Annotated in this window: 45 protein-coding genes, 1 tRNA gene and 3 rRNA genes (2 of these 49 cut by a window edge); 24 read left to right on the forward strand and 25 right to left on the reverse strand. The window is 57.6% G+C overall.

The features are described from left to right. Positions 1–1,142, reverse strand: partial view of an NAD-dependent DNA ligase LigB gene (ligB, locus tag C1N84_RS18660; protein ID WP_349844102.1) — the 5' portion only. It extends 628 nt beyond the left edge of the window; the window shows 1,142 of its 1,770 coding nt (coding positions 1–1,142); its start codon is at positions 1,140–1,142; its stop codon lies beyond the left edge, outside the window. A 238-nt stretch (positions 1,143–1,380) separates the two neighbouring features. Between ligB and gmk the strand changes: the two genes are divergently transcribed. From gmk to recG, 5 genes are read left to right on the forward strand one after another with little or no spacing between them, the layout of a single operon-like run. Then, positions 1,381–2,004, forward strand: a complete 624-nt coding sequence (gene gmk / locus C1N84_RS18665) for a guanylate kinase (RefSeq protein ID WP_021507104.1) — start codon at positions 1,381–1,383, stop codon at positions 2,002–2,004. A 57-nt stretch (positions 2,005–2,061) separates the two neighbouring features. After that, the gene (gene rpoZ / locus C1N84_RS18670) at positions 2,062–2,337 is read left to right on the forward strand and encodes a DNA-directed RNA polymerase subunit omega (protein ID WP_021314198.1); all 276 of its coding nucleotides are present in this window, start codon (positions 2,062–2,064) and stop codon (positions 2,335–2,337) included. A 20-nt stretch (positions 2,338–2,357) separates the two neighbouring features. Beyond that, positions 2,358–4,469 carry a bifunctional GTP diphosphokinase/guanosine-3',5'-bis pyrophosphate 3'-pyrophosphohydrolase gene (spoT, locus tag C1N84_RS18675; protein ID WP_150059591.1) on the forward strand — a complete coding sequence of 704 codons (2,112 nt, stop codon included), beginning with the start codon at positions 2,358–2,360 and terminating at the stop codon, positions 4,467–4,469. Between the two features lie 3 nt (positions 4,470–4,472). After that, positions 4,473–5,168, forward strand: coding sequence for a tRNA (guanosine(18)-2'-O)-methyltransferase TrmH (trmH, locus tag C1N84_RS18680; protein WP_031279638.1), 696 nt, complete (start codon positions 4,473–4,475; stop codon positions 5,166–5,168). Next, positions 5,165–7,243, forward strand: a complete 2,079-nt coding sequence (recG, locus tag C1N84_RS18685; protein ID WP_127833486.1) for an ATP-dependent DNA helicase RecG — start codon at positions 5,165–5,167, stop codon at positions 7,241–7,243. The genes trmH and recG overlap by 4 nt, the downstream gene beginning before the upstream one ends. Here recG and C1N84_RS18690 read toward each other — a convergent pair. Next, entirely contained in the window at positions 7,240–7,725 is a 486-nt protein-coding gene (locus C1N84_RS18690) for a MarR family winged helix-turn-helix transcriptional regulator (protein WP_058780488.1), read from the reverse strand. The genes recG and C1N84_RS18690 overlap by 4 nt on opposite strands. Positions 7,726–7,794: 69 nt before the next feature. On the opposite strand from C1N84_RS18690, the gene C1N84_RS18695 reads away from it, so the two are divergent. The 3 genes from C1N84_RS18695 to C1N84_RS18705 all read left to right on the forward strand — a co-directional run bounded on the left by C1N84_RS18695 (position 7,795) and on the right by C1N84_RS18705 (position 12,011). After that, positions 7,795–8,730, forward strand: coding sequence for a quinone oxidoreductase family protein (locus tag C1N84_RS18695; RefSeq protein WP_264441821.1), 936 nt, complete (start codon positions 7,795–7,797; stop codon positions 8,728–8,730). 90 nt (positions 8,731–8,820) lie between these two features. Next, positions 8,821–10,209: a nucleobase:cation symporter-2 family protein gene (locus C1N84_RS18700; RefSeq protein WP_021507110.1), complete on the forward strand. Its 1,389-nt coding sequence runs from the start codon at positions 8,821–8,823 to the stop codon at positions 10,207–10,209. 122 nt (positions 10,210–10,331) lie between these two features. Continuing rightward, the gene (locus C1N84_RS18705) at positions 10,332–12,011 is read left to right on the forward strand and encodes an AsmA family protein (RefSeq protein WP_264441822.1); all 1,680 of its coding nucleotides are present in this window, start codon (positions 10,332–10,334) and stop codon (positions 12,009–12,011) included. A gap of 205 nt (positions 12,012–12,216) precedes the next feature. On the opposite strand, the gene fabY is transcribed toward C1N84_RS18705, so the two are convergent. The 5 genes from fabY to typA form a co-directional block, all read right to left on the reverse strand. Further along, positions 12,217–13,164, reverse strand: a complete 948-nt coding sequence (fabY, locus tag C1N84_RS18710; protein ID WP_021507112.1) for a fatty acid biosynthesis protein FabY — start codon at positions 13,162–13,164, stop codon at positions 12,217–12,219. A 59-nt stretch (positions 13,165–13,223) separates the two neighbouring features. Further along, entirely contained in the window at positions 13,224–13,661 is a 438-nt protein-coding gene (gene dtd, locus C1N84_RS18715) for a D-aminoacyl-tRNA deacylase (RefSeq protein ID WP_021507113.1), read from the reverse strand. Next, positions 13,658–14,524 carry a virulence factor BrkB family protein gene (locus C1N84_RS18720; protein WP_021507114.1) on the reverse strand — a complete coding sequence of 289 codons (867 nt, stop codon included), beginning with the start codon at positions 14,522–14,524 and terminating at the stop codon, positions 13,658–13,660. The genes dtd and C1N84_RS18720 overlap by 4 nt, the downstream gene beginning before the upstream one ends. 6 nt (positions 14,525–14,530) lie before the next feature. Further along, on the reverse strand, positions 14,531–15,127 hold the full coding sequence (gene yihX / locus C1N84_RS18725) for a glucose-1-phosphatase (RefSeq protein ID WP_088516698.1): 597 nt from the start codon (positions 15,125–15,127) through the stop codon (positions 14,531–14,533). Positions 15,128–15,310: 183 nt separating this feature from the next. Then, on the reverse strand, positions 15,311–17,131 hold the full coding sequence (gene typA / locus C1N84_RS18730) for a ribosome-dependent GTPase TypA (RefSeq protein ID WP_058771001.1): 1,821 nt from the start codon (positions 17,129–17,131) through the stop codon (positions 15,311–15,313). A 440-nt stretch (positions 17,132–17,571) separates the two neighbouring features. Between typA and glnA the strand changes: the two genes are divergently transcribed. The 4 genes from glnA to C1N84_RS18750 all read left to right on the forward strand — a co-directional run bounded on the left by glnA (position 17,572) and on the right by C1N84_RS18750 (position 21,878). Then, positions 17,572–18,981 carry a glutamate--ammonia ligase gene (glnA, locus tag C1N84_RS18735; RefSeq protein WP_031279641.1) on the forward strand — a complete coding sequence of 470 codons (1,410 nt, stop codon included), beginning with the start codon at positions 17,572–17,574 and terminating at the stop codon, positions 18,979–18,981. A gap of 198 nt (positions 18,982–19,179) precedes the next feature. Further along, the gene (gene glnL / locus C1N84_RS18740; RefSeq protein ID WP_021507118.1) at positions 19,180–20,229 is read left to right on the forward strand and encodes a nitrogen regulation protein NR(II); all 1,050 of its coding nucleotides are present in this window, start codon (positions 19,180–19,182) and stop codon (positions 20,227–20,229) included. A 7-nt stretch (positions 20,230–20,236) separates the two neighbouring features. After that, a complete protein-coding gene (glnG, locus tag C1N84_RS18745) occupies positions 20,237–21,646 on the forward strand; it encodes a nitrogen regulation protein NR(I) (RefSeq protein WP_031279642.1) in 1,410 nt (469 codons plus the stop codon). Positions 21,647–21,752: 106 nt separating this feature from the next. Next, entirely contained in the window at positions 21,753–21,878 is a 126-nt protein-coding gene (locus C1N84_RS18750) for a YshB family small membrane protein (RefSeq protein ID WP_021507120.1), read from the forward strand. A gap of 29 nt (positions 21,879–21,907) precedes the next feature. Here the strand turns inward: C1N84_RS18750 and hemN are convergent, their stop codons facing one another. Beyond that, positions 21,908–23,281 carry an oxygen-independent coproporphyrinogen III oxidase gene (gene hemN / locus C1N84_RS18755; RefSeq protein WP_104094270.1) on the reverse strand — a complete coding sequence of 458 codons (1,374 nt, stop codon included), beginning with the start codon at positions 23,279–23,281 and terminating at the stop codon, positions 21,908–21,910. Between the two features lie 237 nt (positions 23,282–23,518). Continuing rightward, positions 23,519–24,037 (reverse strand): Der GTPase-activating protein YihI, encoded by a 519-nt coding sequence (yihI, locus tag C1N84_RS18760; RefSeq protein ID WP_058770999.1) that lies wholly within the window; start codon positions 24,035–24,037, stop codon positions 23,519–23,521. A 555-nt stretch (positions 24,038–24,592) separates the two neighbouring features. On the opposite strand from yihI, the gene yihA reads away from it, so the two are divergent. Further along, entirely contained in the window at positions 24,593–25,234 is a 642-nt protein-coding gene (gene yihA / locus C1N84_RS18765; RefSeq protein WP_031279643.1) for a ribosome biogenesis GTP-binding protein YihA/YsxC, read from the forward strand. A 410-nt stretch (positions 25,235–25,644) separates the two neighbouring features. Here yihA and polA read toward each other — a convergent pair whose 3' ends face one another. The 4 genes from polA to C1N84_RS18785 all read right to left on the reverse strand — a co-directional run bounded on the left by polA (position 25,645) and on the right by C1N84_RS18785 (position 30,822). Then, positions 25,645–28,434, reverse strand: coding sequence for a DNA polymerase I (polA, locus tag C1N84_RS18770; RefSeq protein ID WP_058780484.1), 2,790 nt, complete (start codon positions 28,432–28,434; stop codon positions 25,645–25,647). A 423-nt stretch (positions 28,435–28,857) separates the two neighbouring features. After that, the gene (gene dsbA / locus C1N84_RS18775) at positions 28,858–29,487 is read right to left on the reverse strand and encodes a thiol:disulfide interchange protein DsbA (protein WP_021507125.1); all 630 of its coding nucleotides are present in this window, start codon (positions 29,485–29,487) and stop codon (positions 28,858–28,860) included. Between the two features lie 26 nt (positions 29,488–29,513). Then, complete coding sequence (locus tag C1N84_RS18780; RefSeq protein WP_166712569.1) at positions 29,514–30,500, reverse strand: serine/threonine protein kinase; 987 nt, start codon at positions 30,498–30,500, stop codon at positions 29,514–29,516. 46 nt (positions 30,501–30,546) lie between these two features. After that, positions 30,547–30,822: a YihD family protein gene (locus C1N84_RS18785; RefSeq protein WP_021313943.1), complete on the reverse strand. Its 276-nt coding sequence runs from the start codon at positions 30,820–30,822 to the stop codon at positions 30,547–30,549. 71 nt (positions 30,823–30,893) lie between these two features. On the opposite strand from C1N84_RS18785, the gene mobA reads away from it, so the two are divergent. Beyond that, positions 30,894–31,466, forward strand: a complete 573-nt coding sequence (gene mobA / locus C1N84_RS18790; protein WP_059011685.1) for a molybdenum cofactor guanylyltransferase MobA — start codon at positions 30,894–30,896, stop codon at positions 31,464–31,466. Continuing rightward, the gene (mobB, locus tag C1N84_RS18795; protein WP_059011687.1) at positions 31,466–31,969 is read left to right on the forward strand and encodes a molybdopterin-guanine dinucleotide biosynthesis protein MobB; all 504 of its coding nucleotides are present in this window, start codon (positions 31,466–31,468) and stop codon (positions 31,967–31,969) included. The genes mobA and mobB overlap by 1 nt, the downstream gene beginning before the upstream one ends. A gap of 86 nt (positions 31,970–32,055) precedes the next feature. On the opposite strand, the gene rrf is transcribed toward mobB, so the two are convergent. From rrf to C1N84_RS18815, 4 genes are all read right to left on the reverse strand, one after another. Continuing rightward, a 5S ribosomal RNA gene (gene rrf, locus C1N84_RS18800) occupies positions 32,056–32,171 on the reverse strand. Between the two features lie 223 nt (positions 32,172–32,394). Further along, positions 32,395–35,299 (reverse strand): 23S ribosomal RNA (locus tag C1N84_RS18805). A gap of 214 nt (positions 35,300–35,513) precedes the next feature. After that, a tRNA-Glu gene (locus C1N84_RS18810) sits at positions 35,514–35,588 on the reverse strand. 88 nt (positions 35,589–35,676) lie between these two features. Further along, positions 35,677–37,218, reverse strand: a 16S ribosomal RNA gene (locus C1N84_RS18815). The 16S, 23S and 5S rRNA genes sit together here with 1 tRNA gene alongside, the layout of an rRNA operon. Positions 37,219–37,762: 544 nt before the next feature. On the opposite strand from C1N84_RS18815, the gene mdtD reads away from it, so the two are divergent. After that, positions 37,763–39,166 (forward strand): multidrug transporter subunit MdtD, encoded by a 1,404-nt coding sequence (gene mdtD / locus C1N84_RS18820; RefSeq protein WP_021508168.1) that lies wholly within the window; start codon positions 37,763–37,765, stop codon positions 39,164–39,166. Here the strand turns inward: mdtD and rbsR are convergent. The 7 genes from rbsR to C1N84_RS18855 all read right to left on the reverse strand — a co-directional run bounded on the left by rbsR (position 39,163) and on the right by C1N84_RS18855 (position 45,528). Further along, entirely contained in the window at positions 39,163–40,155 is a 993-nt protein-coding gene (rbsR, locus tag C1N84_RS18825; protein ID WP_369597187.1) for a ribose operon transcriptional repressor RbsR, read from the reverse strand. The two genes, mdtD and rbsR, sit on opposite strands and share 4 nt — an antisense overlap. Before the next feature lie 4 nt (positions 40,156–40,159). Next, the gene (gene rbsK, locus C1N84_RS18830; RefSeq protein WP_058770712.1) at positions 40,160–41,089 is read right to left on the reverse strand and encodes a ribokinase; all 930 of its coding nucleotides are present in this window, start codon (positions 41,087–41,089) and stop codon (positions 40,160–40,162) included. Positions 41,090–41,153: 64 nt separating this feature from the next. Next, positions 41,154–42,029 carry a ribose ABC transporter substrate-binding protein RbsB gene (gene rbsB, locus C1N84_RS18835; protein WP_021508171.1) on the reverse strand — a complete coding sequence of 292 codons (876 nt, stop codon included), beginning with the start codon at positions 42,027–42,029 and terminating at the stop codon, positions 41,154–41,156. Positions 42,030–42,056: 27 nt separating this feature from the next. Beyond that, complete coding sequence (gene rbsC / locus C1N84_RS18840; protein WP_264441823.1) at positions 42,057–43,028, reverse strand: ribose ABC transporter permease; 972 nt, start codon at positions 43,026–43,028, stop codon at positions 42,057–42,059. After that, positions 43,025–44,533, reverse strand: coding sequence for a ribose ABC transporter ATP-binding protein RbsA (gene rbsA / locus C1N84_RS18845; protein ID WP_031279830.1), 1,509 nt, complete (start codon positions 44,531–44,533; stop codon positions 43,025–43,027). The genes rbsC and rbsA overlap by 4 nt, the downstream gene beginning before the upstream one ends. Positions 44,534–44,540: 7 nt before the next feature. Then, positions 44,541–44,960: a D-ribose pyranase gene (gene rbsD / locus C1N84_RS18850; RefSeq protein WP_021313542.1), complete on the reverse strand. Its 420-nt coding sequence runs from the start codon at positions 44,958–44,960 to the stop codon at positions 44,541–44,543. Positions 44,961–45,132: 172 nt separating this feature from the next. After that, positions 45,133–45,528: a YgiW/YdeI family stress tolerance OB fold protein gene (locus C1N84_RS18855; protein WP_058758226.1), complete on the reverse strand. Its 396-nt coding sequence runs from the start codon at positions 45,526–45,528 to the stop codon at positions 45,133–45,135. Positions 45,529–45,698: 170 nt separating this feature from the next. On the opposite strand from C1N84_RS18855, the gene qseB reads away from it, so the two are divergent. After that, entirely contained in the window at positions 45,699–46,361 is a 663-nt protein-coding gene (gene qseB, locus C1N84_RS18860) for a quorum sensing response regulator transcription factor QseB (protein WP_264441824.1), read from the forward strand. Continuing rightward, positions 46,358–47,689, forward strand: coding sequence for a quorum sensing histidine kinase QseC (qseC, locus tag C1N84_RS18865; protein ID WP_264441825.1), 1,332 nt, complete (start codon positions 46,358–46,360; stop codon positions 47,687–47,689). Before qseB ends, qseC begins: the two co-directional genes overlap by 4 nt. Before the next feature lie 11 nt (positions 47,690–47,700). Here qseC and kup read toward each other — a convergent pair whose 3' ends face one another. Then, a complete protein-coding gene (kup, locus tag C1N84_RS18870) occupies positions 47,701–49,569 on the reverse strand; it encodes a low affinity potassium transporter Kup (protein WP_021508177.1) in 1,869 nt (622 codons plus the stop codon). Between the two features lie 299 nt (positions 49,570–49,868). On the opposite strand from kup, the gene ravA reads away from it, so the two are divergent. The 6 genes from ravA to mnmG all read left to right on the forward strand — a co-directional run. Continuing rightward, on the forward strand, positions 49,869–51,365 hold the full coding sequence (gene ravA, locus C1N84_RS18875; protein WP_104189839.1) for an ATPase RavA: 1,497 nt from the start codon (positions 49,869–49,871) through the stop codon (positions 51,363–51,365). After that, positions 51,362–52,822: an ATPase RavA stimulator ViaA gene (gene viaA, locus C1N84_RS18880; RefSeq protein WP_394541693.1), complete on the forward strand. Its 1,461-nt coding sequence runs from the start codon at positions 51,362–51,364 to the stop codon at positions 52,820–52,822. Before ravA ends, viaA begins: the two co-directional genes overlap by 4 nt. A gap of 71 nt (positions 52,823–52,893) precedes the next feature. Further along, complete coding sequence (ovoA, locus tag C1N84_RS18885; RefSeq protein WP_264441826.1) at positions 52,894–55,032, forward strand: 5-histidylcysteine sulfoxide synthase; 2,139 nt, start codon at positions 52,894–52,896, stop codon at positions 55,030–55,032. A gap of 105 nt (positions 55,033–55,137) precedes the next feature. Further along, positions 55,138–55,599, forward strand: coding sequence for a transcriptional regulator AsnC (gene asnC / locus C1N84_RS18890; protein WP_007893613.1), 462 nt, complete (start codon positions 55,138–55,140; stop codon positions 55,597–55,599). Positions 55,600–55,753: 154 nt separating this feature from the next. Further along, entirely contained in the window at positions 55,754–56,194 is a 441-nt protein-coding gene (gene mioC / locus C1N84_RS18895; protein WP_021508182.1) for an FMN-binding protein MioC, read from the forward strand. A 441-nt stretch (positions 56,195–56,635) separates the two neighbouring features. Continuing rightward, positions 56,636–57,671, forward strand: partial view of a tRNA uridine-5-carboxymethylaminomethyl(34) synthesis enzyme MnmG gene (gene mnmG, locus C1N84_RS18900; RefSeq protein WP_021508183.1) — the 5' portion only. Its footprint extends 854 nt past the window's final position; only the first 1,036 of its 1,890 coding nucleotides appear in the window; its start codon is at positions 56,636–56,638; the stop codon falls past the right edge of the window.

Here is a 57,671-nt window from a genome sequence, read left to right on the forward strand (position 1 = left end):
ACCCGTTCCAGCCGCGGGATCCCCAGCCCGGCCAGCGACAGCGTGACCTGATCGCCGGCGATCACATCCCACTGCTTCCAGCGACGCAGCGAGCCCAGGTTAACCCGCCGGACGGTTTTATCCTCCAGCTGCACCGGCTGCAGATTCAGCACCACGGCAATTTTGCCGGTGCGTCCGACGTTGAAATCCACCGACAGCACCTCGCTGCTGACTTCGGCAGGCTGATATTTCCACGCGGCCGACCAGCTGCCCTGCCCGGGCTGCCAGTCGCGCCCGACGCGCTGCGGTGACTGATGAATCACTACCCCATCGGTGACAAAAGGCAGCGGCTGGCGATACCAGCGCTCACGCCAGGCCGCGACCTCCTCTTCATTACTGACCTGGCGGCTCCACTGCTGCGTCAGGGCAAAGCCCCACTGCGTAAGCTGTGCCAGCCGCGCCTGCATCATCGGCGGCCCATCCGGCCATGCCCAGATAAACACGCCAATGCGCGATAGCAGCGGACTGGCTTCGCGCCGCATCATGGCGCCCGCCACCTGGGCGCGCGCATTCTGACCGCCATCGCGCACCTGCTGGTGATCGGTCATCGTCAGGAACAGCTCACCCTGCAATACCACTTCCTCACGGTCGGTCGTGATATGCTGCGGGATCGCCGCAATGTGCGGCGCTTTCGCCAGCCACTGTTCACCGCGCAGTCCGTCGCCCCGGCTGATCAGGCCAGCCAGTTCGCCGTGGCGATACATCAGCGTCACCGCCACGCCATCGACTTTTGGCTGCACCCACAGCGCCGGTTTATCCTGCATCCAGTAGGCCACCGCCAGCTTGTCACGCAGCTTGCGTACGCCGGTATGCGCCACCGGGTGCAGCGTGCTGCCGTCGGTGCTGAGCTGTGCTGCATAGCCGGGCAACGCCGGCGTGAAGCAGCGCTGCCACTGCTGTAAGCGCTGCTGCAGGCTGTCGTAATCGGCATCGCTTACCGGGCTTTGCCCCTGACGGTAGTAGGCATCATCCCAGTGGCGCAGCTGGTTGTGCAGCACGCCCATCTCCTGTTCAGCGCGCACCGGTGACCAGTTGGGACAAACCGCCATCCCATTCGCACATCCCGCCAGCAACATCGCACCCAGCCATCTCCATCCTTTCATCGTCGCCTCCTTTTTTGCTGATTGCAGCGTGCCGCGGTGAGTGACACCAGCGTTAAAAAGCCGATTGTGGAGCGAGGCTGACGGATTTTTGTGCGAATTGCAGAAAGTTGCGCTGCCGCTGGAGGGCGCGCACAGAAAAAGAATTGCCGCGTGCGGGCGGCAAACGCTGCGTGCTGCGCTTAAGCCGTGTATACTGTGCAGGAAATCGACTCCGCTCTTTACTCAATTCAAGATAACCATGGCTCAAGGCACGCTCTATATTGTTTCCGCCCCCAGCGGCGCAGGTAAATCCAGCCTGATTCAGGCGCTGTTAAAGACACAACCGCTGTACGATACGCAGGTGTCTGTTTCTCATACCACCCGCGGCGTGCGCCCCGGCGAAGCGCATGGTGAACACTACTTTTTCGTCTCAAAGCCTGAATTCGAACGCATGATCGCCGAGGATGCTTTCCTTGAGCATGCGGAAGTGTTTGGCAATTATTACGGCACCTCACGCGCGGCGATTGAGCAGGTGCTGGCGACCGGCGTTGACGTGTTTCTCGACATTGACTGGCAGGGCGCACAGCAGATTCGCCAGAGAATGCCGGCCGCCCGCAGCATCTTTGTTCTGCCGCCGTCCACCGAAGAGCTGGATCGCCGCCTGCGCGGCCGCGGTCAGGACAGCGAAGAGGTGATCGCCCGCCGCATGGCGCAGGCAGTGGCAGAAATGAGCCACTATGCCGAATACGATTATTTGATTGTTAATGATGATTTCGATCTGGCGCTGTCGGATCTGAAAACCATTATTCGCGCAGAACGTCTGCGTATGGGTCGCCAGAAAGCGCGACATGATGCTTTAATCAGCAAACTATTGGCAGTCTGAAGTCACTTTCAGTATTATGCCCAGTCATTTCTTCATCATCTGTGGAGTAGCACACCTATGGCACGCGTAACCGTTCAGGACGCAGTAGAGAAAGTTGGTAACCGTTTTGACCTGGTGTTGGTCGCTGCACGTCGTGCACGTCAGATGCAGGTAGGCGGCAAAGATCCGCTGGTTCCGGAAGAGAACGATAAAGCCACCGTTATCGCCCTGCGCGAAATCGAAGAAGGCCTGATCACCAACCAGATTCTGGATGTCCGTGATCGTCAGGAACAGCAAGAGCAGGAAGCCGCTGAGTTACAAGCCGTTACCGCTATCGCTGAAGGTCGTCGTTAACAGCACTCTGCAGGTCAACCTTGTATCTGTTTGAAAGCCTCAATCAGCTGATTGAAAAATACTTGCCTGAGGAGCAAATCAAGCGCCTCAAGCAAGCTTACCTTGTCGCACGTGATGCCCACGAGGGCCAGACACGCTCCAGCGGCGAACCCTATATCACCCATCCCGTTGCGGTTGCCTGCATTCTGGCCGAGATGAAGCTCGACCACGAAACGCTGATGGCGGCGCTGCTGCATGATGTGATTGAGGATACGCCCGCCACCTATCAGGACATGGAACAGCTGTTCGGAAAAAGCGTGGCCGAGCTGGTAGAAGGCGTTTCCAAGCTCGATAAGCTGAAATTCCGCGACAAGAAAGAAGCGCAGGCTGAAAACTTCCGCAAAATGATCATGGCGATGGTGCAGGACATTCGCGTCATCCTGATCAAACTGGCTGACCGCACGCACAACATGCGCACGCTGGGCGCGCTGCGTCCGGATAAAAAACGGCGCATCGCGCTGGAAACGCTGGAGATTTACAGTCCTCTGGCGCACCGCCTCGGTATTCATCACCTGAAAACGGAACTGGAAGAGCTCGGCTTTGAAGCGCTCTATCCAAACCGTTTCCGCGTGATTAAAGAGGTGGTGAAAGCGGCGCGCGGCAACCGTAAAGAGATGATTCAGAAGATCCTGTCGGAAATCGACGGGCGTCTGCAGGAAGCCGGCATTCCCTGCCGCGTCAGCGGACGTGAAAAGCATCTCTATTCGATCTACCGCAAAATGCACCTGAAAGAGCAGCGATTTCACTCGATCATGGATATTTATGCCTTTCGCGTCATCGTGAAGGACCTCGATACCTGTTATCGCGTGCTCGGTCAGATGCACAGCCTGTACAAACCGCGTCCCGGACGCGTGAAAGATTACATCGCCATTCCCAAAGCCAACGGCTATCAGTCACTGCACACCTCGATGATCGGCCCGCACGGCGTGCCGGTTGAGGTGCAAATCCGTACCGAAGATATGGATCAGATGGCGGAGATGGGGGTAGCGGCCCACTGGGCTTATAAAGAAGCTGGCGAAAGCGGTACCACCGCGCAAATTCGCGCCCAGCGCTGGCTGCAAAGCCTGCTGGAGCTGCAGCAGAGCGCCGGCAGCTCGTTTGAATTTATCGAGAGCGTAAAATCCGATCTGTTCCCGGATGAGATCTACGTGTTTACGCCGGAAGGCCGCATCGTCGAACTGCCCGCTGGCGCCACGCCGGTGGATTTCGCCTATGCGGTGCACACCGATATCGGTCACGCCTGCGTCGGTGCGCGCGTCGATCGCCAGCCGTATCCGCTGTCGCAAGCGCTGACCAGCGGCCAGACGATTGAAATCATTACCGCACCTGGCGCCCGGCCAAATGCCGCGTGGCTCAACTTTGTGGTGAGCTCAAAAGCGCGTGCCAAAATTCGCCAGCTGCTGAAAAACCTCAAGCGCGAAGATTCCGTTAACCTCGGTCGTCGTCTGTTGAGCCACGCGCTCGGCGGCAGCAAAAAACTGGCCGAGATTCCGGCGGAGAATATTCAGCAGGAGCTGGAGCGTATGAAGCTCTCCAGCATCGACGATCTGCTGGCGGAGATTGGCCTCGGCAATGCCATGAGCGTGGTGGTGGCGAAGAACCTGCTGCAATCCGGCAGCGAACCGTCATCTGGCAGCAGTAAGCGCAGCAAAAAGCTGCCAATCAAGGGCGCTGATGGCGTACTGATCACTTTCGCCAAGTGCTGCCGTCCGATTCCTGGCGACCCGATTGTCGCGCACGTCAGCCCCGGTAAAGGGCTGGTGGTGCATCACGAATCCTGCCGTAACATTCGCGGCTACCAGAAAGAACCGGAAAAATTCATGCCGGTTGAATGGGATAAAATGACCGATCAGGAGTTTGTCGCCGAGATTAAGGTGGATATGTTTAACCACCAGGGCGCGCTGGCCAACCTGACCGCGGCAATCAATACCGCAGGTTCGAATATTCAAAGCCTCAATACCGAAGAGCGTGACGGTCGCGTTTACAGCGCCTTCATCCGCCTCACCGCGAACGATCGCGTCCATCTGGCCAATATCATGCGTAAAATCCGCGTGATGCCGGACGTGATTAAAGTTCACCGTAACCGTAATTAGTGCATGAACGCTCAACGTTTTGCTCGTATCCAGGAGATGCTGGCCATGCGCCAGCACGATCTCACCGTCTGCATGGAGCAGGTGCATAAGCCGCACAATGTCTCTGCGGTGATCCGCACCGCCGACGCCGTCGGCATCCACGAAGTTCATGCGGTATGGCCCAGCGTGCGTATGCGCACCATGGTGTCCGCGTCGGCGGGCAGTAACAGTTGGGTGAAGGTGAAAACCCATCGCCACATTGCTGATGCGGTACGCCATCTGAAAGATCGCGGCATGCAGGTGCTGGCGACCCATCTGTCTGACAAAGCGGTCGATTTCCGCGAGATCGATTACACCAAACCGACCTGTATTTTGATGGGCCAGGAGAAAACCGGCATCACCGCTGAAGCGCTGGCGCTGGCCGACCGCGATATCATCATTCCGATGGTCGGTATGGTGCAGTCGCTGAATGTCTCCGTGGCCTCTGCGCTGATTCTGTATGAAGCCCAGCGTCAGCGGCAAAACGCCGGCATGTATCGCCGCCAGCACAGCCTGCTGGACGAGGATGAGCAGCAGCGCCTGCTGTTTGAGGGCGGGTATCCGGTGCTGGCGCGCGTAGCGAAGCAGAAAGGCCTGCCCTATCCGCACATCAACGCGCAGGGCGAAGTCGAAGCCGATGCCGCCTGGTGGTCCACCATGCAAGCGACGGGTAAAAAATGAAAGGCCGTCTGCTGGATGCCATTCCGCTCAGTACCCTGACCGGCGTCGGCGCCAGCCAGGCGGGTAAGCTGGCGAAACTCGGCCTGTTTACCATTCAGGATCTGCTGCTGCACCTGCCGCTGCGCTACGAAGACCGCACCCAGCTGTACAAAATTAACGATTTGCTGCCCGGCATCTGGGCGACGGTGGAAGGTGAAGTGCTGCACAGCGAAATCACCTTTGGTCGCCGCCGTATGCTGGTATGCCAGATCAGCGACGGCAGCGGCGTGCTGACGATGCGCTTCTTCAACTTCAACGCCGGCATGAAAAACAGCCTGGCACCGGGCCGTCGCGTTACCGCTTATGGCGAGATCAAACGCGGCCAGCGCGGCGCTGAAATCATTCATCCGGAGTATCGCGTCCAGGGCGAGTTGGGTGGCGTTGAGCTGCAGGAAACTCTGACGCCGGTCTATCCCACCACCGAAGGTATTCGCCAGGCCACGCTGCGCAATCTCACCGATCAGGCGCTGACGCTGCTGGAGAGCTGCCCGATTGCCGAGCTGCTGCCGCCGGAATTGAGCGGCGGTTTGATCAGCCTGCCGGAGGCGCTGCGCACCCTGCACCGGCCGCCGCCGGACCTGCGCTTGAGCGAGCTGGAAACCGGCCGTCATCCGGCGCAGAAGCGTCTGATTCTCGAAGAGCTGCTGGCGCACAATCTCAGCATGCTGGCGGTACGCGCCGGCGCGCAGCGCCATCACGCCCTGCCCATGCCGGCACGCCACCAACTGGTGGACAAACTGCTGGCTGCACTGCCATTCTCGCCCACCGCGGCGCAGCGGCGCGTGGTCGCAGAGATTGAGCGCGATCTGGCGCACGACTTCCCGATGATGCGTCTGGTGCAGGGTGATGTCGGCTCCGGTAAAACGCTGGTGGCTGCGCTGGCGGCGCTGAACGTGATCGCCCACGGCAAGCAGGTAGCGCTGATGGCCCCGACCGAGCTGCTGGCAGAACAGCACGCCAGTAATTTCCGTCAGTGGTTTGCGCCGCTTGGCGTGGAAGTTGGCTGGCTGGCCGGAAAGCAGAAAGGGAAAGCGCGCGAAGCGCAGCAGGAGGCGATTGCCAGCGGTCAGGTGGCGATGGTGGTGGGCACGCACGCGCTGTTCCAGGAACAGGTGAAATTCAACGGTATGGCGCTGGTGATCATTGATGAGCAGCACCGTTTCGGCGTGCATCAGCGGCTGGCGCTGTGGGAAAAAGGCGAAGAGCAGGGTTTCCATCCGCATCAGCTGATCATGACCGCCACCCCGATTCCGCGCACCCTGGCGATGACGGCCTACGCCGATCTCGATACCTCAACCATTGACGAACTGCCGCCGGGCCGTACGCCGGTGACCACGGTGGCAATTCCCGATACCCGCCGCAGCGACATCATCAGCCGGGTGCAAAGCGCCTGCCATGAAGGCCGTCAGGCCTATTGGGTGTGTACGCTGATCGATGAATCCGACGTGCTGGAAGCGCAGGCGGCGGAAGCCACCTGGCAGGAGCTGAAAGTGGCGCTGCCGGACCTGCAGGTTGGTCTGGTACACGGGCGCATGAAGCCCGCGGAGAAGCAGGCGGTGATGGCGGCGTTCAAGGCCAACGAAATCCAGCTGCTGGTGGCCACCACGGTGATTGAGGTTGGCGTGGATGTGCCCAACGCCAGCCTGATGATCATCGAAAACCCGGAACGGCTTGGTCTGGCGCAGCTGCATCAGCTGCGCGGACGCGTTGGCCGCGGTGCCGTCGCCTCACACTGCGTGCTGCTGTACAAAGCGCCGCTGAGTAAAACCGCGCAGAAACGCCTGCAGGTGCTGCGCGACAGCAACGACGGTTTTGTCATCGCCCAGCACGATCTGGAAATTCGCGGTCCGGGTGAACTGCTCGGCACGCGCCAGACCGGCAACGCCGAGTTTAAGGTCGCCGATTTACTGCGCGATCAAAGCATGATTCCGGAAGTTCAGCGCGTGGCGCGCCATATTCACCAGCATTATCCTGAACAGGCTCAGGCGCTGATCGAGCGCTGGCTGCCGGAAACCGAGCGCTACAGCCACGCTTAATCCAGCTGCGGCTGTCGATCCACCGCCATAAAATCCCCGACGAAGCGCTGTAACAGGCGCGTTAACTCAGCGCGCTCTTCGGCTGGCCAGCCAGCGAACAGCTGCTGATAGATCTGGGTGCGCGCCGCGTCGATTTTATCCGTCATCGCTTTTCCCGCCGCCGTGATCACCGCCTCATTGATCCGCTTGTCTCTGGCATTTTTCTGCCGCTGCGCCAGCCCCAGCTCTTCCAGCTTCGCCACCTGGCGGCTGACAGTGGTGTAATCGCGCCCGGCGCGATCGGCCAGCTCGACCACGCCGAGGGGACCAAAGCGGCCAATCTGGATCAGCAGCGGAAACAGGGCGCGATCCAGCTGGATACCGGACTCTTTTATCAATAATTCATCACGTTGCGGACGATTAAAGGTGCCGACGATCATCAGCAGCGCGTTGTGCAAATCATCGAAGCCGGCATTATTATGTGTATTTTGCACGCTTTTCATTGACGTCATCCCAGAGCAAGCCTAATGTGTGCATATTACACATATTATCCGATGAACTGAAGGTGAAACATGAAAGCAGCTATTGTCAGTGCCGCAGGTGAGAAACCGGTATGGGCCGATTTCCCGGCACCGCAGGCCGATGAACAGCATGTGGTGGTGACGGTGAAGGCCGCCGCCATTAGCCAGCTGGCGAAAGCGCGAGCTGCCGGCGCCCATTACAGCGCCGGTAGCCACTATCCGTTTATCGCCGGCATTGATGGCACCGGCACGCTGAGCAACGGCGATCCGGTCTATTTTCTCGCCTTTAGCGCGCCGTGGGGCAGTATGGCGCAGCAGACCCGGGTGCCGGCCGCGGCGGTGGTTGCGCTGCCGCCGACGCTTGATCCTCTGCTGGCTGCGGCAATCGCCAATCCCGGCATGTCCTCGTGGGCCGCACTGACGCGTCGCGCGCAGTTTCAGGCGGGTGAAACCGTGCTGATCAACGGCGCAACCGGCACCTCCGGCGGGCTGGCGGTGCGCATTGCGCGTCACCTCGGTGCCGGGAAAATCATCGCCACCGGCCGTAACCGCGCGGTGCTGGAGCAGTTGCGCACGCAGGGCGCGGATATCATCCTGACGCTGGATGAACTGCCCGTCGCGCTGCCAGCGCTGATGCAGCAGGGCATTGATGTGGTGCTGGATTATCTGTGGGGCCAGAGTGCGCTCGACATCATGCACGCGGCCGTGGCCGGCGGTGAGAAAACGGTGCGCTTCGTGCAGATTGGCTCGCTCAGCGGGCAGGAGATCGCGCTGCACAGTAAACTGCTGCGCTCATCCGGGCTGACGCTGATGGGCAGCGGACTGGGCAGCGTCTCTGACAGCGAACTGATCGCCTGTATTGGTGAGATGCTGAACGCCGCCGCTGAAAGTGACTTCTCCATCGCTTTTCAGCAGCGTCCGCTGAGTGAGGTAGAGCAGGCGTGGCAGCAGGATGACAGCCGCTGCCGCACGGTGTTTACGCTCTAGATCAATCGCAACTAAAAGGGGCATTGCAAACGATTGCTTTCACAACGCAACCGTTTAAAATCGCCCCTTTGTTGTTATTGAGAAGCCACCATGTCCGTCAATACTGCTGAATCCCGCCAGCCTGCCACTGCGCCAGGCGAGAGCAAAAGTGAACTGATTTACCGTCTTGAAGATCGTCCGCCGCTGCCGCAAACGCTGTTTGCCGCCTGCCAGCATCTGCTGGCGATGTTTGTGGCGGTGATTACCCCGGCACTGCTGATCTGCCAGGCGCTCGGCTTACCGGCGCAGGACACGCAGCACATCATCAGCATGTCGCTGTTTGCTTCGGGCGTGGCGTCCATTCTGCAAATCAAAACCTGGGGACCGGTGGGTTCTGGCCTGCTGTCGATTCAGGGCACCAGCTTTAACTTTGTCACGCCGCTGATCATGGGCGGTATGGCGCTGAAAAACGGCGGCGCCGATGTGCCGACCATGATGGCAGCGCTGTTTGGTACCCTGATGGTGGCTTCCTGTACCGAGATGTTGCTGTCACGCGTGCTGCACCTCGCGCGCCGCATCATCACGCCGCTGGTGTCCGGCATTGTGGTGATGATTATCGGTCTGTCGCTGATTCAGGTCGGCCTGACCTCGATTGGCGGTGGCTTCGCCGCCATGAACGATCACAGCTTTGGGGCGCCGAAAAATCTGCTGCTGGCCGGTGCCGTGCTGGTGGTTATCATCCTGCTCAATCGCCAGCGCAACCCTTATCTGCGCGTCGCGTCGCTGGTGATCGCCATGGCGGTGGGTTATGCGCTGGCCTGGGCGCTGGATATGCTGCCCGCTACCTCTGCACCCACCAACCAGGCGCTGCTGGCCGTGCCGTCGCCGCTCTATTACGGCCTGGGTTTTGACTGGAATCTGCTGATCCCGCTGATGCTGGTGTTTATGGTGACCTCGCTGGAAACCATCGGCGATATTACCGCCACCTCCGATGTCTCCGAACAGCCGGTCAGCGGTCCGCTGTATATGAAGCGTCTGAAAGGCGGCGTACTGGCCAATGGTCTCAACTCGTTTGTGTCGGCGCTGTTCAACACCTTCCCTAACTCCTGCTTTGGTCAGAACAACGGGGTGATTCAGCTGACCGGCGTGGCCAGCCGCTACGTGGGCTTTGTGGTGGCGCTGATGCTGATCGTACTCGGCCTGTTCCCGGCGGTGAGCGGCTTTGTGCAGCATATTCCGGAACCGGTACTGGGCGGTGCCACCATCGTGATGTTTGGTACCATTGCCGCTTCCGGCGTGCGCATTGTTTCGCGCGAGCCGCTCAATCGCCGTGCCATTATGATCATCGCGCTGTCGCTGGCGGTGGGCCTTGGCGTATCGCAACAGCCGCTGATTCTGCAATTTGCCCCGGACTGGCTGAAAACCCTGCTGTCATCCGGCATCGCCGCCGGGGGTATCACCGCTATCGTGCTTAACCTCGTCTTTCCGCAGGAAAAGTAATGCTGCTGGCAGGCTACGGCCTGCCTGTTATTTATCCGCTTTTTCATCCAGGCTGTTGAGCTGTAACGGTAATTCAGGCATAACAACCACTCACCGGATAAATATCGGGATGGATGGATGCGATGAAATTTTTAGGCAAGTTTTTCCTTACCTTGTTACTGCTGATTCTGCTGGCGCTGGTGGTTCTCTATGTGCTGCTGCAAACCCAGTGGGGCGCAGGCTGGTTTAGCCGTTGGGTAAGCGATAAAACCGCCTGGCATTTGTCGCTGAGTAAGATTGAGCACAACTTCTCCTCGCCTTCCCACATCATCCTGGATGACTTCAGCTTCGGCCACGACGGCCAGCCGGCGGTACTGGTGGCGAAGCGCGTCGATCTCGGTTTGGCACTGGTGCAGTTCAGCGATCCGCTGCATTTCGACAGCATTGAAGTGCGCGACGGCGACATCAACCTCGCTAACCAGTCACCACAAACCACGCTGCCGATTCAGGCCAACCGGTTGCAGCTCAATAACGTACAGATCGAAAGCCCGCACAGCGCCCTGCCGCTGGCAGCGCAGCGGGTCAACGGCGGCATTTTGCCGTGGAAGCCCACGCCTGACGATATGCTGGGCAGCGATGCGCAGTTTCAGATGAGCGCAGGTGCCATGACGCTGGACGGCGTCGCCGGTAACAACGTGCTGCTGCAGGGCAATATCGCCAAACGCCGGCTGGTGCTGAGCAATATCGGCGCCGATCTGGCGCGCGGCTCAATGACCGGACGTGCCGAGCGCGACGCGCAGGGTAACTGGCAAATCAACCAGCTGCGTCTTAACGATATTCGCCTGCAAACCCAGCAGAGCCTGAGCGAGTTCCTCAGTCCGCTGCGTGACGTGCCTTCGGTGAGCATTAACCGGCTGGATATGACCGATGCGCGCCTGCAGGGCCCGGACTGGGCGGTGACCGATCTCGATCTGACCCTGAAGAACATTACGCTGCGCGGCGATGACTGGCAGAGCGACGACGGTTCGCTGGCCATGAACGCCGGCAACTTTATTAACGGCAGCTTTGAACTCAACGATCCGATCGTCAACGCCGAATTCTCACCGCAGGGCATTCAGCTGACGCAGTTCAGCTCACGCTGGGTCAACGGCGTGATTCGCGCCAGCGGCAGCTGGACGCGCAGCGATAAGCGCCTGACGCTTGACGATTTAGCCATTGCCGGCCTGGAATACACGCTGCCGCAAAACTGGCGCGATCGCTGGCAGCAGACGCTGCCAGGCTGGCTGGATAGCGTGCTGGTGAAGCGTGCGACCGCTAACCGTAACCTGGTGATTGATATCAATCCGGCCTTCCCGTTCCAGATGACCGCGCTCGACGGTAATGCAGAGAATCTGCTGCTGGCGCGCCAGCATCAATGGGGCATCTGGGCGGGCAAAGCCAGCTTTAACGCGGCGGAAGCCACCTTTAACCGCACCGATTTGCGCCATCCGTCGATTAGCCTGAACGCCAGCGATCGGCAGATTGAGGTCAGCGAGATGAGCGCCTTTAACGGCAGCGGATTACTGGAAGGCACGGCAACCGCAGGACAGGAAGCACAGCGTCCGTTTACGCTGAACCTGAAAGGCCAGGCGGTGCCGGCAAACGTGCTGCAAAACTGGGGCTGGCCTGCGCTGCCGCTGAGCGGCAGCAGTAATTTGCAGCTGCAGCTGAAGGGATCGCTCAGCGCGGGCGCACCGTTGCGTACCAGCGCAGAAGGCAGTTTGTCGGTGACCACGGATACGCAGTCGGTGCAGCAGACGATGCGTGGCGGGCAGGTGCAGTGATGATTGCATGACCGATCGCGCTGAAAAGCGCGATGCGGGCGCGTCAGGTCATCGCTAATCGCACAATACTTGTAGCGGCGCGATTTATCGCGCAATAAATTGCGCCGCTACCAAAAATGCAACTGTTGTTGAATGCATTCGAATCTTAGCTGGCAAGCATTACGCCATGCAGAGTGACCCTGTGGTTTTGTTGCGCGCTGCGTGGTTAATTAATACGCGCGCCTGAACCGCCCTCTTCCAGCGGTCCGTCGGGATCGGCGGGTAACACGATGTAAACACCTTCAAACACCGCGCCCAGTTCATCATCCCCAAACAGCTCCACCTCCATCTGTACGCGTGCTTTTCGTCCGCGCGCCAGCCGGTCGAGATCGCCGCTCAGCGAGCCGAGATCGGCGATGGCGCCGGGCCGTCCGCTGATGGGTTTGCTATAGCGTATATGCGCATCGGCCAGAATGATGGTGCCGCCGAGATGGCGTTCGCGCAGCAGCAGCCAGATCAATCCCCAGCCGGTAAGCGTGGCGAGTGAAAACAGGCTGCCGGCAAACAGCGTGTGGTGCGGGTTCTGGTTGCCGGCTTCCGGCATGGTGGTGACAAACTTCTGCCCGGTATACTGCAGAATGCGCACGCCCATCTTTTCGCTTAGCGGGATGTGTTCGTACCACGCCTGCTGCAGCTGTCCGCACCAGTCGGCGCGATGCAGAATATCATCCAGCGTCACCACCGGTTTAATCATCAGGAAGTGGCGCACCGGCGTGGTTTGCGGTGCGGTAATTTCGCCCTGATTAACAAAGCCGAGCTTGGCAAAGAACTCCACCGCATCCTCGCGCGCGCTACAGGTGACGCGTTTGGCCCCTTCCTGGCGCGCCACCGACTCCAGCGTCATCGCCACCAGCGTACCCAGCCCTTTGCCCTGCACCGACGGATGCACCGCCAGAAAGCGGATCGCCGCCTCATTTTCCGCATTGATATACAGCCGGCCGACCGCTACCGGTTTGCCGTGCTCATCCACCACCATCTGGTGATGCGCCAGCGCATCCCAGGCATCACGTTCTGAGCCCTGCGGCTGGCGCAGCGGCTTTCGTAACATTTCCCAGCGGAACTGGTAATACATATCCAGCTCTTCCGCCGTTTGCGGTACGCGAAGATGATACATAAAGTGATTCTCTCGTTCGGAGCTTGCGTGGCTGATCCCTTGCCGCTCGGCTAAAAATCTCACACCTGTAACCAGAAGGTCACCGGACCATCGTTAATCAGTGAAACCTGCATGTTGGCGGCAAAGCGCCCGTTGGCAGTGGTGACGCCCAGCGCACGGCAGCGATCGCTGAAGTCGTGATAGAGGCGCTCGGCTTCCGCCGGATGCGCGCCGCCAGAGAAAGAGGGACGCATGCCTTTTTGCGTGTCGGCCGCCAGGGTGAATTGCGAAACCACCAGCACGCTACCGCCTGTCTGCTGTACGCTGAGATTCATTTTGTCGTTCTCATCGCCAAAGATGCGGTAGCCCAGCACTTTCTCCGCCAGGCGCTGTGATTTCTGCTCGTCATCGCCCTTTTCCACCCCCAGCAGCACCAGCAGACCGGCGCCAATTTCGCCCACCGTGGCGTTATCCACGCTGACGCTGGCGCGCGTCACACGCTGAATCAAAGCAATCATGTTTCCTCTCGTTCTTTATCGCGTTCCTGCTGTTTTAACTGGCGATAGTCATCCAGCGTGACGGTCACTTCCGCGCCTAACAACACAATACACCAGGTCCAGTAAACCCACAGAAACAGGATGGGGATCACCGCCAGCACGCCGTAAATTAACTGATACGAAGGAAACATCGTAACATAGAGCGCAAAGCCTTTTTTGCCCAGCTCGAACAGCAGACCCGCGACCACCGCACCTATCAACGCATCGCGTCCCGGCACGCGCCGCGTCGGCACAATGCTGTACAGCAGCCAGAAGGCGAGAATCGACAAAACCAGCGGGAAGATGCGCAGCGCCTGATCGATCAGGCTGGTGACGCCGGTCACGTTCACCCAGCGCAGCGACAGCAGATAGGAGCTGATAGCCAGACTGGCACCGGCCAGCAGCGGTCCCAGCGTCAGAATCATCCAGTAGACCGCAAAGGAGTAGACCATCGGGCGCGGCTTGTCGCTGCGCCAGATGGCATTGAGCGCGCTGTCGACCGAGTGCATCAGCAGCAGCGCAGTGACAATCAGCCCGACCGCCCCCACCGCCGTCATTTTGTTGACGTTGGCGACAAACTGATCGAGATAGCGCTGAATCACATCCCCGGCGGCCGGCATGAAGTTAGTGAAGATGAAGTTCTTCAGCTGCACGCTGATGTCGGAGAACACCGGGAAGGCGGCAAACAGCGCGAATACCACGGCAATCAGCGGTACCAGCGCCAGCAGTGACACGTAGGCCAGATTACCGGCCTGCGTGGTCATGTTGTCTTCATCGATGCGGCGCCACAGCAGTTTGATCCACAGGAAAAATGCATGCGCCGAGTGGCGCAGATGAGTTCGCATGGTCACTCAGCGACGGCTCGCAAACCAGTCAGGCACGGTTTTCGCATCTTCGACCAGCACGCTCTCAATGCCCAGCGCGCGCGCCGCATCAACATTGGCCTGGTTGTCATCAAAGAATACCGCCTGATCGGCGGTGAAGCCTTCATGCTCCAGTACGTAGTGCCAGATGCGCGCTTCTGGTTTGCGCATGCCGATATCCTGCGACATATAGATGTGGTCGGCAGCCTGCTGCACTTCCGGATACTGCGTTGGCCAGAACTCGAAATGCAGCTGGTTGGTGTTAGACAGAATCACCACGCGCTCGCCGCTGGCGCGCAGCTGGTTCATGATCGCCAGCGTTTCCGGACGCACGCCGACAAACACCGCCTGCCAGCCAGCGGTAAACTGCGGATAGCTCAGGGCAATATCAAGCTGCTCACACAGCCGGGCGGCAAACTCCGGGTCGCTGATTTCGCCCCGCTCGTGCTGCTCGAAGGTCTCGTCCATGCGAAAACGGCTCTGCAGCGTGGCAAGCGGCACGCGTCCCAGATCGCTCCAGACGCCGAGTACCCGATTGAAATCGATATCAACAATCACATTGCCTAAATCAAAGATGTACAGCATGACACCTCTCCTCTACGTTCCCTGGATCATTCACTCTAGCGGTAAAAGGCAAGCCTGAACAGGTACGCTTAGGGGAAATCCGCATTCCGCAAGCGGGGTCTGATTTCGTGCGGGTCGCGCTGCCTCAGACGGCAGGCAAAAAAAAGCCCCGCGGGTGCGGGGCTCATTATCAGACGATTTCGCTTACTCTTTGCTGCCGCGAGACGCGCGTTTGCGATCGTTCTCGGTCAGGTGGCGTTTACGAATACGTACTGACTGCGGCGTCACTTCTACCAGTTCGTCGTCATCGATGAACTCGATAGCCTGCTCCAGCGTCATTTTCTGCGGTGGTACCAGGGTGGTAGCTTCGTCAGTACCTGACGCACGCATGTTGGTCAGTTTCTTACCGGTCAGGCAGTTTACGGTCAGGTCGTTAGAACGGCTGTGAATACCGATGATCTGGCCTTCATACACTTCCGCACCGTGACCGAGGAACAGCTTACCGCGATCCTGCAGGCCGAACAGGGCGAAGGCAACCGCTTTACCCTGACCGTTGGAGATCAGCACGCCGTTCTGACGCTGACCCACTTCGCCCGGACGCACGTCGTCGTAGTGGCTGAAGGTGGAGTACAGCAGACCGGTACCGGAAGTCATGGTCATGAATTCGTTACGGAAGCCAATCAGACCACGGCTTGGGATCACGTAGTCGAGACGTACGCGGCCTTTACCATCCGGATCCATGTTTTTCAGGTCGCCTTTACGCTCACCCATCGCCTGCATCACTGAACCCTGGTGGGTCTCTTCGATGTCGAGGGTAACGTTTTCGAATGGCTCCTGCTTGCGGCCTTCGAATTCACGGTAGATAACTTTCGGACGGGATACCGCCAGCTCGTAGCCTTCACGACGCATATTCTCGATCAGAACTGACAGGTGCAGCTCACCACGACCGGATACGCGGAATGCATCAGCATCTTCAGTTTCTTCTACGCGCAGCGCTACGTTGTGCACCAGCTCTTTGTTCAGACGCTCAAGGATCTGACGCGACGTCACAAACTTACCTTCTTTACCACAGAACGGTGAGGTGTTGACGTTGAAGAACATGGTTACGGTTGGCTCATCCACGCTCAGCGCTGGCAGCGCTTCCACATTCTGCGTGTCGCAGATGGTGTCGGAGATGTTCAGCTCGCCCAGACCGGTGATAGCGATGATGTCGCCCGCTTCAGCCAAATCGGATTCAATACGCTCCAGACCCAGATGGCCCAGCACTTTACCGACTTTCGCGTTACGGGTTTTCCCTTCGCTGTCGATCACAGTAACCTGCTGGTTTGGCTTCACTTTACCGCGCTTGATGCGGCCGATACCGATTACGCCGAGGTAGTTGTTGTAGTCCAGCTGCGAGATCTGCATCTGCAGTGGGGCTTCAACTTCAACCTGCGGTGGAGAAACGTGGTCGACGATGGCCTGATACAGCGGGGTCATGTCGTCAGCCATGTCGGTGTGATCCAGACCGGCGATACCATTCAGCGCAGACGCATAAATGATCGGGAAATCGAGCTGCTCGTCAGTCGCGTCGAGGTTGACGAACAGGTCAAATACCTGGTCAACAACCCAGTCCGGACGCGCGCCAGGACGGTCAACTTTGTTGATGACTACAATCGGCTTCAAACCGTGGGCAAAGGCTTTCTTGGTTACGAAGCGGGTTTGCGGCATAGGGCCATCCATCGCGTCTACAACCAGCAGCACCGAATCCACCATGGACATGACGCGCTCAACTTCACCACCGAAGTCGGCGTGTCCTGGGGTATCAACGATGTTGATACGGTAGTCGTTCCATTTGATGGCGGTGTTTTTCGCGAGGATGGTAATCCCACGCTCTTTCTCCAAATCGTTGGAGTCCATCACGCGCTCAGTCGCTTCGGTACGGGCATCAAAAGTACCGGACTGTTGCAGCAGTTTGTCAACCAGGGTGGTCTTACCATGGTCAACGTGCGCGATGATGGCGATGTTACGCAAATTTTCGATCACAGCTTTGCCTCAGGCATTATAGAAATAACGCGGTATTGTACACGGATTAAGCGAAAGACTGAACATGATCACAGTTTTCGCCGAAAGATTCTCGCAGTGCGCGTTTTTAGCACCAATAACGGTGCATTAAGCTGCACTTTGATGGCGCTTTGCACCATTTAAGTGCTTACCCCTAAACTGACGGCACTATTTTGGTGCATTCCATCCACACTGGTGCAGCCGTCGTCTCACCGCAGGGCGCATCACAGCGCCATTTTCACCATTGTAATAAAGTTGGCACAGAATTCGCTTTATATCTTTTAAGCGAAAACGACAGTTGCACAACGGTTGAAGAGCTTGCCGAGATCTTGGTCAGGGGTGGTCAGTAGTCGTGACACATTCCCGGCAACAGAAGTTCTCTCACCACGACGACAAAATGACCATTTCCAGGAGAGTTGAGTATGTCCGCTGAACACGTTCTCTCGATGATGAACGAGCACGAAGTTAAGTTTGTTGACCTGCGTTTTACCGATACCAAAGGTAAAGAACAGCACGTTACTATCCCTGCTCACCAGGTTAACGCTGACTTCTTCGAAGAAGGCAAAATGTTCGATGGCTCTTCCATCGGCGGCTGGAAAGGCATTAACGAATCAGACATGGTGCTGATGCCGGATGCAACAACTGCCGTAATGGATCCGTTCTTCGAAGATCCGACGCTCATCATCCGCTGTGACATTCTCGAGCCAGGCACGCTGCAGGGCTACGATCGCGACCCGCGCTCCATTGCCAAGCGCGCAGAAGAGTTCCTGCGTTCTTCCGGCATCGCCGACACCGTACTGTTCGGACCTGAGCCAGAGTTCTTCCTGTTTGACGACATCCGTTTCGGCTCTTCAACTTCCGGCTCACACGTGGCTATCGACGACATCGAAGCAGCCTGGAACACCGGTAAAGAGTACGAAGGCGGTAACAAAGGTCACCGTCCAGGTCTGAAAGGCGGCTACTTCCCGGTGCCACCGGTTGACTCATCACAGGACATCCGTTCTGCCATGTGTCTGACCATGGAGCAGATGGGTCTGGTGGTAGAAGCGCATCACCACGAAGTGGCTACTGCTGGTCAGAACGAAGTGGCTACCCGCTTCAACACCATGACCAAGAAAGCTGACGAAATTCAGATCTACAAATATGTCGTGCACAACGTCGCGCACGCCTACGGCAAAACGGCTACCTTTATGCCGAAGCCAATGTTTGGCGACAACGGTTCCGGTATGCACTGCCACATGTCACTGTCTAAAGGCGGCGTAAACCTGTTCTCTGGCGACAAATACGGCGGCCTGTCTGAAACTGCCCTGTTCTACATCGGCGGTATCATCAAGCACGCAAAAGCCATCAACGCCCTGGCAAACCCGACCACCAACTCATACAAGCGTCTGGTCCCAGGCTACGAAGCACCGGTCATGCTGGCTTACTCAGCACGTAACCGTTCTGCGTCTATCCGTATCCCGGTGGTGGCCAGCCCGAAAGCTCGTCGTATCGAAGCGCGCTTCCCGGATCCAGCGGCTAACCCATACCTGGCGTTCACCGCACTGCTGATGGCCGGCCTCGACGGCGTGATCAACAAGATCCACCCTGGCGATGCGATGGACAAAAACCTGTACGACCTGCCGCCGGAAGAAGAAGCTGAGATTCCAAAAGTGGCCGGTTCACTGGAAGAAGCGCTGAACGCACTGAACGAAGACCGCGAGTTCCTGACTCGTGGCGGCGTGTTCACCGACGACGCTATCGATGCTTACATCGAACTGCGTAAAGCTGACAACGACCGCGTACGCATGACGCCGCACCCGGTTGAGTTCGAACTGTACTACAGCGTTTAATCCTTAAAAGATTCGCGCAGATGCACCGTAGCCGCCAACGCCGCGACGGTGCTAATCCTGGCGCTGAAGATTTTTTGTTGCCGTGGAAACTTTAGCCCATCTCCGGATGGGCTTTTTTCACCGCGAATTCATCGTTCGACGGATAGATTTGCGTCCCCAAAGGCTATAATGCACTAATTTAGTGCAGAGGAACGCTGTATGGCAACTGGCACGCTGCCCGACGCGGGGCAGATTCTCAACTCCCTGATCAACAGTATTTTGCTGGTCGATAACGATCTGGTTATCCACTACGCCAACCCGGCGGCCCAGCAATTACTGGCGCAAAGCTCACGAAAATTGTTCGGCACGCCTTTACCGGAACTTACCGGCTATTTTTCGCTGAACATTGAGGTAATGAGCGAGAGTTTAGGGGCAGGCCAGGGCTTTACCGATAGCGAAGTCACGTTAGTGGTGGATGGCCGCGCGCACATTATGTCGCTCACGGCACAGCGTCTACCCGACGGATTTATTCTGCTGGAAATGGCGCCGATGGATAATCAGCGCCGTCTCAGCCAGGAGCAGATTCAGCACGCTCAGCAGGTTGCCGCGCGCGATCTGGTACGCGGCCTGGCGCACGAAATTAAAAACCCGCTCGGCGGATTGCGCGGCGCGGCACAGCTATTATCGCGCGCCCTGCCCGATCCGGCGCTGAATGAATATACCAAAGTGATTATTGAGCAGGCCGACCGGCTGCGTAACCTGGTCGACCGCCTGCTGGGTCCGCAGCAGCCCGGACTGCACGTGACCCAGAGCATCCATCAGGTGGCTGAACGTGTGGTTAACCTGGTGTCGATGGAGCTGCCGGAAAACGTCTCGCTGGTGCGTGATTATGACCCCAGCCTGCCGGAGCTGCCGCACGATCCGGACCAGATTGAGCAGGTGCTGCTCAACGTGGTGCGTAACGCGCTGCAGGCGCTGGGCGAAGCGGGCGGCACCATTGTCATCCGTACCCGTACCGCGTTTCAGCTGACGTTACACGGCACGCGTTACCGGCTGGTGGCGCGTATCGACATTGAAGATGATGGCCCGGGCATTCCGGCCCAGCTGCAGGATACGCTGTTCTATCCGATGGTCAGCGGACGCGAAGGCGGCACCGGTTTAGGTCTCTCTATCGCCCGCAGCCTGATCGATCAGCATTCGGGAAAAATTGAATTTAACAGTTGGCCAGGCCACACCGAATTCTCGGTTTACCTGCCTATTCGCCAGTGAGGTTTCTATGCAACGAGGGATAGTCTGGATCGTCGATGACGATAGCTCCATCCGCTGGGTGCTTGAACGTGCGCTCACTGGAGCCGGTTTAAGCTGCGCCACCTTTGACAGCGGCAACGAGGTGCTGGATGCGCTCTCGACCAAAACCCCGGACGTATTATTGTCGGATATTCGTATGCCGGGCATGGATGGTCTGGCGCTGCTGAAGCAGATCAAACAGCGTCATCCGATGCTGCCGGTCATCATTATGACCGCGCATTCGGACCTCGACGCGGCGGTCAGCGCTTATCAGCAGGGCGCATTTGATTACCTGCCTAAGCCGTTTGATATTGATGAAGCGGTCGCACTGGTAGAGCGCGCCATCAGTCACTATCAGGAGCAGCAGCAGCCGCGCAATCAGCCGGTAAGCGGCCCGACCACCGACATCATCGGCGAAGCGCCGGCGATGCAGGATGTCTTCCGCATCATCGGCCGTCTGTCGCGTTCGTCGATCAGCGTGCTGATCAACGGCGAGTCCGGTACCGGTAAAGAGCTGGTAGCGCATGCGCTGCATCGCCACAGCCCGCGCGCCAAATCCCCATTTATCGCGCTGAATATGGCGGCGATCCCGAAGGATTTGATCGAATCAGAGCTGTTTGGTCACGAGAAAGGCGCGTTTACCGGCGCGAACCAGATTCGTCAGGGCCGCTTTGAGCAGGCCGATGGCGGCACGCTGTTTCTCGACGAAATCGGCGATATGCCGCTTGATGTACAGACGCGCCTGCTGCGCGTGCTGGCCGATGGCCAGTTCTATCGTGTTGGTGGCTATGCGCCGGTCAAAGTGGATGTGCGCATCATCGCCGCTACCCACCAGAATCTGGAGCTGCGCGTGCAGGAGGGCAAGTTCCGTGAGGACCTGTTCCATCGCCTCAACGTGATTCGCGTGCATCTGCCGCCGCTGCGTGAACGTCGTGAGGATATCCCGCGTCTGGCGCGCTACTTCCTGCAGGTCGCAGCGCGTGAGCTGGGCGTAGAAGCGAAAATTCTGCATCCGGAGACTGAAGCCGCGCTGACGCGACTGCACTGGTCGGGTAACGTGCGCCAGCTGGAGAACACCTGCCGCTGGCTGACGGTCATGGCCGCAGGCCAGGAAGTGCTGATTCAGGATCTGCCGCCGGAGCTGTTTGAGTCGAGTACGCCGGAAAATCCGGTGCAGTCGCTGCCGGACAGCTGGGCAACGCTGCTGGCGCAGTGGGCAGACCGCGCGCTGCGTTCCGGTCATCAGAACCTGCTGTCAGAAGCACAGCCGGAGATGGAGCGTACGCTGCTGACCACTGCGCTGCGTCATACGCAGGGCCACAAGCAGGAAGCGGCACGTTTACTGGGCTGGGGCCGCAATACGCTCACGCGTAAACTGAAAGAACTGGGCATGGAATAACGCGGAAAAGTGTAAAAGGGTTATTTATTGCACATTTTCTGCGCGTAACATCTGTACAGACCGGTGCCGTTCAGTATCATACGGGCGGCAATCGGGAGAGGCTAACATGTTGCAATCTGTCATCCAGCTGATCGCGCATAACGTGGCGGCAATCGGTAATGCTGTGACTCACTCACCGCAAACCGCGCTGGCCGCCGTGGTCTGCGCCATCAGCGTCAGTCTGTTCAGTTAACATAAAGGGAGCGCTGGCTCCCTTTATGCTTAAATTACCCGCGAAAATTGCTGCATCCGTGCTTTCTGCCGCAGATAGCGGTCAAAGCACATGCAGATGTTGCGAATCAGCAGACGGCCAATGCCGGTGACCTGCAGCCGGCGCTCACCGATCTCAAGCAAGCCGTCCGCCACCAGCGGTGCCAGCAGCGCTAAGTCCTCAGCAAAATAGCGTTCAAACACCACTGGCCACCGGGCTTCGATGTCGGCAAAATCCAGCGCAAAGTTACAGATCAGCGCTTTAATCACATCCCGCCGCAGACAATCATCCTCGCTCAGGGTTAAACCGCGCCATAGCGCATGGCCCTGCTGCTCAACGCTGGCATACCAGGCTTTTAACTCTTTCTGATTCTGCGCATAGCTGTCGCCCAGCATGCTGATGGCCGAAACGCCCAGCCCGAGCAGTTCGGTTTCGCCCTGCGTGGTGTAACCCTGGAAATTGCGATGCAGTACGCCGGCGCGCTGTGCCACCGCCAGTTCATCATCCGGTTTGGCAAAGTGGTCCATGCCAATAAACTGGTAACCCGCACCGGTCAGCGTCGCGATGGTTTGCTGCAGGATTTGCAGCTTCTGCGCCGCCGTCGGCAGCTCCTCATCTTTGATTTTGCGCTGAGCGGCAAACAGCGCAGGCATGTGCGCATAGTTGAAGACGCTGAGGCGATCCGGATTGAGCGCAATCACCCGCTGCAGCGTAAAGGCAAAGCTCTCTGGCGTCTGCAGCGGCAGGCCGTAGATTAAATCCAGACTGACTGAGCGGAATCCCTGCGCTCGGGCACGCTGCACCAGGGCGAAAATGGTCTCTTCATCCTGAACGCGGTTGACCCGCTCCTGCACCGCCTTGTTGAAATCCTGCACGCCCATGCTCAGGCGATTAAAGCCCTCCGCACGCAGGTGATCGATCATCTCCAGCTCAATTTCACGCGGATCGACCTCGATCGACATCTCCACATCGTCGGTAATATCAAAATGGCTGCGCAGCAGCGCCACCAGCCGGCTGACCTGCTGTTGATTGAGGAAGGTTGGCGTGCCGCCGCCCCAGTGCAGCTGCGTAACGCGACGGCCAGCAAACAGCGGCGCGCGCTGACGAATCTCCTGCGCCAGCACGTCAAGATAGCGATCGGCCTTGTGCAGCTGGCGCGTCACGATTTTATTGCAGCCGCAGAAGTAGCAGAGACGATGGCAGAACGGGATGTGCACGTACAGCGACAGCGCGCGCTCGGGATAGCGCTCAACCGCGTGCTGGAAATCGCTCGCACCAAAGCTTTCGCTAAACTCCAGTGCGGTGGGATAAGAGGTGTAACGCGGGCCGGCGTAATTGTATTTTTCGATGAGCCGCTGATCCCACTCAATCTGCTGCGATGACATGCTCACTCCTTACGGTGACGTCGTCTGAGGGCGGGTCGCGTGGCAGAAGAGGAGAAGAAGCGCTGGGCGGAACGCCGCCGTAAGCGCGATTTCAGCCGCGACAGGCGGCGTAGTTTAAACAATAACCACAGCAGATAACATGTCAGCAGCAGCGCTAAAATTGATCCAGGCCAAAACATAGGTGAATACCTGTTTAGCGCGGCATGCGCAAAGCCGCATGCCGATCAAAAATGGCGGTTAGTGGCCCTTAAGCAGGCGCATCATATCCTCTTCTGCCTGCTCGTCTTCGGCGTCGTCGTCCAGCGCAATGCCCAGCGTTTCCATCAGCTCGTCAATGCGATCCAGCGTCTCATCCAGCCACGCCTGATCTTCTGCGCTCAGGGTTTCGCCGCTCTCAAGGCGATCGAGCAGCGTGTCGAGACGCTCATCGTTCTCCAGCTTCGCCAGCTCTTCCTGCGGCGTCAGACGCACTTTTTCGGCTTTGGGCTTTGGCTTCGCCACTTTCTTTTCGGGCAGGGTTTTGCCGTCCGCCACCAGCGCGACTGGCTTTTTGCTGCCCACGCGCGGATCGGCGCTCTTTTTGCTGTGCCCTTTACCGGCGCTTTGCGTTTCCGGGTTGGCGCGGCTGCCGGATTTGTGGCCGCTGTGCTTTTTATCGCGCTTGCGATCGCGGGCTTCCTGGTTCAGTTCTTCACGCGATTTGCGTTTCGCTTTAGCAGCAGGTTTGCCACGCTGGGCTGGTGCAGGTTGCTTCATGTGTTCGGTCTCGGCGATGCCTGGTGAGTTCAGTATAGAATTGCGGCGAAATCTAGCAGAAAGATGACAAAGAAAAAAGGCGATAGCCTGTGCTATCGCCTTATTTCGCACCTTCATACGAAGGAAACACGCGTCAAATCCTTTACGGCTCACAACGTCCCGGTTGCTCCATCGCCACATCGCTCCTGCGAGTAATCCCTGTCCCTGTCCGATTCCTGCCTGAATCGCTCTCCTGCCATGCTCGCGGTCATCCCCGACGCTCCTGAGCTCATCATCCTGATGGGTGCTGCCGTGCACTGACAACAAATGTAGACCAAACAGTAAATTGAACAAGTGAGACTTGTCTCTAATTTAGAGCGGTCTTTTTCATGCTTAACATAATACATTGAAAATAAACAATATTATAAAGAATGAATGTTGCATGAATCCGTCATCACTGGTAGCAGTTAGCGGCGATCTCTTACAAAATGGCGCGTTAAGACGCCTGTCGGGCACTTTTGCGCCATAACAGGTATAATCAGCGCCATTGCCCGATCATTCTGCTGGAGTTTTACATTGTCTGCTTTGAACTATCACGTCACCCATTTCATGCTCAGCGCGCCGGATATTCGTCATCTACCGGCGGATACGGGCATTGAAGTTGCCTTTGCCGGGCGCTCAAATGCAGGCAAATCCAGCGCGCTGAATACCCTGACCAACCAGAAAAGCCTGGCGCGTACCAGTAAAACACCAGGCCGCACGCAGCTGATTAACCTGTTTGAAGTGGTGGAAGGCAAACGCCTGGTGGATCTACCAGGTTACGGTTATGCGGAAGTCCCGGAAGAGATGAAGCGTAAATGGCAGCGCGCGCTGGGTGAATATTTGCAGAAACGTCAGGCCCTGAAAGGACTGGTGGTACTGATGGATATCCGCCATCCGCTTAAAGATCTCGATCAGCAAATGGTTGAGTGGGCGGTGCAGAGCGGTATTCCGGTTATGATTCTGCTGACCAAAGCCGACAAGCTGGCTTCCGGTGCCCGTAAAGCGCAGCTGAACATGGTGCGTGAGGCATCGCTGGCATTTATGGGCGATGTCCAGGTCGAGATGTTCTCATCGCTGAAAAAACTGGGCGTCGATAAGCTGCGTCAGAAACTTGATACCTGGTTTAGCGAGCTGACTCCGGCGCAGGAAGGCGACGGTGAAGCACTGTCAGAGTAGCGCCAGAGCGGGCCTTTGCGTCCGCTTTTTTTCAGAAAAAGCCCAATAAAAAACGCCCCAGTCATAAATGACTGGGGCGGCTAATATTCAGCCAAATCCGATTACGTGAAGTAAAAGGTCTGAAAGATAGAACATCTTACCTCTGTACCCTACGCGATGAACTTTACCCGATTTTTTCTGACCAACAAAGGGTTTTTTGTTGTTAAGTTTCAGAATTCCACATCTTTTTTACCAGCTTCGTCACATTTTCGCGCAGGGCATGTAGTTTAATTACCAAAAAAATGCTTAGCCGATAAGCAGTTACTTAACCTGTATTTTACCGGCAGTTTTGATGACCGGCTGAACCGATTAAGTAAACTTTTTTCTTATGACGTTACCCGCCGCCTGCATCTGCGGCGGGCAGCGGGCCCTTAGTGCGCCTGATCCCAGTTATCACCCGTTCCCACTTCAACCTGCAGTGGTACATCCAGCTTCATGCTGTTCTCCATCAGTTCGCGGATCGTCTGGCTGGCACCTGCGACGGCATCTTTGTGGATCTCAAATACCAGTTCATCGTGTACCTGCATGATCATTTTCACCTCGTCACTGTTCTGCTGCAGCAGCCAGCCGTCAACGGCGATCATGGCACGTTTGATGATGTCCGCCGCGGTGCCCTGCATCGGTGCGTTGATCGCTGCTCGTTCGGCGGCTTTACGGCGAATAGCATTGCTGGAGTTGATGTCCGGCAGCCACAGACGACGACCATCCAGCGTCTCGACGTATCCCTTATCCGCGGCTTGCGCGCGCGTCGCTTCCATATAACGCAGCACGCCCGGATAGCGCTCAAAGTAGAGATCCATGTACTTCTTCGCTTCGCCGGCACCAATGTTGAGCTGTCGCGACAAACCAAATGCGCTCATGCCATAAATCAGTCCGAAGTTAATCGCTTTCGCACTGCGGCGCTGCTCACCGGAAACCTTGCTTAGCGCCACACCGAAAACTTCAGACGCCGTGGCGCGGTGGATATCCTCACCCTGCGCAAACGCATCCAGCAGGCCTTTGTCCTGCGACAGGTGCGCCATGATTCGCAGCTCAATCTGCGAATAGTCGGCGGCCACGATGCGCTTATCCGCGCCCGCAATAAACGCCTGACGAATGCGCCGTCCCTCTTCGTTGCGCACCGGAATGTTTTGCAGGTTCGGGTCGGTCGAGGAGAGTCGTCCGGTGGCCGTCACCGCCTGGTGATAAGAGGTGTGTACCCGGCCGGTGATCGGATTGATCATCTGCGGCAGCTTATCGGTGTAAGTGGATTTCAGCTTCGACAGGCCGCGATGCTCAAGAATTACTTTCGGCAGCGGATAGTCGAGCGCCAGCTCAGCCAGCACTTCTTCACTGGTCGATGGCGCGCCGCCCGGCGTTTTCTTCGTCGGCTTAATTCCCTGCTTCTCAAACAGAATGGTTTGCAGCTGTTTGGTGGAGGAGAGGTTGAAAGGCTCGCCGGCCAGCTCGTGCGCCTTCAGCTCCAGCTCGGCCAGACGCGAGGTCAGCTCCTGCGAATGTTTCGCGAGGATGTTCTGATCGATCAGCACACCGTTGCGCTCTACGCGGGAAATGACCGTCACCAGCGGCATTTCAATCGCCTCGAATACCTGCTTTGGACCAGCTTCCTGCTCCAGCTTCGGCCACATTTGCAGGTGCAGCTGAAGCGTGACGTCAGCGTCTTCTGCCGCATAGTGCGCCGCCTGCTCAAGCGCGATCTGATTGAAGGTGAGCTGATTTTTACCTTTACCGGCGATTTCTTCGAAAGTGACGGTTTTGTGGTTAAGCCAGCGGGCCGCCAGGCTGTCCATATCATGCTTGCCGCCGACGCTGTTCAGGCAGTAAGACTCCAGCATGGTGTCGAATTTGATGCCGTTCAGCTCAATATCGTAATTTTTCAGTACGCCACGATCGTACTTCAGATTCTGCCCGACCTTCGCTGCTTTACTGTCCTCCAGCAGCGGTTTCAGCTGCTTCAGCACCGCGGCGCGATCCAGCTGCGGTGGCGCGTCAAGATAGTCATGCGCCACCGGCAGGTAAGCGGCCTCGCCCGGTGCCACGGCGAAGGCAATGCCGACAATATTGGCGCTCAGGGTATCCAGCGAATCGGTTTCCAGGTCAAAAGCAAACACGTCGGCGCTTTGCAGTTTTTTCAGCCAGTCGGCAAAGGTCGCCTCGTCGAGGATGGTGACATAACCGTCGGATGACAGCACGCTGACCGTTTCCGCTGCGGCCACGGCGGGTTCATCCGGCAGCGATTTCTGCGCCTGGCTATTACTCTTTTTACCCTGCAGCCATTTTCCTTCCTGCAGATCGGCTAGCCAGCGTTTGAACTCATAGCGGCTGAACAGCGTCTGCAATGCTTCAACATCAGGCTCGTTAACCGTCAGTTGCTCGCAGGCCAGCTCCAGTTCCACATCGGTTTTGATGGTCGCCAGCTGGTAGGAGAGAAACGCCACATCGCGATTCTGCTCCAGCTTCGCCGCCATGGTTTTTGCTCCACGGAAGGAGAGCCCGGCCACTTTATCAAGGTTGTCGTAGATGGATTGCATGCCGCCCAGCCCCTGCAGCAGCGCCTGTGCGGTTTTCTCGCCCACGCCCGGAACGCCCGGGATGTTGTCCGAGCTGTCGCCCATCATGGCGAGGAAATCGATAATCAGCGAAGGCGGCACACCGTATTTCTGCTCGACTTCTTCCGGACCGAGCACGGTGTTAGTCATGGTGTTAATCAGGGTAATGCCCGGCGTCACCAGCTGCGCCATATCTTTATCGCCGGTGCTGATCAGCACCGCACGCCCCTGCTTTTCCGCTTCCAGCGCCAGCGTGCCAATCACGTCATCGGCTTCCACGCCGGACACCGCCAGCAGCGGCAGCCCCATGGCTTTTACCATCTCATGCAGCGGCGCGATTTGCGCGCGTAAATCGTCCGGCATCGGTGGACGATGCGATTTGTAATTTTCAAACAGCTCATCGCGGAACGTTTTGCCTTTGGCATCGAAGACCACAGCCACATGGCTGGGTTGATACTGCATCAGCAGGCTTTTCAGCATGTTGAGCACACCATACATGGCGCCGGTTGGCTCACCCGCACTGTTGGTCAGCGGCGGAAAGGCATGATATGCACGGTAGAGGTAGGAAGAGCCATCTACCAGAATCAGGGGATTTTCTGCAATTTGCGCCATAGGTTTGTATTTTCTTCGTTGCGATAATCAGGGTTATAAGGATGCCACAACCAGCGAACAATGTTGAAGTAACAGCAGAAAGTGAGGATCTTTTTCGCGGTTACGCGGCGCGGATCGCAAGGATCATCTTGTGGATAACTTTGTGCGTAAAATTCATAACGTATTGTTATTTACGTTAATTGCAATCATTTTACGATTAAAATTTTTTTACAATCAGTCAGTTATAATCTTGCCGTGATACGAAACACCTTTTTAAAAAGGCGATCGTCTATGTGGATATTAAGCGAAAGGGTAATCAAAAAACGCTGGCGGTGAGGGATGAATAGCTTAGTGAATTAAGGATGTGGTGTGGGTTGTTTTCACTGTAGCGGCGGGTGATAACCGCGCCGCTACAGCATAAGCCATCGCGTTTTCAGCGCTTAATTACTTTTTCTCAACCAGGAATTTCACGACGTTGGCATAATCCGCCACGAAGTTATCCATTGAGCTGGTGTCCAGGCCGCCGTTGTTAACCATGTATTTGCCGTTAACAAAAATCGCCGGTACGCCCTGCAGATTAACATCCGAAGCCGCTTTCTGCTGCTGTGCAACCAGCGCCTTCACGGCGAAGCTGTTCCACGCTGCATCGTAATCTTCAGAGGTAATACCCGCTGCTTTAATGAAGGTTTCTTTCAGGCTGGCTGCGTCGGTAATGGTCTGGGTCTTCTGGATGCCGTCGAAAATCGGTGCGGTCACTTTATCTTCCACACCCAGCGCCATTGCCACTGCCCACGCATGCGTGACCACCGGACCGAAGTCGCCGCCGAGGAAATCAACGTGATATTTGGTCACTTTGGTGTCCGCTGGCAGATTTTTTCTTACCGCATCGCTGACGTGGTAAATGCGTTCAAACTGGTAGCAGTGCGGGCAGAAGAAGGAGAAGAATTCCATAACCTGCGGCTCACCGGCGACCGGTTTTGGCAGCGTAACGTACTGTTTACCGTCGTTGAACTGTGCCGCTGAGGCGCTAAATGCCAGCATCAAACCTACCAGCGCAAACCAAATCTTTTTCATCGTGAGAACATCTCCTGAGTACTTCATTAAAATTGCGGGCTAAGCTGTAACGGCGGTTCGTGTAACAGCCTTTCCTGCTCGATAAATAGTGCAATCTGCCGGCGCCAGAAGTCCTCATCGGTCATCCAGGGGAAGGCGCGCGGAAAAGCGGGATCCTGCCAGCGGCGTACCACCCAGGCCAGATAATAAACCATGCGCATGGCGCGTAAAGACTCAATCAGTGTCAATTCGTGTAAATCGAAATCACCGAATTCGTTATACGCTTCCAGCAAAATATCCCACTGGATCAATTGTTCCTGACGGCTGCCGTTCACCAGCATCCACAAATCCTGCACAGCCGGACCGGTGCGCGCGTCATCGAGATCGACAAACATCGGCCCATCGCGCCACAGAATATTGCCGGGATGGCAGTCACCGTGCAGCCGGAGCGGTTGCCACTGGCTATGCCAGCTCTGCTGCAGCGTGGCGCTGAGTTTATCTAACGCATTCAGTAGCGCATCCTTCAGCGAGGCGGGCACCAGCGCGCTCTGTTCCAGCTGCAGACGTGGCTCAACCACATACTCCTGCAGGCCCAGAGTGGGCCGCTGGCGGAACGGGCTGTGGCGTCCGGTTTGATGGATACGGCCAAGGAAACGACCTACCCACTCCATTTGCTCTTCATTGTCGGTTTCATACTGCCGGCCACCGAGGCTGGGGAACACCGCGAACATAAAGCCAGCGTGCTGATTGAGCGTATTGCCCTGCAGTGCCAGCGGTGCGGCAACCGGCACTTCATCATCCAGCAGATCCTGAGCAAACCGATGCTCTTCAGCGATCTGCGCGGCGCTCCAGCGTTGCGGACGATAAAACTTAGCGACATAGCGTCGCTTATCCTCATCGCTGAACTGATAGACGCGGTTTTCGTAGCTGTTCAGGGCGGTTAAGCCGGACTCGACCCGCAGACCGGCATCCCAGAGCGCATCGAGGATGACGTCGGGATTCAGCGTCTGAAAATTAAAAGCGGCTTCGCTCATCATTGTGCCTATGTGTTACCTGTGCGTTGAACGCGCAAGGATAACACTACTCATCATCCTTGATCACACCGCGCGCACGTAATAGCGCGCTTTTGAAGTCCACTTCATAATCTTTCTTCAGACCCGGGATCACAGCCTGACTACCGGCATCACGCATTTTGAGATGGTAAATCAATACGTCATCGCTTAATTCACTTAATGGGCCACTGAAACCTGATTCCTGCGCCAGTTTTTGTAAAAATGCCAGCAGGTTGAGATCGGGTTCTTGCTGCCAGGCAGGCTGCAGCAGTTCGAGCAGTTCATTGAGTCGGTGATATTTCATCATTGATTCCTTTGCGCAGGTGGTTCGCTACCGCGAGTTAAGTATCGTCCAGAATAAACAGGGAGACGAAGATGACCGCATTTACCGGTGTGATCCTCGCAGGCGGGCAAGGCAGCCGTATGGGAGGTCAGGATAAGGGCTTGCTGCCATTACAGGGCAAACCGCTTTATCAGCACGTTCTGCAGCGTTTACAGCCGCAGGTCAATATTGTGTTGATTAGCGCCAACCGTAACATTGATCGTTATCAGGCAAGTGGTTGTCAGGTGATTCGTGATTCGCTGCCTGATTATCCCGGTCCGCTGGCAGGCATGCTCAGCGGCCTGCGGCACAGCCAGACCGAATGGGTGGCGTTTTGTGCCTGCGATACGCCGTGGCTACCGCAGGATTTTGTTGCACGGCTGTGGCAGCAGCGTGGTGCAGCAGCCGCCGTGTGGGTGACATCGGGTCAGCGTGATCATCCGGCGCTGGCTTTGGTGCATCGTGCGCTGGCTGATAATCTGGAAGCGTGGCTGCTGCGCGGAGAACGCCGTCTGATGCAGTTTATGTGTGAACATGGCGGACACAGCGTACTGTTTGATGATGATGAAGCCGCCTTCCGCAATATCAATACGCCTGACGATTTGGTTAATGAGGAAAGTTCGTGATGAGTGTGCCGTTACTGGCGGTGGTGGGCTGGAGTGGCACCGGCAAAACCACCCTGTTACAACAGGTGATTCCGCTACTGAGAGCGCAGGGCATTCGCCCCGGGCTGATCAAGCATACCCATCATCAGATGGACATCGATACGCCGGGAAAAGACAGTTATCTGCTGCGCAAAGCGGGAGCCGATCAGGTGATCGTCGCCAGCGAGAATCGCTGGGCGTTGATGTGTGAAACGCCACAGCAGCCGCTAAGTTTGATGGAGCTGGCAGGCCGTATGGACGCTGACGCGCTGGATCTGGTGCTGGTCGAGGGGTTTAAACAGGAACCCGTGCCCAGGATGGTGCTATGGCGGCGCGGCGTTAAGGGAGAAATTGATGAATTGCTGGATGACTGGGTGATTGCCGTAGCGACGGATGAAGCGTTAGCGCTTCAGGTACCGGTGCTGGATATTAATCAGCCTGATCAGGTTGCAGAGTACATTGTTCAATGGCTAAAAAACCGCTAATCACGCGGTTTTTGGCGGGAAATTTGCCGGAGTACGGACGTAAAAAAGCCCCGGACTCTCGTCCGGGGCTTTTTTACTGGTTTGATGCCTGGCAGTTCCCTACTCTCGCATGGGGAGGCCCCACACTACCATCGGCGCTACGGCGTTTCACTTCTGAGTTCGGCATGGGGTCAGGTGGGACCACCGCGCTGTTGCCGCCAGGCAAATTCTTTGTGCCCTGTCCCGCGTCTTTCGCACTGATGCCGCGTTGGCCGCGCTCGCAAAGTCAGTCACATACTCGTGTATGCTCCTTCCTTTCCTTCGCTTGCCGCCTCGCCTCAGCGCAAAATCCTCCGGACTCGCGTCCGCAGAACAAAGCTGATTCTTTATCCGTCACAGGCTGAAAATTCTTTCTGTCTCTCGGACCAAAACGCCTCTGGCGTTGTAAGGTTAAGCCTCACGGGTCATTAGTACCGGTTAGCTCAACGCATCGCTGCGCTTACACACCCGGCCTATCAACGTCGTCGTCTTCAACGTCCCTTCAGGACCCTTAAAGGGTCAGGGAGAACTCATCTCGGGGCAAGTTTCGTGCTTAGATGCTTTCAGCACTTATCTCTTCCGCACTTAGCTACCGGGCAGTGCCATTGGCATGACAACCCGAACACCAGCGGTGCGTTCACTCCGGTCCTCTCGTACTAGGAGCAACCCCCCTCAATTCTCCAGCGCCCACGGCAGATAGGGACCGAACTGTCTCACGACGTTCTAAACCCAGCTCGCGTACCACTTTAAACGGCGAACAGCCGTACCCTTGGGACCTACTTCAGCCCCAGGATGTGATGAGCCGACATCGAGGTGCCAAACACCGCCGTCGATATGAACTCTTGGGCGGTATCAGCCTGTTATCCCCGGAGTACCTTTTATCCGTTGAGCGATGGCCCTTCCATTCAGAACCACCGGATCACTATGACCTGCTTTCGCACCTGCTCGAGCCGTCACTCTCGCAGTCAAGCTGGCTTATGCCATTGCACTAACCTCCTGATGTCCGACCAGGATTAGCCAACCTTCGTGCTCCTCCGTTACGCTTTGGGAGGAGACCGCCCCAGTCAAACTACCCACCAGACACTGTCCGCAGCCCGGATTACGGGCCTACGTTAGAACATCAAACATTAAAGGGTGGTATTTCAAGGTTGGCTCCACGCAGACTGGCGTCCGCGCTTCAAAGCCTCCCACCTATCCTACACATCAAGGCTCAATGTTCAGTGTCAAGCTATAGTAAAGGTTCACGGGGTCTTTCCGTCTTGCCGCGGGTACACTGCATCTTCACAGCGATTTCAATTTCACTGAGTCTCGGGTGGAGACAGCCTGGCCATCATTACGCCATTCGTGCAGGTCGGAACTTACCCGACAAGGAATTTCGCTACCTTAGGACCGTTATAGTTACGGCCGCCGTTTACCGGGGCTTCGATCAAGAGCTTCTCCTTGCGGATAACCCCATCAATTAACCTTCCGGCACCGGGCAGGCGTCACACCGTATACGTCCACTTTCGTGTTTGCACAGTGCTGTGTTTTTAATAAACAGTTGCAGCCAGCTGGTATCTTCGACTGGCTTCGGCTCCGGGAGCAAGTCCCTTCACCTACGCGCCAGCGTGCCTTCTCCCGAAGTTACGGCACCATTTTGCCTAGTTCCTTCACCCGAGTTCTCTCAAGCGCCTTGGTATTCTCTACCTGACCACCTGTGTCGGTTTGGGGTACGATTTCGTGTTACCTGGAGCTTAGAGGCTTTTCCTGGAAGCAGGGCATCAGTTACTTCACCGCCGTGGCGGCTCGTCGTCACGCCTCAGTGTTAAAGAAGACCGGATTTGCCTGGTCTTCACACCTGCACGCTTAAACCGGGACAACCGTCGCCCGGATAACCTAGCCTTCTCCGTCCCCCCTTCGCAGTAACACCAAGTACAGGAATATTAACCTGTTTCCCATCGACTACGCTTTTCAGCCTCGCCTTAGGGGTCGACTCACCCTGCCCCGATTAACGTTGGACAGGAACCCTTGGTCTTCCGGCGAGCGGGCTTTTCACCCGCTTTATCGTTACTTATGTCAGCATTCGCACTTCTGATACCTCCAGCATGCCTCACAGCACACCTTCAGCGGCTTACAGAACGCTCCCCTACCCAACAACACATAGTGTCGCTGCCGCAGCTTCGGTGCATGGTTTAGCCCCGTTACATCTTCCGCGCAGGCCGACTCGACCAGTGAGCTATTACGCTTTCTTTAAATGATGGCTGCTTCTAAGCCAACATCCTGGCTGTCTGTGCCTTCCCACATCGTTTCCCACTTAACCATGACTTTGGGACCTTAGCTGGCGGTCTGGGTTGTTTCCCTCTTCACGACGGACGTTAGCACCCGCCGTGTGTCTCCCGTGATAACATTCCTCGGTATTCGCAGTTTGCATCGGGTTGGTAAGCCGGGATGGCCCCCTAGCCGAAACAGTGCTCTACCCCCGAGGATGAGTTCACGAGGCGCTACCTAAATAGCTTTCGGGGAGAACCAGCTATCTCCCGGTTTGATTGGCCTTTCACCCCCAGCCACAAGTCATCCGCTAATTTTTCAACATTAGTCGGTTCGGTCCTCCAGTTAGTGTTACCCAACCTTCAACCTGCCCATGGCTAGATCACCGGGTTTCGGGTCTATACCCTGCAACTTAACGCCCGGTTAAGACTCGGTTTCCCTTCGGCTCCCCTATGCGGTTAACCTTGCTACAGAATATAAGTCGCTGACCCATTATACAAAAGGTACGCAGTCACCTAACAGGTAGGCTCCCACTGCTTGTACGTACACGGTTTCAGGTTCTGTTTCACTCCCCTCGCCGGGGTTCTTTTCGCCTTTCCCTCACGGTACTGGTTCACTATCGGTCAGTCAGGAGTATTTAGCCTTGGAGGATGGTCCCCCCATGTTCAGACAGGATACCACGTGTCCCGCCCTACTCGTCGGACTCACAGCTCATGCATCTTCGTGTACGGGGCTGTCACCCGGTATCGCGCGACTTTCCAGACGCTTCCACTGATGCACAAGCTGATTCAGGTCCTGGGCTGCTCCCCGTTCGCTCGCCGCTACTGGGGGAATCTCGGTTGATTTCTTTTCCTCGGGGTACTTAGATGTTTCAGTTCCCCCGGTTCGCCTCGTTTGACTATGTATTCATCAAACGATGATGCACAGAGTGCACCGGGTTTCCCCATTCGGACATCGACGGCTGTAGCGGTTCATATCACCTTACCGTCGCTTTTCGCAGATTAGCACGTCCTTCATCGCCTCTGACTGCCAGGGCATCCACCGTGTACGCTTAGTCGCTTAACCTCACAACCCACAGGCGTTTTGCAACGCTGCAGACTGCAAGCATTTGAGAGACTCGAACGCATCGCCATTTCATTCTTATTACGGAGAATGAACACGACGCGTCGTTTCAAATTTTCAGCTTGTTCCGGATTGTTAAAGAGCAATATCTCAAACACGACGTTACCGTCAGTTTTGAGATATTCTGTGGAGACACCTTTCACCTGTCACCAAGCAGTGGCGTCCCCTAGGGGATTCGAACCCCTGTTGCCGCCGTGAAAGGGCGGAGTCCTAACCGCTAGACGAAGGGGACACAAAGTGTCACGACTTCGCAGCCGTCCTGCTCGTTACTTTTCTATCAGACAATCTGTGTGAGCACTTCGCGGGAAGGTATCTTCAGGTAAGGAGGTGATCCAACCGCAGGTTCCCCTACGGTTACCTTGTTACGACTTCACCCCAGTCATGAATCACAAAGTGGTAAGCGCCCTCCCGAAGGTTAAGCTACCTACTTCTTTTGCAACCCACTCCCATGGTGTGACGGGCGGTGTGTACAAGGCCCGGGAACGTATTCACCGTAGCATTCTGATCTACGATTACTAGCGATTCCGACTTCATGGAGTCGAGTTGCAGACTCCAATCCGGACTACGACGCACTTTATGAGGTCCGCTTGCTCTCGCGAGGTCGCTTCTCTTTGTATGCGCCATTGTAGCACGTGTGTAGCCCTGGCCGTAAGGGCCATGATGACTTGACGTCATCCCCACCTTCCTCCGGTTTATCACCGGCAGTCTCCTTTGAGTTCCCGGCCGAGCCGCTGGCAACAAAGGATAAGGGTTGCGCTCGTTGCGGGACTTAACCCAACATTTCACAACACGAGCTGACGACAGCCATGCAGCACCTGTCTCAGAGTTCCCGAAGGCACCAAAGCATCTCTGCTAAGTTCTCTGGATGTCAAGGCCAGGTAAGGTTCTTCGCGTTGCATCGAATTAAACCACATGCTCCACCGCTTGTGCGGGCCCCCGTCAATTCATTTGAGTTTTAACCTTGCGGCCGTACTCCCCAGGCGGTCGACTTAACGCGTTAGCTCCGGAAGCCACGCCTCAAGGGCACAACCTCCAAGTCGACATCGTTTACGGCGTGGACTACCAGGGTATCTAATCCTGTTTGCTCCCCACGCTTTCGCACCTGAGCGTCAGTCTTCGTCCAGGGGGCCGCCTTCGCCACCGGTATTCCTCCAGATCTCTACGCATTTCACCGCTACACCTGGAATTCTACCCCCCTCTACGAGACTCAAGCCTGCCAGTTTCAAATGCAGTTCCCAGGTTAAGCCCGGGGATTTCACATCTGACTTAACAGACCGCCTGCGTGCGCTTTACGCCCAGTAATTCCGATTAACGCTTGCACCCTCCGTATTACCGCGGCTGCTGGCACGGAGTTAGCCGGTGCTTCTTCTGCGGGTAACGTCAATCGGCGAGGTTATTAACCTCACCGCCTTCCTCCCCGCTGAAAGTACTTTACAACCCGAAGGCCTTCTTCATACACGCGGCATGGCTGCATCAGGCTTGCGCCCATTGTGCAATATTCCCCACTGCTGCCTCCCGTAGGAGTCTGGACCGTGTCTCAGTTCCAGTGTGGCTGGTCATCCTCTCAGACCAGCTAGGGATCGTCGCCTAGGTGAGCCATTACCCCACCTACTAGCTAATCCCATCTGGGCACATCCGATGGTGTGAGGCCCGAAGGTCCCCCACTTTGGTCTCGCGACGTTATGCGGTATTAGCTACCGTTTCCAGTAGTTATCCCCCTCCATCGGGCAGTTTCCCAGACATTACTCACCCGTCCGCCACTCGCCACCCAAAGAGCAAGCTCTTCTGTGCTGCCGTTCGACTTGCATGTGTTAGGCCTGCCGCCAGCGTTCAATCTGAGCCATGATCAAACTCTTCAATTTAAAGTTTGATTTGCTGCAACGAGTGCAGCGATGCTCTGTGAATTAAACTTCGTAATGAATTACGTGTTCACTCAGCAAAGACTTGATATTTTTTAAAGCCCGTAGGCTTGTGATATCAATCCTGCGAGTGCCCACACAGATTGTCTGATAAATTGTTAAAGAGCGGTGCGACGCGGCGTTCGGCCTGCTGTCGCGAGGTGGCGTATATTACGCTTTCCTCCTTCAGAGTCAAACACTTTTTTCAGCGTTTTTCTCCGGCGGGATGAATCGCTTCACGCCCTGCTGAGCCGCCTGCGTTGCCGCTTTGCCGTCTCAGTGGTGGCGCATTATAGGGAGTTAATCTGAAGTGACAAGCATTTCCTGAAAAAAATTGACCGAAAGCTACTTTTTTATACGAACGCGGTAAAAACAGACATTTCCCGGCGAATAATCAGGCAAATCAGCTCTCACAGCGGCACAAATCAGCGCCATCGTCGCAGCGACCGATGCTATCCTGTTTAACTTACGCTCTTTGCTGACCGATTTTCTTCAAGAAGGATTTTCAATGATTCGCTCCGCGCGCAGTATGGCCGGCCTGCCCTGGATCGCCGCCATGGCGTTTTTTATGCAGGCTCTCGACGCCACCATCCTGAATACCGCGCTTCCCGCCATTGCCACCAGCCTTGAACGTTCCCCACTCGCCATGCAGTCCGCTGTCATCAGTTATACGCTCACGGTCGCGATGTTGATTCCGGTCAGCGGCTGGCTGGCGGACCGCTTTGGCACGCGCAAAGTATTTATTGTGGCGGTTTCGCTGTTTACGCTCGGTTCACTGGCCTGCGCCCTGTCCGGCTCGCTGAGCATGCTGGTGGTTTCGCGCGTGGTGCAGGGCGTTGGCGGAGCGATGATGATGCCGGTCGCGCGTCTGGCGCTGCTGCGCGCCTATCCGCGCAGCGAACTGCTGCCGGTGCTCAACTTTGTCACCATGCCCGGCCTGGTCGGACCGATTCTTGGCCCTATGCTCGGTGGTCTGCTGGTCACCTACGCCAGCTGGCACTGGATCTTCCTGATTAATATTCCTATCGGCATCGCCGGCATCTTCTATGCGCGCAAATATATGCCGGACTTCACCACGCCAAAACGCCGCTTCGATTTCGGCGGCTTTATGCTGTTTGGGTTTGGCCTGGTGCTGATCTCCATCGGCATCGAGCTGTTTGGCGAGCGTATCGTATCGCCGTGGCAGGCGGTGCTGGTGCTGGTCAGCGGCGTGGTATTGCTGCTGCTCTATATTATGCATGCGCGTCGCCATCCGGCTCCGCTGATTAGTCTGCCGATGTTTAAGACACGCACGTTCTCCGTCGGGATTATCGGTAATATTGCCGCGCGTCTCGGTACCGGCTGTATTCCGTTCCTGATGCCGCTGATGTTACAGGTAGGATTTGGCTATCCGGCGATCATCGCCGGCTGCATGATGGGGCCCACGGCGATTGGCTCGCTGCTGGCTAAATCCACCGTGACTCAGGTGCTGCGCCGCTTTGGCTATCGTAAAACGCTGGTGGGCATTACGGTTATCATCGGCGTGCTGGTCGCCAGCTTCGCGCTGCAGTCGCCGGACGGAAGCATCATCATGCTGCTGGTGGCGCTGTTTGTACTAGGCATGGCGATGTCCACCCAGTTTACCGCCATGAATACCATCACGCTGGCGGATTTGAATGATGAGAACGCCAGCGGCGGCAATAGCGTGCTGGCGGTAACGCAGCAGGTGTCGATCAGTTTTGGCGTGGCGGTCAGCGCCGCCGTGCTGCGCTTTTACCAGGATTTTGAGAGCACCACGGTGCAGCAGTTCCACGCCACCTTCTTTACCATGGGCGTGATTACCGTGCTGTCGGCGCTGGCGTTTCTGATGTTACGGCCGGGTGATGGCCGTAACCTGATCGCCAACCGCGAGAAAACGCGTAAAAGCAGTTAAACCGAACCGCGCTCCACCAGCTCCGGCGTCAGCACCAGTGTTTGCTGGCTGGCGTCGGGATCGCTCATACGATGAATCAGCGTATCAATGGCCAGCTCGCCCAGCTCATCTTTCGGCTGATGAATGGTACTGAGCGGCGGCGTCAGATAGCGCGCCAGCTCAATGTTGTCATAGCCCATCACCGCCATATCCTGCGGCACGCGCAGTCCCGCCTGATACAGGGCGTGATAGACGCCCACCGCCATCGCATCGTTGCTGGTAAACACCGCCTGCGGTGGCGGATCGAGCGCCAGCAGCTGATTCATGGCGTTGAAACCGCCCTGAAATTCGAAATCGCCGTCCACCACATAGCCCGGCGGCACCGCCAGCCCACTGGCAGCCATCGCCTGATGAAAACCGTCCAGACGCAGGCGCGCCGGGGTTTTATCCAGCGGCCCGGCAATACAGGCGATGCGGGTGTAACCGCGGTCAATCAGATACTGCGTGGCCAGTTCGCCGCCCAGCAACGCGTTATCCTGAATAATATCGCCGCGCCCTTCAAACGGCGCCCAGTCCATCATCACCATCGGCACCGAAGGATAGCGATTAAGGATGTCGGCGGAGGGCAGATGGGTTTCCGTGCACATCATCAGCAGGCCATCAACGCGCTTCTGCATCAGCGTTTCAAGGCTGCGATTCATGCGCTCTTCATCGCCTTCGGTATTGCACAGAATCAGGCTGTAGCCGCGTTCATAGCAGCTGTTCTCTACACCGCGCACCACTTCCGAGTAGAACGGGTTGCTGCTGGCGGTCAGTAACATGCCAATGGTGCGCGTTTGCTTGATCTTCAGGCTGCGCGCCAGCGCCGACGGCGCGTAGTTTAATTCGCGAATCGCCTGTTCCACTCTGTCGCGCACCTGTTCGCTAACAAAACGGTTGTTGTTGATAACGTGCGAAACGGTGGAGGTGGAGACGCCCGCCAGGCGGGCGACATCTTTCATGGTAGCCAAGCGCTTAACCCTGTTGCTGCAGGAATGCGTCAATCTCAGTGCGCCATGGCACTGAGGGCTGTGCGCCCGGGCGCGTCACGGCAATGGCTGCCGCCGCATGGGCAAAGCGAACCGCATCCTGCATCGCCACGCCTTCCAGCCGCGCGGTAATGAAGGCCCCGTTGAAGGTATCACCGGCAGCGATGGTATCCACCGCCTGCACGCTGAAGCCGGGAATACGCTGTCCCTGGCCCTGCTCGCTGAGCCATACGCCGCGCCGGCCCAGCGTAATCAATACGGTATCGATGCCTTTGGCGTGCAGCGCCTGAGCTGCCCGCGCCGCGTCGTCGTCGTCGTTGACGGCGATGCCGGTGAGGATTTCCGCTTCGGTTTCATTCGGCGTAATAATGTCGATCAGCGCCAGCAGCTCATCAGAGAGCTGGGTCGCCGGCGCCGGATTGAGGATCACCTGAGTGTGACTGGCGCGCGCGATGCGGGCCGCGGCCAGCACGCTGTCCAGCGGCGACTCCAGCTGCATCAGCAGCGCATCGGCCGAACGAATTACCTGCTGGTGGCGCTCCACACAGGCTGGCGTCAGCGCCGCGTTCGCGCCTGAGTAGATGCCAATGTTATTTTCGCCTTCGCCATTCACGAAGATCATCGCCACGCCGGTGGCTTCTTGCGCCACGGTTTCCACCGGAGCGGTATCAATCTGGTCCTGCTGCAGCTGCTGGCGAATACGTTCGCCGATGTCATCTGCACCCACGCAGGCAATAAAAGCAATGTCAGCGCCGGCCCGGCCAGCCGCGACGGCCTGGTTGGCCCCTTTACCGCCAAAGGCAACCTGATACTGTTTCCCGATCACCGTTTCACCCGGACGGGGAAAATGGGCGAGGTTGAGGATGTGGTCGGCGTTGATGCTGCCGAGTACCGCCAGTTTTGCGCTTTTGCTCATAGGGAGTTATCCAGGAAGTTGCGCCACCGCGAGGGTGGCGCGTTGCCATGCTTTTCTTTGGGTTTTATTTAGTAACCAGTTTCAGGTCAACCGGGTTGATCGCCTGCACTTTTTCGCCCTTCAGAACTTTATCTGCGGTATCGACGCCAATCATACCAATCTTGTCTGGCATCTGTGCAACGGTCGCGCTGAGTTTACCGGATTCTACCGCCTTCACGCCGTCCGCGGTGCCGTCAAAGCCCACCACCAGCACGTCGGTTTTGCCTGCGGTCTGCAGCGCACGCAGCGCGCCCAGCGCCATTTCGTCGTTCTGGGCAAAAACTGCCTGCACGTCCGGATGCGCCTGCAGCAGGTTCTGCATCACGTTCAGACCTTTAGTACGGTCGAAGTCGGCCGGCTGGCTGGCCAGCACGTTGAATTTGTGTGCATCAGCGGCCTGCTTAAAGCCTTCACCACGCTCGCGGGCAGCGGAGGTGCCGGCAATGCCCTGCAGCTCGATGATTTTCGCACCGTCGCCCAGTTTCTTCGCGATGAAATCGCCGGCCATTTTGCCGCCGAAGCGGTTATCAGACGCCACGTGGCTGACAACTTTACCCTGCGCCGCCATACGGTCCAGCGTAATCACCGGGATGTTCGCCTGGTTAGCCATTTTCACGGCGTTACCGACCGCATCAGAATCCGTTGGGTTGATCAGCAGCAGTTTGGTGCCGCGCACGGTGAGATCCTGCACGTTTGCCAGCTCTTTTGCCGGGTTGTTCTGCGAGTCGAGCACCACCAGGTTATAGCCCAGCTTATCGGCTTCTTTCTGTGCGCCATCTTTCAGCGACACAAAGAACGGGTTATTCAGGGTTGAGACCACCAGCGCAATCGTATCCTTAGCCATCGCGCCAGCACTGAGGGTGGCGCCAAGGATGACGGCCAATGCAGTTAACTTTTTCATTTCTTTAATCCTGTGTGAAGGTCAGAGTTACTTACTGCTTTTGTTATCCACCAGCACCGCCAGCAGAATGACGACGGCTTTGACAATCATCTGGTAGTAAGACGATACTCCCATCAGGTTGAGGCCGTTATTGAGGAAGCCGAGAATTAGCGCACCGATCAGCGTGCCCATAATGCGCCCTTTACCGCCCGCGAGGCTGGTCCCGCCCAGCACTACTGCGGCAATCGCATCCAGTTCATAACCGGTGCCCGCCGTCGGCTGCGCGGAAGAGAGACGCGCCACTTCGATGGTGCCCGCCAGTGCCGCCAGCAGGCCGCACAGCGAATAGACGATGACTTTAACGCGGTTAACGTTGATGCCGGACAGGCGCGTGGCCGCTTCGTTACCGCCCAGCGCATAGATATAGCGGCCGAGGCGGGTGTGATGCAGCATGTACCACGCCAGCGCGAACACCACCGCCATCAGCCATACCGGCGTCGGAATGCCCAGCGGACGGCCAATGCCGAACCAGCCAAACAGATCGGCGTTATCGCTGAAGCCGGTGTTGATCGGACTGCCGTTGGTGTAAACCATGGTGACGCCGCGCAGCAGCAGCATCATCACCAGCGTAGCGATAAACGCCTGCACCTTGCCGCGTGCCACAATCACACCGGTAATGGCACCAATGAAGGCACCGAGCGCCAGCGATGCCGCCACGGCCACCAGCGCATTAACTTCCAGCCCGACAATCGATGCCGCTACCGCGCCGGTCAGCGCCAGCAGCGAGCCGACCGAAAGGTCGATACCTGAGGTCAGAATCACCAGCGTCATGCCCACCGCCATGATGGCGTTGACCGACGTCTGCTGCAGGATGTTGAACATGTTGGGCAGCGTGAAGAAGTTCGGGCTCTGGCTGGCAACCACGGCGATCAGCACAATCAGCGCGATCAGCGATTTCTGCTCCAGCAGCCAGGCTTTGCTGAACCAGCGACGGCTGGCAGGTAAGGTTTGGGCACTCATACAACTAACTCCTCGCTGTGTTGCTTACCGACCGCCGCTGCCATCAGGGATTCCTGAGTAGCCTGCTCACGGGAAAATTCGCCACTCAGATGGCCTTCATGCATCACCAGAATGCGGTCGCTCATGCCCAGCACTTCCGGCATTTCCGACGACACCAGGATGATGCTCAGCCCTTCGGCTTTAAACTGGTTAATTAACTGATAGATCTCTTTTTTCGCCCCGACATCGACGCCGCGCGTCGGCTCGTCGAGGATCAGCACATCCGGGCGCGTCATCAGGCCACGCGCAATCGCCACTTTTTGCTGATTACCGCCGGACAGCAGACCGATCGGCTGCATCATTGACGGCGTTTTCACATTGAACAGGCGAATAAAATCGCCCACCGCCAGCTGCTCTTCGGCGTGCTTCAGGCCGCCATCGGCGCGGCTGAAGTAGCGCAGCGCGGTCAGCGACATGTTCTCTTTGACCGACATCCCGAGCACCAGCCCGTCACGCTTACGGTCTTCCGAGATATAGACGATGCCGTTGGCCAGGCCGTCCTGCGGCGAGCGGGTGACAATCTCGCGGCCGTTAAGCGTCACTTTGCCGTGCGTACGCGGCAGCGCGCCGTACAGCACCTTCATTAATTCGGTGCGGCCCGCGCCCATCAGACCGGAGATGCCCAGAATCTCGCCCTTACGCAGGGTAAAGCTGACATCTTCTACGCCCGGTCCGCTAACGTGCTCGACCCGCAGCCGCACCTCGCCCGGTGTCTGATCGAGATGCGGATACTGATCCTCAAGCTTGCGGCCAACCATCATTTCGATCAGGCTCTCTTCGCTGAGATCGCCCACCGCGCGCTCGGCAATAAACTGACCGTCGCGGAACACGGTGACGTCATCGCAAATCTCAAAGATCTCTTTCATGCGGTGGGAGATATAAACAATGCCGCAGCCCTGCGCTTTCAGCTCATTGATGACGCGGAACAGCGACAGGGTTTCGGTATCGGTCAGCGCATCGGTCGGTTCATCCATAATGATGACCTGCGACTCGAAGCTGAGTACTTTGGCAATCTCTACCATTTGCTGGTCGCCAATCGACAGATCGCCCACCAGCTTGTGGCTGCTGAAGCGCAGATTGAGGCGCTTTAACAGCGCATCCGCCGCGGCATACATCTGTTTCCAGTCGATGCGGCCAAAGCGGTTAACGAATTCACGGCCGAGGAAAATATTTTCCGCAACGGTCAGCTGCGGGATCAGGTTCAGTTCCTGATGGATGATGCCGATGCCGGCTTCCTGAGACGCTTTCGGCCCGGAGAACGTCACTTCTTTTCCCAGCCAGTGCAGCGAACCGGCGTCCATACTGTAGATGCCGGTCAGCACCTTCATCATGGTGGATTTGCCCGCGCCGTTCTCTCCCACTAACGCCATCACGCGCCCGGGATAGACCGCCAGCGACGCGCCGTTGAGCGCCTTCACGCCGGGAAATGATTTTTCAATTCCCCTGAGTTGCAATAACGGTTGCATAGCGGCCTCAGAAAGTGACGCCCGCGCTCAGGATGACATTCGCATACGGAGAGCACTCTCCGCTGCGAATGACCGCCTGACTGCGCTGAGTGTGTTGTTTGAACTGTTCATGGCTGGTGTAACGAACGCTAATCACATTCCCCTGGTGCTGTTGCAAGGCTTCGAGCACGGCGATCAGCTGGCTGTGGAGTTGCGGATTGTGTTGTTGGATCTCCTCCGCTATCAGGGCGCTCTCAACCTGCATCTCCTGCGTGATGACCTCCACAACTTGTAAAAAATCGGGCGTACCGGGCGTCAGCGCCAGATCGATGCGCTGTGGACCGGCCGGGATCGGCAAGCCCGCATCGGCAATCGTCAGCGTATCGGTATGCCCGAGGCGGGCAATCACATGAGAGACTTCAGCGTTTAACAGGCGACCTTTTTTCATTTATTCCACTCCACAGCGAAACGTTTCGCTGTCTGGCAGTGTATTAAATGTACATGGCAACTCAATGACGGCATCACGGAAATGTGATCGCCATCGAAACGTTTCGCCTGGGCCGGGGAAAATTTGAGTTTGGCGGGATGGCGGAGCCCGCGACGTGGCTCCGCAGGGGAGGTTAGGGCAGTTTACGCACCTGTTTAACGTCCAGTTCAATCGAATTGAAATCCTTATCCAGTTCGCCGGTCAGCTCGACCTGATCCTTCGGCGTAATGGTCTGGCCGTTCCAGCGTTTGTGGTCGATCTCCACTTTCATGCTGCCGCTGCTGTCGCGGAACAGATAATCTTCATCGCCGATCTGCTTATCAAGCTGGCCGCGCACGGTGATCCAGCTGTCATCCTTCATCTCTTCGGCCTGTTTTACCGTCACCACACTGCTGTTATCGGCCTTAAAACCGCCGGCTTTAGCCTGAGCGGCTGGCGCGTTAGGGTCGACAAAGCCACCCTGCTGGGCGGCTAACACCGGGGTTGCTGCCAGGGCGATAATGGCGAACAGCGCTGCACTCTTTTTCATTTTTCACCTCATTTCCATGTCTGTGCGGATTACGGGAGCTATTTCACCACAGGGTTCTTAACAGGATCTTAAGGGAAAAAAAGAGGGGAAAAATAAGCCAAAACGGGCGAATGACGCTGTACAAGCGCGCATCTGCTTCGTATAAACCCCCAGATAACCGGGAGAAACGCATGCGCATTTTATTAATTGAAGACGATACGCTGATTGGCGATGGCCTGAAGGTCGGCCTGACCAAACTGGGTTTCAGCGTCGACTGGTTTGTCAGCGGCGAAGCCGGATTTCAGGCGCTCAACGCGGCACCGTGGGATGCCGTGGTGCTGGACCTGTCGCTGCCGGAGCGCGACGGGCTGGACATCCTGCGTCAGTGGCGTGAGCAGGGCGCGGATGTCCCGGTGCTGATCCTCACTGCACGCGATGCGCTGGACCAGCGCGTGCAGGGCCTGCAACTCGGTGCCGACGACTATCTGTGTAAGCCGTTTGCGCTGACGGAGGTGGCCGCACGTCTGCAGGCGCTGATTCGTCGCCGTCACGGTCAGCTGCAGCCGGAGCTGCGTCACGGCAGGGTGGTGATGGCTCCCGGCAGCCACAGCGTGACGTTTGATGGCGAACCGCTCAGCCTGAAAAGCCGTGAGCTGGCGCTGCTGGAGCTGTTCCTGCGCAATCCCGGTCGCGTACTGACGCGCGCACAGCTGGAGGAGAAACTGTACAACTGGGACGACGACGTCTCCAGTAACGCGGTCGAAGTGCACATCCACCATCTGCGTAAAAAGCTCGGCAGTCAGTTCATCCGCACCGTGCACGGTATTGGCTACACGCTGGGAGCGGCAGAATGAGTCTGTTCCTGCGACTGGCCATTGGCTTTCTGCTGTTAATTATTCTGTGTGGAGCCAGCGCCACCTTTAGCGCATGGCAGCAGACGCGCGACACCGTTAATGAGCTGTTTGATACCCAGCAGATGCTGTTCGCCAAACGCCTGCTGGCGCTGGATGCCAGTCGCCTGCAGGCCGCCTCGCTGCCAAAAACCAAAGCGATTCTGCGCCACCATCGCGGCGATCAGGATGACGACGCGCTGGCCTTTGCGCTGTTCAGCGCCGACGGCAAACCGCTGCTGAACGACGGCGAAAACGGCCGCGATTTGCAGTTTACAGCGGATCGTGACGGCTTCCACGATGGTCGCCTGCGCGGCGATGACGATCGCTGGCGGCTGCTGTGGCTGACGTCAGCCGATAAGCAGTGGCGCGTGGTGGTCGGACAGGAGTGGGAATATCGCGATGATATGACGCGCGATCTGGCACTGAGCAGCCTGCTGCCGTGGCTGGTGGCCATGCCGCTGATGCTGCTGTTGCTGCTGGCGCTGGTGTGGTTTGAGCTGCGTCCGCTGAAACGCCTGACCGCATCACTGCAGCAGCGCGCGCCGGATGAGGCTGCGCCGCTGACGCCGCAGCGCCTGCCGCTGGAGGTGAAGCCGCTGGTGGCGGCGCTGAATGGCCTGTTTGCCCGCATGGCACAGCTGGTCCAGCGCGAACGGCGCTTTACCTCCGATGCGGCGCACGAGCTGCGCAGCCCGCTGGCAGCGCTGCGCGTGCAGAGTGAGGTGATTCAGCTGGCCGGCGATGACGAGGCGATGCGCAACCATGCGCTGCAGCAGCTCGACAGCGGCATCCTGCGCGCCACGCGGCTGGTCGATCAGCTGCTGACGCTGTCGCGGGTCGAAGCGGACGATCTGCGCAGCGAATTTCAGCCGGTGCCCATCGCGCCGCTGCTGCATCAGCTGGTGACTGAACACCAGGCGCAGGCGGCAGCGCAGCACACCAGGCTGACGCTGACGGCTGACGCGGAACCGGTGATGAACGGTCATCCACTGCTGCTGGGTTTACTGCTGCGCAATCTGCTGGATAACGCGCTGCGCTACACGCCGTCCGGCAGTGAGATTCAGCTGCGGCTCAGCGCGCGCAGGCTGGAGATCGCGGATAACGGACCGGGCGTCAGCGCAGAGCAGCTGGCGCGGCTGGGCGAACGCTTCTGGCGACCGCCGGGGCAGGCGCAAACCGGCAGCGGGCTTGGCTTGTCGATTGTGAAAAATGTGGCTCAGCTGCACGGCATCCGGCTGACCTTCAGCGCGGTGCAGCCGCAGGGGCTGCGCGTCACCCTCAGCTGGTGACGCGCGATGCGTCAGATTTCGACCTGAGTACCGAGCTCGATCACCCGGTTCGGCGGAATTTCAAACTGATCCGGCGCGCGCAGGGCGTTGCGCTGCAGCGCAAGGAATAGCTTGCCGCGCAGACGCAGATACCACGGGCGTTTGCCGATGATCAGCGACTCGTGTGACATAAAGAACGAGGTTTCCATCATGCGGCAGTTGAGCCCTTCGAGACCGCAGCGGTGGAAAATCTCCTCGACGTTCGGCGTTTCACGCCAGCCGTAGCTTGCCACCACGCGCCAGAAGGTGGGCGACAGCTGCTCAATGGTCACGCGACGCACGTTGTGCACATAAGGCGCATCTTCGGTACGCAGCGTCAGCAGCACCACGCGCTCGTGCAGCACCTTGTTGTGCTTCAGGTTATGCAGCATGGCAAAGGGGATGACATTGAGCGCCCGTGACATGTAGACCGCCGTGCCCGGCACGCGCACCGGCGGCGATTTCTCCAGCGAGGCGATCATCGCCTCCAGTGAATTGCCATGCTCATGCATACGACGCAGCAGGCGGAAGCGCTCGCTCTTCCACGTGGTCATCACGATAAACATCATCAGCGCCAGCGTCAGCGGCAGCCAGCCGCCGGAGAATACTTTGACCAGGTTAGCGGAGAACAGCGAAACGTCGATGCACAGCATCGCGATGAGAATCAGCACCACCAGGTAGCGATTCCAGTGCCAGTTCTGAATCGCCACCGTTGAACACAGAATGGCGGTCAGCACCATGGTACCGGTCACCGCAATCCCGTAGGCGGCCGCCAGATTGCTGGAGTGCTCAAAGCCGACGATTACAATCACCACAGAGAAATAGAGCAGCCAGTTGATCACCGGAATATAAATCTGGCCGGATTCCTCTTCGGACGTGTGCACGATGCGCATCGGCGGCAGATAGCCAAGACGCACCGCCTGGCGCGTCAGCGAGAATACGCCGGAGATCACCGCCTGCGAGGCGATCACCGTGGCCAGCGTCGCGAGAATCAGCATCGGAATCAGCGCCCAGTCCGGCGCCAGCAGGAAGAACGGGTTTTTGATGGCCTCCGGATGCTCCAGCAGCAGCGCGCCCTGGCCGAAATAGTTGAGCACCAGCGACGGCAGCACCACCACAAACCATGCCAGGCGAATCGGAAACTTACCAAAGTGGCCCATATCGGCATACAGCGCTTCAACGCCGGTGATCGCCAGCACCACCGCGCCCAGCGCGAAGAACGATACCGTTTTGTACTGAATAAAGAAGTGCAGCGCCCAGTACGGGTTCATGGCGTGCAGCACCTCGGGATTATTGATGATACTGCGCGCACCCAGCACCGCCAGAATGATGAACCACAGCAGCATCACCGGCGCAAACAGCTTACCGACAATACCGGTGCCGTGTTTCTGAATCACAAACAGCAGCGTCAGTACCGCAATCGCCAGCGGCACAATGTAGCTATCGAGGCTCGGCGCGGCGATCTCCAGCCCTTCGATGGCCGAAAGCACGGATACCGCCGGCGTGATCACCACTTCCCCGTAGAAGAAGCTGCCGCCAATCAGCCCCATGATCACCAGAATCGCCGTGGCGCGTGCGCCGGTATTGCGGCCCGCCAGTGACATCAGCGTCAGGATCCCGCCTTCACCGGCGTTGTCGGCGCGCATCACATAACTGATGTATTTAAGCGAAACCACCAGAATCAGCAGCCAGAAGATCAGCGACAGAAAGCCAAACACCGCCTCGCGTTCCACGCCAAAGCCGAACTGACCAGAGAGACACTCGCGCAGGGTATAGAGCGGGCTGGTACCGATATCGCCATACACCACGCCGATCGCCGCCAGAGTGACTGCGCCAAGGGACTGTTTCTTATCCGAGCTCATAAGTTGTCTTTTGTTGGAGCCGCGCAGGCCTCAGCCCGGCGCTCAGATCATCAAAAAGCGCACAGTATGCACATATTCCCGAAAAAACCTACTTTTACCGTCTGGCATTACGCCGTCTGTGCAGCGTTTTTTCGCCGAAAATCGGCGCGAAATGCGCTGAAAACCCGCGATTTGCCTCACCTCAACCTTCTGAAACAAAAAAGCTGACGGCTATCAACGCTTTCACGCATGATAAACAGTAGAGTATTGCGCTCGCCAGAATATGACGGCACCAGGATCAGAAGGACAATGATGTGATTATGGCTCAACCCCATCTTTTGGCAGAAAGAATTTCTCGCCTCAGCAATGCCCTGGAGAAAGGGCTGTATGAACGGCATCATGCCATTCGTCTCTGCCTGCTGGCAGCGCTGAGCGGCGAAAGCGTGTTTCTGCTTGGGCCACCGGGCATCGCCAAGAGCCTGATTGCCCGCCGCCTGAAATACGCCTTCCAGCACGCCCGTGCCTTTGAATACCTGATGACCCGTTTTTCCACGCCTGAAGAGGTGTTTGGCCCGCTGTCGATCCAGGCGCTGAAAGATGAAGGACGCTACCAGCGTCTGACCAAAGGCTATCTGCCGGATGCCGAAATTGTCTTTCTGGATGAGATCTGGAAAGCCGGTCCGGCGATTCTCAATACGCTGCTCACCGCCATTAACGAACGTCGCTTCCGCAACGGCGACAGCGAAGAGCCGATCCCGATGCGTCTGCTGGTCACCGCCTCCAACGAACTGCCGGAGGCCGACAGCGGTCTGGAAGCGCTGTACGACCGTATGCTGATCCGGCTGTGGCTCGACAACGTGCATGAAAAGCAGAACTTCCGCAGCATGCTGACCCACCAGCAGGATGAAAACGCCAACCCGGTGGCGGAATCGCTGTGCATCAGCGATGAAGAGTATCAGCAGTGGCAGAAAGGCATCAGCCAGGTCAGCCTGCCCGATCATGTGTTTGAACTGATCTATCAGCTGCGCCAGCAGCTGGAGAACCTGCCAGAGGCGCCGTATATCTCCGACCGCCGCTGGAAAAAAGCCATCCATCTGCTGCAGGCCAGCGCGTTTTACAGCGGCCGTGTGGCGATTGCCCCGCTTGATCTGATCCTGCTGAAAGATTGCCTGTGGCACGACGTGGCGTCGATGCAGCTGCTGGACCGTGAAATTGATGCGCTGATGACGCAGCACGCGTGGCAGCAGCAGGCGATGCTGCACACGCTGCAGCAGATCAAAGCGCGCCGGCTGGCGCTGCAACAGCAGCAGAGCGTGGCGCAGGCGCTGACGCTGGAGAAGCACAGCGGCATGTTCAGCCGCAAACCGCACTATGAATTACCGGCCTCGATCACGGACGAACAGCTGACCCTGATGCTGCAACAGCCGCTGACGCTGCACGACATGCAGGTCACGCACGTGGTGGTGGCACGCGATGCGCTCAATCAGTGGCTGCTGAAAGCGGGCGAGATCCGCGGCAAGCTCAACGGCATCGGCTTTGGCCAGACGCTCGACCTGCTGGTGGATGCGCACCACTGTCTGACGCTGCGCGACGTCAGCCTGCAGTCCACGCGCCTGACGCTGCCGGGTGCCGCCAGCAGCAGCGACGTGCCGCAGGAAATCATTGAAGAGTACGACGCGCTGGAGGCCCAGCTGCGCGCGCAGCGCACGCTGTTTAGCCAGCACCAGCGCTGCCTGTTTATCAGCGACGACTGGCTGGCACGCATCGAAACCAGCCTGCAGGATGTGGCGGAACAGCTGAAACAGGCGAGAAAATGATCTCGCTGGAGACGCTCAGCACGCTGCTGTCGATTTGCGAAACCGAGCTGATCGAAGAGCTGATTGTGGCACTGCTGGCCTCGCCACAGCTGGCGCTGTTCTTTGAAAAATTTCCGCGCCTGAAACAGGCGATGATGGGCGAGCTGCCGCGCTGGCGCGCCGAGATTGCCGCCCAGATGAAAACCACGCCGGTGCCGGACGCGCTGGCGCGCGAATTTCAGCTCTTCCAGCAGATGCAGCTGCTCAGCAGCCACGCCTTCAGTGAGCAACTGCCCGCCATCATGACGCAGCTGAAAGCGCTGCCGTCCCCGTTTATCGAAGAGGCCAGCAAACTGCTGCTGCATACCGACAGCGCCCAGCTGAGCAATGCGCAGCACACGCTGTTCCTGCAGCGCTGGCGCCTGAGCCTGACGCTGCAAACCCTGACGCTGAACGAAACCCTGCTGGAAGAGCAGCGGGAACGCCTGATGGCTGAGCTGCAGCAGCGCATGGCCATCAGCGGCCAGCTGGCGCCGATTCTGACCGATGACGACGAAGCCGCCGCCGGACGCCTGTGGGATCTGAGCAAGGCACCGCTGCAGCATGGCGACTATGAGTTGATTGTGCAGTACGGCGATTTCCTCGCCCAGCAGCCGGAACTGATGAAACTGGCGCAGCAGCTGGGACGCAGCCGCGAAGCGAAATCGGTACCGTCACAGGATGCGCCGCTGGAAGCGTTTCATCAGCTGGTGCGCGAGCCGGACAACGTGCCGGAAGAGGTCAGCGGCATCCATCAGAGCGACGATGTGCTGCGTCTGTTGCCGCCGGAACTGGCGGCGCTGAGCATCAGCGAACTGGAGCTGGAGTTTTATCGCCGGCTGGTGGAGAAACGCCTGCTGACCTACCGGTTACAGGGCGATGCCTGGCACGAGAAAGTGACGCTGCGCCCGGCCAGCCATCAGCAGCACGAAGCACAGCCGCGCGGCCCGTTCATCGTCTGCGTGGATACCTCTGGTTCGATGGGCGGTTTCAATGAACGCTGCGCCAAAGCGTTTTGTCTGGCGCTGCTGAAGGTGGCGCTGGCCGACAGGCGGCGCTGCTACATCATGCTGTTTGCTCACGAAGTGATTGGCTACGAGCTGACCGCGGATAACGGCATCGAGCAGGCAATCCGTTTTCTCAGCCAGCGTTTTCGCGGCGGCACCGATCTGGCCGCCTGCCTGTCTGCGGTGGTCACGCGTATGGAGGGCAGTCAGTGGCAGGAAGCCGATGCGGTGATCGTTTCCGATTTTATCGCCCAGCGTCTGCCGGACGACATCGTCAGCACTATTAAACAGCGCCAGCGTCACCACCAGCAACGCTTCCACGCCGTGGCGATGTCGGCGCACGGCAAACCCGGCATTCTGCGCATTTTCGATCACATCTGGCGCTTCGATACCGGCCTGAAAAGCCGCCTGCTGCGCCGCTGGAAACGCTAATTCATCAGGCAGAAATGCTAATTTGCTATAGTGAATTACCCGCTGTGTTTAATCAGCTTACGGAGTTCACTGTGACAACCGCTCATCTTCACGATCAATTGCCTGCGCCCACCCGCACCGTCCGGCTTTCCGGCAGCAGCAGCGACGCCAAACGCGCCGAACTGCTGGCCTATTTCACCCAGACCTGGGAGCTGTACGAAAGCCTGTTCGACTGCCTCGCCGATGAGCGCGCGTACTTTAATAAAGCCATCACCCTGCGCCATCCGCTGATCTTCTACTTTGGCCATACCGCTACTTTCTACATTAATAAGCTGATGGCGGGCGGTTATCTGCAGCAGCGCATTGACGATCGCATCGAGGCGATGATGGCGATCGGCGTGGATGAGATGAGCTGGGACGATCTCGACGACAGCCATTACAGCTGGCCGGACGTAGCCGAGGTGCGCGACTACCGTGGTAAAGTGAAAACCGTGGTAAGTGAATTCATCCGCACCATGCCGCTGGAGCTGCCGATTGACTGGGACAGCCCGGCGTGGGTGATTCTGATGGGCATTGAGCATGAGCGTATTCACCTCGAAACCTCCAGCGTGCTGATCCGCCAGCTGCCGCTTGAGTGGGTTAAACCGCAGCCGCACTGGCCGGCGTGTCCGCAGGCGCGCCACGATCGTGCCTCGGTACCGGCCAATACATTGGTGGCGATGCCAGGCGGACGCGTCACGCAGGGTAAAACCGATGATACCTACGGCTGGGATAATGAATACGGCAGCCTTACAACTGAGCTGAAACCGTTCAAAGCCAGCAAAATGCTGGTGAGCAACGCCGAGTTCTTTCATTTTATTGCCGCCAACGGCTATAACGAACGCCGCTGGTGGGATGACGAAGGCTGGGGCTGGCGCGAGTTTGCCCAGCCGCAGATGCCGACTTTCTGGGTCGGCGACATCGCGCAACCTGACGATCTCCGGCTGCGCCTGATGACCGAAGAAGTGGCGATGCCGTGGGACTGGCCCGCCGAAGTGAATCAGCTGGAAGCCGCGGCATTCTGCCGCTGGCTGGCGGAAGAGAGCGGCAAAGCGATCCAGCTGCCGTGCGAAGCCGAGTGGATGCAGCTGCGCGAGCAGGTTGCCGGCGATCAGCCGGACTGGATCGACGCGCCGGGCAACATCAATCTTGCCCGCTGGGCCTCTTCCTGTCCGGTAGACCACTTTACCCAGGGTGACTTCTTCGACATTGTCGGCAACGTCTGGCAGTGGACCACCACGCCGACCAACGGCTTTGAAGGCTTCAGGGTACATCCGCTGTATGACGATTTCTCCACGCCCACCTTTGACGGCAAACATGCGCTGATCAAAGGCGGCAGCTGGATCTCCACCGGCAACGAAGCGCTGAAATCCTCACGCTACGCCTTCCGGCGCCACTTCTTCCAGCATGCCGGTTTCCGCTACGTGGTTTCCTCGCATCAGGAGAGCATGGCGCTGAATCCGTATGAAACCGACAGCATGGTATCGCAGTACCTCGACTTCCAGTACGGCCCCGGCTATTACGGTGTGCCGAACTACGCGGCGGCGCTGGTCGATATCGTGCTGCCGCACTGCGCGCAGCGTGGCCACGCGCTGGATATCGGCTGCGCCACCGGTCGTGCCAGCTTTGAACTGGCGCGCCATTTTGCTGCGGTCACCGGCATGGATTACTCGGCGCGCTTTATCGACGTGGCGCTGCAGCTGACCTCGGGCGAGGATTTCCGTTACGTGGTGCCGGAAGAGGGAGAGCTGGTGGAGTATCGCCAGGTGCGGCTGAAAGAGTTTGGTTTCGATGAGTCCCTGGCGCAGCGCATTCAGTTTGTGCAGGGCGATGCCTGTAACCTGAAACCGCAGCCCGATGGCTACGATCTGGTACTGGCCTCTAACCTGATCGATCGCCTGCGCCAGCCGAAGCGCTTCCTGCAGGACATCACGCCGATGATCCGCTCCGGCGGTTTGCTGGCCATCTCCTCACCTTACACCTGGCTGGAAGAGTTCACGCCGAAGGAGAACTGGCTGGGCGGTTTCCGTGAAAACGGTGAAGCGCTCACCACCTGGCAGGCACTGCAACGGCTGCTGCGCGATGCCTTTGAGGAGGTTGCGCCGCCGCAGGACGTGCCGTTTGTGATTCGCGAAACCGCGCGTAAGTTCCAGCACACACAGGCCCAGCTGACGCTGTGGCGTAAGCGCTAAAAAGCGTGCAGACAGCGGCAGCTCCGCTGTCTGCGCCTTGCCTGTCCCGCTAATTTGCTGCACATTCTCCCTGTTCAGAGAAGACGAACCTAATGAGGATGGATGATGGCGGAACACCTGCAACTGGATAATCTCGACCGCGGCATTTTAAATGCGCTGCTGCAAAACGCGCGCACCGCGTACGCCGAACTCGCCAAGCAGTTCAACGTCAGCCCCGGCACGATTCACGTGCGCGTCGAGAAGATGCGTCAGGCGGGGATTATTCTGGGTACGCGCGTGGAGATCGATCCACGGCAGCTCGGATTTGATGTCTGCTGTTTTATCGGCATCATTTTGAAAAGCGCGCGCGACTATCCGGCCGCGCTCAGCAAACTGGAAGCGCTGGATGAAGTGGTTGAAGCCTGGTACACCACCGGCCACTACAGCATCTTTATTAAAGTGATGTGCCGCTCCATTGACGCGCTGCAGCAGGTGCTGATCAACAAGATCCAGACCATTGATGAAATCCAGTCCACCGAAACGCTGATCTCCCTGCAAAACCCGATCATGCGCACCATCAAGCCGTGATCGGCTTCCCCGCTGTGCATAACCTTATCCCGGGCGGATCGCTTTTGTGATGCGCCTTGTCGCCTGATGCTATCGACGATTAACCCTGTTTTCCACAGGTGGATCACCGCTTGATCACAGCGTACAATGCTCGCCTTTAGTGCGGGAGAGCATCATGGCCGATATTACCTTAATCAGTGGCAGTACCCTTGGCAGCGCCGAATATGTCGCTGAACATCTGGAAGAGAAACTGCAGGAAGCGGGCTTTTCAACCGAACTGCTGCACGGACCCGAGCTGGATGAGGTGCCGCAGGAGGGCGTCTGGCTAATTGTCAGCTCAACGCACGGTGCCGGCGAACTGCCGGACAACCTGCTGCCGTTTTATGAAGCGCTGCAGGAGAGCCAGCCGGATCTGTCAGGCGTACGCTTTGGCGCAGTGGGTATCGGTAATCATGAATACGATCTGTTCTGCGGTGCGATCAAACTGCTGGAGACGACGTTAACGCAGCTGGGTGCCAAACGTATTGGCGATCGGCTGGAGATCGACGTGCTGGAACATGAGATTCCGGAAGATCCGGCGGAAGTGTGGGTTGCCAGCTGGCACCCGCAGATTTAAGACGATCTTTGCTGGTCGGGGATCGGGTATTTATGTCGATCCCCAGTTGATTCCGCTTTTTTATCGCCTTTTACCTGCGTCGCTCTGTGGATAAGATCCGTTATTTCATGCGTATAACCAGTAGTTATCCAAAGAACAACCGCTGATGCTTTTTTACGCTGTGTATAAGTAGCAAAGTTGATCTCAGCTTATACGGATCAGGATCACCGATCATTCACAGTAAACGATCCTCGCTAATCCCCTGTTGCCACAGCGCTTTTCCGGGTTATCAACAGACAGGGGCGATCCTAATAAGAGATCTAACAGAGAGATCATATAAAAGACTTAAGATCCTTTCTTTTAAACCGCAGGATCCCGCGACTTTCGCCCTGAACAGAATTTCAGTAGAATCCACCGCCCAGGGCAACGATCCCTGTCCGAACACTAACGAGGACCCACTTCATGTTTTATCCAGATCCTTTTGACGTCATCGTAATCGGTGGTGGTCATGCGGGCACAGAAGCCGCGATGGCCGCTGCCCGAATGGGTCAGCAAACCCTGTTACTCACCCATAATATTGATACGCTAGGACAAATGTCCTGTAACCCGGCGATCGGTGGCATCGGGAAAGGACACCTGGTTAAGGAAGTGGATGCCTTAGGCGGTTTGATGGCCAGCGCGATCGATCAGGCCGGTATTCAGTTTAGGATACTAAACGCCAGCAAAGGCCCGGCGGTGCGTGCCACGCGTGCACAGGCAGACCGGGTACTGTATCGCCAGGCGGTACGCACTGCGCTGGAAAACCAGCCGAACCTGATGATCTTCCAGCAGGCGGTTGATGATCTGATTGTGGAGAACGATCGCGTTGTCGGCGCCGTGACCCAGATGGGCCTGAAGTTCCGGGCGAAAACCGTCGTTCTGACGGTGGGCACTTTCCTGGACGGCAAAATCCACATCGGCCTCGATAACTACAGCGGTGGTCGTGCAGGCGATCCTCCGTCGATTCCGCTGGCTAAACGTCTGCGTGCGCTGCCGCTGCGCGTAAACCGCCTGAAAACCGGTACGCCACCGCGTATCGATGCCCGCACCATCGACTTTTCGGTGCTAACGCCGCAGCACGGGGATGACCCGATGCCGGTGTTCTCGTTTATGGGCCATGCCGGACAGCATCCGCAGCAGGTGCCATGCTGGATAACCCACACCAATGAGCAGACACATGAAGTGATCCGCAATAACCTCGATCGCAGCCCGATGTATGCCGGGATCATCGAGGGGATCGGGCCACGCTACTGCCCGTCGATTGAAGACAAAGTGATGCGCTTTGCCGATCGTAACGCACATCAGATTTTCCTTGAGCCGGAAGGGCTGACCAGCAACGAAATCTACCCGAACGGTATCTCCACCAGCCTGCCGTTTGATGTGCAGATGCAGATCGTGCGCTCGATGAAAGGTCTGGAGAACGCGAAGATCGTGCGCCCGGGCTACGCCATCGAGTACG

This window comes from Pantoea sp. SGAir0418, from assembly GCF_043529865.1.

Bases quoted from the DNA above. Each gene is read 5' to 3' on its own strand.
- gmk (WP_021507104.1), top strand. From the start codon at position 1,381: ATGGCTCAAGGCACGCTCTATATTGTTTCCGCCCCCAGCGGCGCAGGT.
- rpoZ (WP_021314198.1), top strand. From the start codon at position 2,062: ATGGCACGCGTAACCGTTCAGGACGCAGTAGAGAAAGTTGGTAACCGT.
- trmH (WP_031279638.1), top strand. From the start codon at position 4,473: ATGAACGCTCAACGTTTTGCTCGTATCCAGGAGATGCTGGCCATGCGC.
- recG (WP_127833486.1), top strand. From the start codon at position 5,165: ATGAAAGGCCGTCTGCTGGATGCCATTCCGCTCAGTACCCTGACCGGC.
- C1N84_RS18690 (WP_058780488.1), bottom strand. From the start codon at position 7,725: ATGAAAAGCGTGCAAAATACACATAATAATGCCGGCTTCGATGATTTG.
- C1N84_RS18695 (WP_264441821.1), top strand. From the start codon at position 7,795: ATGAAAGCAGCTATTGTCAGTGCCGCAGGTGAGAAACCGGTATGGGCC.
- C1N84_RS18700 (WP_021507110.1), top strand. From the start codon at position 8,821: ATGTCCGTCAATACTGCTGAATCCCGCCAGCCTGCCACTGCGCCAGGC.
- C1N84_RS18705 (WP_264441822.1), top strand. From the start codon at position 10,332: ATGAAATTTTTAGGCAAGTTTTTCCTTACCTTGTTACTGCTGATTCTG.
- fabY (WP_021507112.1), bottom strand. From the start codon at position 13,164: ATGTATCATCTTCGCGTACCGCAAACGGCGGAAGAGCTGGATATGTAT.
- dtd (WP_021507113.1), bottom strand. From the start codon at position 13,661: ATGATTGCTTTGATTCAGCGTGTGACGCGCGCCAGCGTCAGCGTGGAT.
- C1N84_RS18720 (WP_021507114.1), bottom strand. From the start codon at position 14,524: ATGCGAACTCATCTGCGCCACTCGGCGCATGCATTTTTCCTGTGGATC.
- yihX (WP_088516698.1), bottom strand. From the start codon at position 15,127: ATGCTGTACATCTTTGATTTAGGCAATGTGATTGTTGATATCGATTTC.
- glnA (WP_031279641.1), top strand. From the start codon at position 17,572: ATGTCCGCTGAACACGTTCTCTCGATGATGAACGAGCACGAAGTTAAG.
- glnL (WP_021507118.1), top strand. From the start codon at position 19,180: ATGGCAACTGGCACGCTGCCCGACGCGGGGCAGATTCTCAACTCCCTG.
- glnG (WP_031279642.1), top strand. From the start codon at position 20,237: ATGCAACGAGGGATAGTCTGGATCGTCGATGACGATAGCTCCATCCGC.
- C1N84_RS18750 (WP_021507120.1), top strand. From the start codon at position 21,753: ATGTTGCAATCTGTCATCCAGCTGATCGCGCATAACGTGGCGGCAATC.
- hemN (WP_104094270.1), bottom strand. From the start codon at position 23,281: ATGTCATCGCAGCAGATTGAGTGGGATCAGCGGCTCATCGAAAAATAC.
- yihI (WP_058770999.1), bottom strand. From the start codon at position 24,037: ATGAAGCAACCTGCACCAGCCCAGCGTGGCAAACCTGCTGCTAAAGCG.
- polA (WP_058780484.1), bottom strand. From the start codon at position 28,434: ATGGCGCAAATTGCAGAAAATCCCCTGATTCTGGTAGATGGCTCTTCC.
- dsbA (WP_021507125.1), bottom strand. From the start codon at position 29,487: ATGAAAAAGATTTGGTTTGCGCTGGTAGGTTTGATGCTGGCATTTAGC.
- C1N84_RS18780 (WP_166712569.1), bottom strand. From the start codon at position 30,500: ATGAGCGAAGCCGCTTTTAATTTTCAGACGCTGAATCCCGACGTCATC.
- C1N84_RS18785 (WP_021313943.1), bottom strand. From the start codon at position 30,822: ATGAAATATCACCGACTCAATGAACTGCTCGAACTGCTGCAGCCTGCC.
- mobA (WP_059011685.1), top strand. From the start codon at position 30,894: ATGACCGCATTTACCGGTGTGATCCTCGCAGGCGGGCAAGGCAGCCGT.
- mobB (WP_059011687.1), top strand. From the start codon at position 31,466: ATGAGTGTGCCGTTACTGGCGGTGGTGGGCTGGAGTGGCACCGGCAAA.
- mdtD (WP_021508168.1), top strand. From the start codon at position 37,763: ATGATTCGCTCCGCGCGCAGTATGGCCGGCCTGCCCTGGATCGCCGCC.
- rbsK (WP_058770712.1), bottom strand. From the start codon at position 41,089: ATGAGCAAAAGCGCAAAACTGGCGGTACTCGGCAGCATCAACGCCGAC.
- rbsB (WP_021508171.1), bottom strand. From the start codon at position 42,029: ATGAAAAAGTTAACTGCATTGGCCGTCATCCTTGGCGCCACCCTCAGT.
- rbsC (WP_264441823.1), bottom strand. From the start codon at position 43,028: ATGAGTGCCCAAACCTTACCTGCCAGCCGTCGCTGGTTCAGCAAAGCC.
- rbsA (WP_031279830.1), bottom strand. From the start codon at position 44,533: ATGCAACCGTTATTGCAACTCAGGGGAATTGAAAAATCATTTCCCGGC.
- rbsD (WP_021313542.1), bottom strand. From the start codon at position 44,960: ATGAAAAAAGGTCGCCTGTTAAACGCTGAAGTCTCTCATGTGATTGCC.
- C1N84_RS18855 (WP_058758226.1), bottom strand. From the start codon at position 45,528: ATGAAAAAGAGTGCAGCGCTGTTCGCCATTATCGCCCTGGCAGCAACC.
- qseB (WP_264441824.1), top strand. From the start codon at position 45,699: ATGCGCATTTTATTAATTGAAGACGATACGCTGATTGGCGATGGCCTG.
- qseC (WP_264441825.1), top strand. From the start codon at position 46,358: ATGAGTCTGTTCCTGCGACTGGCCATTGGCTTTCTGCTGTTAATTATT.
- kup (WP_021508177.1), bottom strand. From the start codon at position 49,569: ATGAGCTCGGATAAGAAACAGTCCCTTGGCGCAGTCACTCTGGCGGCG.
- ravA (WP_104189839.1), top strand. From the start codon at position 49,869: ATGGCTCAACCCCATCTTTTGGCAGAAAGAATTTCTCGCCTCAGCAAT.
- viaA (WP_394541693.1), top strand. From the start codon at position 51,362: ATGATCTCGCTGGAGACGCTCAGCACGCTGCTGTCGATTTGCGAAACC.
- asnC (WP_007893613.1), top strand. From the start codon at position 55,138: ATGGCGGAACACCTGCAACTGGATAATCTCGACCGCGGCATTTTAAAT.
- mioC (WP_021508182.1), top strand. From the start codon at position 55,754: ATGGCCGATATTACCTTAATCAGTGGCAGTACCCTTGGCAGCGCCGAA.